This window comes from Novosphingobium resinovorum (assembly GCF_001742225.1).
Classification (GTDB): Bacteria; Pseudomonadota; Alphaproteobacteria; order Sphingomonadales; family Sphingomonadaceae; genus Novosphingobium; species Novosphingobium resinovorum_A.
The window spans coordinates 1,243,358-1,301,028 of the sequence record NZ_CP017076.1 but is presented as its reverse complement, the minus strand read 5'-3'; the positions used below and the strand labels follow the sequence as shown (position 1 = coordinate 1,301,028).

Sequence of the window (57,671 nt, the reverse complement as noted above, 5' to 3'; positions counted from 1 at the left end):
GCTCCGCTGACGGTGATCGATCTTGCCGCGCCTGCATCCCCGCCGCAGCCCGAGCAGGAAACACCCAAGGATGCCCCGGAGCCAGTGGAGCAGCAGGACCCGGTGCCGCCGGTGCCCCAGCGGATCGAAGTGCCGCAGGCGGCGATCGCCCTGGCGCCATCCTTGCCAGCGGCGCGCCCCGTCGATGCACCGCAACCCCGCCCCGCACAGGCGGAGGCCGCAGCGCCCAAGGCGATCGAGGTGCCGCCCGCCGTCACCGTATCCTCCAACGCACCCGACAGCTGGGAGGGCCGCGTCCTCGCCCGGCTTGCCAGCCGCAAGCGCTACCCGGCGACAGCCCGCGCGCGGCGCGAGCAGGGCGTTGCGTGGGTGCGCATCACCATGGACCGCCGGGGCCGTGTGCTTGCGGTGGCATTGGCACAAGTATCGGGCAGTTCGGCGCTCGACCGCGAGGCCCTTGCGCTGCCGCACCGTGCGGACCCGCTGCCCGAACCGCCGAAGGAGCGCGGCGGAGAAACCCTGGACCTCGTGGTCCCCGTCGAGTTCATGCTGCCGCGTTGAAGCTTACAGCGCCTGCAGGAATGCGACCAGCGCCTCACGCTCCTCGCGCGTAAGATCGCGGGGTTTGAGCAGGGGGTCGGCCTGTGGCGGCGGCGCGGCCTCGCCGGGCGCCTGCACCGCGTCGTTAGGACCGCCGCCGCCGGAATAGAACATCACGACCGGCTCGAGAAACGGGAAGAAGCCGTTGTGCATGTAGGGCCGCGTATGGATCAGTCCGCGCAGCGTCGGCGTGCGGAACGCGCCGACGTCCTCGGGACGCCCTGTGACATTCCAGCGCCCCAGGTCCTGGCGCTCGGTGCCGTAGAAGCTCAGCCCCAGATTATGGAACCGGTTGTCAGTCAGCAGCGGGCCGCTGTGGCAGTTCGCGCAGCCCGCCTTGGTGCGGAACAGGTGAAGCCCCCGCAACTGCTGGTCGCTGAACGCCGAAACCCCTTGGGTGAACACGCGGTCCCAGCGATTGCGCGGCGGGGTCAGGCTGCGTTCGTAGGCGGCGATCATTCCGGCAATGTCGCCGAGCCTGATGCGGCGCGCGCCGATCCGTTCGGCAAAAGCGTCGCGATAGCTGGCCTCGCGATTGATCCATCGCTCGATCCGCTTGCGGCTTCCAGCCATTTCGAGAGGATCGGAGAGCGGTCCCAGGACCTGGCCTTCAAGGGTCGCCTCCCTCCCGTCCCAGAACAGTCCATGAGTCCATGCAGCGGCAATGAGCGATGATGCGTTCCTCCGCCCGCGCTTGCGATCATGCCCGAATGAGGTGCGCAGGCCATCGGTGAAACCAAGCTCTGCATTGTGGCAGGATGCGCAGGCGATCTGCCGCGATCCGGAAAGCCTCGGCTCTTCGAACAGTCTCTGCCCAAGCGCTATTTCTTCGGGGACCTGAGGCGTAGGCAGGGATGGGACCGGACCGAACTCGGCGAAATGCGCTCCCGGCTCAAGCCAGGGCCGCGGCCAGCTATCGGGCTGCCCGGCATAGAGCGCCCGCAATGTTGCCACTTCGCCATCGCCCGGGTCGGCCCGCGATCCGGGCGATGGCGAAGCAAGGGCCAGGGCAATCGCTGACATCGCAAGCATCAAGGAACCAATTGGGGAAGTCACGGAGCACTCTCGCGATGAACAGTTCATCGAAGACGAATGGGCGCCCCGGTTTTTTCATGTCGGCTGAGACTTCAAAAAGCGACGCGCAGTCGCTATCGAGCGCGCAGCGCAGGCAGTCGAAAGCAACAATGCAGGAATCGCCGTGACGGCGATCGCGGTCAGCAGACGTCCACCAAGCAGCAGGTCCGACAACGCGCCCGCAGCCAGGGGACCGATCGCGCAGAACACCGATACCACGAAGCTCCAGATGGCAAAGCTGCGCGCGCGTAGCGTGGCCGGGGTCAGATCCTGCAACATGGTCGGAACCAGGGCGTTCGCGGTGCAGGTGACGAACAGGAAAAACGCCACCACCCACAGCGCCGCGCCCACGCTGTCTATCACGATCAACAAAGCGGAGCACGGCACCGCGCACAAGGCACCCGCGCCCATGATCAACGGACGTGCCGCCAGACCGAAACGGCTCCGCAGCGTCCGGTCGAGCACACCCGCCACCGGCAGGCAACCGATCGAGGTCACGAGCGTGACCACCCCCATGGCATGGCCGACCTTGCCGAGGTCCGCATCGAAGCGTCGCTCCAGCGCCAGCGCAATCAGCGGATTGAGCGCTTGCACCGCGATCATCAGGCTTCCCGCAACGCCGACGAACAAACCCACGGCCTGCCACCGCTCACGCAGAAAGGGTCCGAGCGCGGCCGACCTCCCTCCTGGGTCCGACGGCGCGATCTGGCGCGCCGGGTCGTGAGTCAGGAGGCCGAGGGCAAAGAGCGGGGCACCGGCGAAAGACAACAGCAGCAGCGCCTTGCGCCACGGCTCCATGGCCAGGGGTATCGTTTGTCGGGCCATCTGGACGATCACGTCGCCGAAGTAGAAGCCGGCGCTCGCTCCGGCAGCCATCAGCGCAGCGAAGCACAGATTGGCCGTCACGCGATGCCGATCCGGCGCGATGTCGGGGATCATCGAGTACACGATCGGTATCATCGCGAACTCGGTTACGCCCGAAGCCGCGCGGCCTACGAAGAACAGCGGAAAATCGGGCGCCAGTGCGCTCAGGGCCATGAGGCACGTCCAGCCCGCGATCAGGCCGAGCAGCACTTTCTTGCGCGACAGGCGATCCGCGAGCCTGGCCAGCGGTACGGCGACCGCGCTGCCGACAAGGACACCGGCAAGGCCCTGAAGCGCCCCGATCGTCGCATCCCCGACCCGAAAACTGTCCTGGATCGCCGAGAGCAGGATCGACTGAAGGCCCCGGTCGCTCATCTGGACACCCGCCGTCACGCCGAGAAAGGCGACGGTGAACAAGCCGCCGGAAGTCCATGTCGCCGGTCCATCGGCGCTATCGGCCTCGTACTCCGGCAGTGCCAGCGCCATTCCGTCTCGCCCCACGATATCGAGCACACGTCGCTGCGGACGCGGCGAACGGACAAGCAGTCGCATCTGGAAAACGGCACTGCAAGTGATTCTCACTAGCCTCTTCCAAGCGATGCCCGGACAGTACGAGGTCCTTGTCCGGATTTGCATATCCTATCGTCAATGGCGCTGAGGGCAGTCATGACATCAGGATCGAACACGCATTCTGCCAAATTATTGCATTTGCGAATCATTATATATAACGGTTTACGTGCGCGGTATCCGCGCGATCTCAGCCCCTACGAGCCTACGCGCCGGCACGCCGTCGGCCATCCCGCTCGAACCGGAAAGAAATGACCCGCCATGAGCTTTCTCGACGAAACCATGAAGCAATTCCTTGCCGTCCAGCTGCCGATCCAGTCCACGGTGAGCAAGGAAGGCCTCCCTGACATCGGCCCCAAGCGCTCGCTTCGCGTTTATGACGACAAGACGCTTATCTATAACGAAAACACCGGTGGCCAGACGCTGCAGAACATCCTCGACGGATCGAAGATGGCCGTCGCGGTGATCGATCGCGATGCGCTCGACGGCTATCGTTTCATCGGACGGCCCGAAGTCTTTTCCGAGGGCGATGCCTTCGATAACGCCGTCGCTTTCGCCGACACGGCCGGGATGAAGACGCCGAAATTCGCCGTGCTCATCCATATCGAGGACATCTTCACGCTCCGCTCCGGCCCGACCGCGGGAACCAGACTGGCGGCCTGATACGGCTGGATACCGATCCGGCGCCCAGGCGTCGGATCGGTATCGGTCCATTGAAGCGACCGTGCCTTCACCCCGTTCTCAATACCGGGGAGATGACGGGTCCATGGCGCGAAGCGCAGCGCTGCGCACCTCCATCACCTGAGCGACAACTGCATCGCTCGACCAACCGGCGCGGGGCAATACGGACGTCAGGCTCCGTACTGCGCCTTTCAGGTGAACAAGGCACTGTCGGCGGAAATCCGGCGGACTTTCCATGTCGTCGACCACTTCCACGAGTCGCCGCGACAGCCCGGCGATCGCTTTGCCCGCATCCTCGCACCGGCCCAGGACGATCCAGTTTTCGGCAGCATTGGTGGTCGCGACTACCAGCATCGGCGCCGGATCGCAGCGCATCACACCGCCCGCCTGCGCAATCTCGAACAGGCGGTTCGCTTCGTAAAGCGCCGCTCCGTACAGGCGATCCGCTTCATCCCAGCGGCGTTTGGCGAATGCCATGTTGGCAAAGCGGTTCAGCCGCTTCCAATGCCGGTCGTCCAGGGGCCGATCGCCGGGCTGATACACAGGGCTTCCTTTTTCACTTGCATATGCGACTGCTTCGCATTAGCTTTTATTTCGCGGCTTGCCTCTCTCGTCAAGCCTCAAGCCCGGAGGAATGCTTGTCATGGGGCATTCCTCTCATCCTGTGACCCTTGGCCGGAGCGGCTCCTTGCCTTGCTCGCTCCGGCCACCTTTTTGTCACGGACATGAAAATCCACCCGGCACCGCAGAAAACGGCGCCCGGTGGTGAATTATGCGATCTTTCGATGCAGCCCTCAGGCGGCCGCGATCTCCACCAGATCGGCGCCATATTCGACGAGGTCGTTGGCCGCCGCGTGCACCGCGCTGACCACGCCGGCGGCAGTGCTGACCACCTCGGTCTTGCGTCCCAGCACGTCGAGGCGGGCGAGCACGTCGCCGACCTGCACCGCGTCTCCGGCCGCGCAGCACGGCTCGAACAGGCCGAGGTGCGGTGCCTGCGCGACGCCCGCGATCGTGGCCGCAGTGACGGCCTCCGCCGCGCCGGCCTCCAGCGCCAGCAGCGGGTTCGCGCCGCCCTCCGGCCGGGCGAGGAACAGCGACCAGTCGGCCGAGCGGAAGTACAAGTCCTTCAGCGGCGAGCGCTCGAACTGCAGCAGCATAGCGCGGATATCGTGAATGGGCGAGGTCATCGGCTCAATCCTCCAGCGCGACCAGAAGGGCCGGCAGCACCGGCTCGGTTATCATGCGCGTAATCCCCGCCCGCCGGGCGATGCGCGCGATCTCGGCATTGGCGAGGCCGCTGCCGCGCGCCGCGGCGTGGCCCGCCAGCGCGCTCGCCAACTGTTCGTGGGTGCCTTCGGCCAGCAGCAGATCGACGTCCACCGCATCGGCGGAGGCGGCGTCCTCAGGGCGCAGCACTTCGATCGGGCAACGCTCGCGCGCCCAGCCGATCAGGCGGGAGAGGCGCTCGTCCTCGTCCTCGCGCGGCACCTGCGTTGCGAGTGCGCCTGCGAAGACCTTGCCGCTGGCGCCGTCCACGGTGACCACCTGCCCCGCCAGCACCAGGGCGCCGCTGCCGGTGCCGACCACGCAAGGGCGCCCCAGCGCCCGGCTGACGACGGCGGCGTGCGAGGTGGAGCCGCCCTGCTCGGTCACGACGGCGCGTGCGGCGATCATGCCGTGGACGTCGTCGGGACTGGTGGTGGCGCGCACCAGGATCACCGCTTCCCCAGCGGCGGCACGGCGCTCGGCTTCGTCGGAATCGGCCACCAGCACGCCGGTGGCGACGCCGGGGCAGGCGCCCTCGCCTTGCGCCACCACCTGTGCGCCCTCGGCGGCGTTGGGGGCGAGACGCGGCAGCAGTAGTGTCGAGACCTGCTCGGCGCTGACGCGGGAGAGCGCGGTGGCGGCGTCGATCCGCCCCTCGCCCACCATGTCCACCGCGATCCGCACCGCAGCCTCCGGGGCGCGCTTGGCCGAGCGGGATTGCAGCAGGTACAGCCTGCCCGACTGCACGGTGAACTCGATATCCTGCACGTCGCCGTTCTCGCGCTCCAGCATGTCGCTGGCGGCTAGGAGCGCGGCGTGCGCGTCGGGCACATGCGCCTGCATGGCCCCCAGCGAGAGCGGGGTGAATTTGCCCGAAACCACGTCCTCGCCCTGCGCGCGCGGCAGGTATTCGCCATAAGGCGCAGGGTCGCCCTGCAGCGGATTGCGGCTGAACAGGACGCCGGTGCCGCTCAGATCGTCGAGGTTGCCGAAGACCATCGCCTGCACCGTCACCGCCGTACCCATGTCGTGCGGGATGTTGTTATGTTCGCGGTAACGCCGCGCGCGGCGGGTGTTCCAGCTGTCGAACACCGCCCGCACCGCGCCGAGAAGCTGGTCGTGCACCGCGCCCGGAACCTCGCCGATCGCCGCGCGCCACTGCGCCGGGCTTTCGGCAGCCTCCAACTCGACCGGCTGCCTGAGCACGATCGAACTGTAGAGTTCGAGGAACCGCCGATGCGTATCGCGGGCGAAGGCAGGCAGGCCCGTCTCGGCCGCCAGTGCCGCCTCGCCGTCATCGTCGATGCCGAGGTTGAGCACGGTGTCCATCATGCCGGGCATCGAGATCGCGGCGCCGGATCGGATAGAAAGCAGCAGCCGCTTGGCACCCGCGCCGAAGCTGCGGCCGGTACGACGTTGCAGCCAGTCGAGCCCGGCGGCGATCTCGGCCTCAAGCCCCTCGGGCATTTCGCCGCGCTCCAGATAGGCGAGGCACGCCCGGGTGGTGATGACGAAGGCGGGCGGCACGTCGAGGCCGAGCGCGGCCATGCGCGCCACCGACCATGCCTTGCCGCCGATCAGCGCGCGGTCGGGCAGATCGGCCCCGTCGAGCAGGAGAGTCCAGTCGGCCATCGTCATTCCTCCCGCTCGCGACCCATGGTCCGCAGCAGTTCCTCGTGCAGTTCGAACCAGACGGTATGGTAGCTGTCGCGCCGGATATCACTGACCCATTCGGGGTCGCCGTCCTCGGCCGCTTCCAGCGCGGCGAGCAGCTTGTCGGCGTAGTATTGCAGGCGCGGCAGGCGGCCCGCCAGCTTGGCGAGGATCGGCTCGGCCTGTTCGTGCAGGGCGCCGAGGCGGTCTATCACCGCGTCGTCGTGGGCCTTGTCGCTGTGGTCGTTGGCCACTTTGGCACCGCCGATGTCGAGCGTCTGCCAGTCGGTGATGATCTGCTTGAGCGTGCGGTTGATCCGCTCGAAACCCTCGTAGGCGCTCACGAACGCCGCGTCCTCGCGCACATCCGCGAAGTGGCGCGCATAGCGGGCGGTGAGCGCCACGCCGGCAAGCGGCGTCAGCGCATAGGCGCCGCGCGCCTCGATCACGCGGCCGGTGGCGACGGCCTGGGCGATCACCGCCTGTGCCGTCGCTTCGGGAAGCCCCGCAAGGTGCGCGATGGCGGGCAGCGGCGCATGGCGCTTGATCGCCGTCGCATGGAGCACCAGATCGCGCTCGGTCATGGTCGTCGCCATCACGCCGCCTCCCCGATCACCCAGACCCGCGCGACGCGCTCGACGCCCTTTTGATAGTCCTCCGTCGTCTTAGCCGGGGCGGAGACTTCCACCGAGATGCGATCGCCTTCGCGGATACCGGCCACCTTGGCGTTCATCAGGCAGGGGATGTTGTACTCGCGCGTCAGGATGCCAAGGTGCGAGCGGACCGAGCCCCCGGCGCAGACCACGCCCGCGAACTGGTCGATGATCGGCGCGGTCAGGGTGCCGCCCGAATCGTCGATGATGGCGATGGCACCGGTGGGGACGCCGCTCGACAGCAGTTCCATGACCCGCTCGTTCGAACGCACGTAAAGCGCCTGGCCGACGATGTCGGTGGGATAACGCACGACGTTGTCGCCAAGGCCGCGCAGGGCCTTGCCATCACCGTCCGCGTCGCCGCTGGGCGCCTCGGGATGCGTGAAACCGGTACTGGCTTCCGAAGCGGTGCCATCGGGCTTGTGCGCTTCGGGCCGCTCGGTGACGGAGACGCGCGCGGACCAGTCGAAGCGATGGCCGCTGGCGAGGATGCGGGCCTCGACGGACTCGATGTCCTCACGCGTGACGAGATCGTCGGCGGCGGTCAGCGCGAAGGCGTCCCAGTCCAGTCCCGATTCGCCGAAACGCGCGCGGATGCGTTCGCGCACAAGGTCCAGCACGGCTTCCACCAGCGGCGTCGCCGGCGGACCTGCGTGCAGCACGTCGTCGATAGGCAATTTAACGGAGCCCACGGTCCCTCCCAATCCTCTTTGTTGCGCACAGGGATGCCGCATGCCGATCACCCTGTCAACATGATTGGATGAAATCGTCGGACGATCTTGACCGCGCACGCAGGCTGTCGTAGCCCTCGCTCGGGAATAATCGGGAGGATATGGATGACTGGAACCCCACCGCGCGTATTGCTCGTCAACGACGACGGCATCGACGCGCCCGGCCTTGTGCTGCTGGAAAAGATCGTGCGCCGGTTCACCGACGACGTATGGGTCGTGGCGCCGGACGACGAGCGTTCGGGCGCGGGGCACTCGTTCTCGACCACGCTGCCGATTCGCGTGAAGCAGCGCGACGAGCGACACTTCGCGGTGAAGGGCACGCCGACCGACTGCGCGCTTCTGGCGATCTACGAACTGATCGAGGGCAAGCGGCCAGACATCCTGATCTCGGGCATCAATCGCGGCCCGAATCTGGCCGAGGACATTACCTATTCCGGCACGGCAGCGGCAGCGATGGAGGGGGCCTTGCTGGGCATTCCGGCGATCGCGCTCAGCCAGTGCTTCCGCCCGCCGAACGCGGTGCCCTGGGACAATGCCGAGCGTTTCGCCGGGGACGTGATCGAGAAGCTGCTGCGCTTCGACTGGAAGCCGGGGCTGTTCGTGAACGTCAACTTCCCGGAATGCCCGGCCGACGAAGTGACCGGCATGCGCGTGACCACGCAAGGGCAGCGGCCGCCGGGCGCGTTCATCCCGGAGCGGCGGGTCGATGCGCGGCACTTCCCGTATTACTGGGTGAAGATCGCCCTTCCGGCGGGCGGCCATGCGCCGGGCAACGACCTGCAGGCGATGCTGGACCGGGAGATTTCGATCACGCCGATGCAGCTCGACATGACGGCGCATGCGGCCAAGGCGGGGCTGGAGGCGCTGTTTGGGTGAGGGGAACGCGGCGGTCCGGGCAGTATTACGACGCCCTGGATTGCTGCGGCCCTACGGGCCTCACAATGACGATGGCAGGGTTGGAACTTCGTGTGTTCTCTTCCCCATTCGTCATTGCGAGCGTAGCGAAGCAATCCAGAGCGGCTTAAGCTGGTCTGGATTGCTTCGCTACGCTCGCAATGACGGAGGTATCGCTCAATCCCGCGCGAGGATCGTCACAGCCGACATGCCATCCTCGACACCGTAGAACCCTCCCGAGTTCTCCGCCACGGCCACGCGCGCGCCTTCGACCTGTCGCTTGCCAGCCTGCCCGCGCAGTTGCGTGACGAGTTCGTGGATCTGCCCCAGCCCCGTCGCCGCCAGCGGATGCCCCTTCGACACCAGCCCGCCCGAGACGTTCACCGGAACGCGGCCGCCCAATGCCGTCTCCCCGCGCTCGGCGGCGCGCCCGGCCTCGCCCGGTGCACACAGGCCGAGCGCTTCGGTCTGGATCATCTCGCCGATCGAACTGGCGTCGTGGACTTCGGCGAGATCGACGTCCTGCGGGCCGATCCCGGCGCGCTCGTAAGCCAGCGCCGCGACCTTGCGGGTGACGTGGTTCGCATAGTCGTCCGGCGCGCGGTCGCTGCCGGTGCGGTTTTCCGCCGCCAGCACGCAGATCGGCCTGCCCGAGAAGCGCTTGGCGAAATCCGCCGAGCAGACGATCGCCGCCGCCGCGCCGTCGCTGATGGGCGCGCACATCGGGTTGGTCAGCGGCCAGGCGACTTGCGGCGCGGCGAGGATTTCCTCGACGCTCATCGCCTCGCGGTACTGCGCCAGCGGGTTGAACTGCGAATGCCAGTGATCCTTCGCCGCCACCGCCGCGATCTGAGCCTGCGTCGATCCGTAAGTGCCCATGTGAAGGCGCGCCTGCGCGGCATAGGCTTCCATCAGCACGTTGGGACTGGCCGCGACCTTGTCCGCCGGGACGGGGGCGAGGAGATCGCGAATGCGCTCGATATAGGCGGCCGCCTCCACCATGTCGCGCGGCTGCTGGAACACGGCGAAGCGCTTGGCGCGATCGTCGCTGTAGAGCTTCTCCACACCGACGACGAGCGCCACTTCGGCAAGGCCCGCCTTCACGTAGTCTACCGCGAGGTGCAGGCCAACCGTGGAACTGGCGCAGGCCTGTTCGACATGGAACCCGCGCACGCCGGAAATGCCGAGCGGGCGCAGCGCATACTCGCCGGGGATGGACATTTCGCCCGCGAAGAAGCCCTGAATGACGTTGGCATAGACCGCCATGTCGATCGCCGCGCCGTCCAGCCCGGCATCCTCCAGCGCCAGACGCACCGCGGCTTGCGTGAGCTGTTCGTGGCTCTTGTCCAGATGACGGCCAAAGGGCGTCATGCCGACGCCGAGGATCACCACATCGCGCATCAGATCGTCCTTCCCACCGGCTGCCAGTGGCGCTTGCGCAGTTCGGCGCGCAGCACCTTGCCCGCGTTGGAGCGCGGCAGCGCGGCCATCACTTCCACCCGCTTGGGCGTCTTGACCGGGCCGAGCCGCTCGCGTGCTTCCGCCAGCAGCCTCTCAAGATCGATGGTGCAGCCGCCGCGCGGTTCGACGATGGCGACGACGGCCTCGCCCCACTTGTCGTCGGGGACGCCGATCACGGCGCAGTCCTGCACTTGCGGATCGGCCATCAGCGCCTGCTCCACTTCGGCGGGGTAGACGTTGAAGCCGCCCGAGATGATCATGTCCTTCTTGCGGTCCACCACGTAGAACCAGCCCTGCTCGTCACGCACACCAATGTCTCCGGTATGGTGCCAGCCATGGGCGGAGACTTCGGCGGTCGCCTGAGGGTTCTTGTAGTAGCCCTGCATCACCAGCGGCCCGCGCACGACGATCTCGCCACGCTCTCCGGGGCCGAGGATGCGACCGTCGTCATCCATGATCTCGACGATGGACAGCAGGTTCGCGCGCCCGCAGGAGCCGGGATGCGCGAGGTTGCCGGCATCGTCGAGATGTTCGTGCGGCGGCATGGCGGTAACGCACATCGGCGCCTCGGTCTGGCCGAAGCTGGCGTTCATCACCGGGCCGAAAAGCGCGATGGCCTCCTTCAGCCGGTCGAGCGACATCGGCGCCCCGGCGTAGGAGATATATTCGAGGCTGGAGAAATCGGCGGTCTGCGCGGACGGCTCCGCCAGCAGCATGTAGATCGCGGTCGGGGGCAGGAACATGTAGGTGACGCGGTGGCGCGCGATAGCCGCTACCACTTCGGCCGCATCGAAGCGCGGCAGCACCACCACCGTCCCGCCCAGCGCCATGCTGGCAAGCGCGAGCGGCCCCGCCGCATGCGTCATCGGCGCGGCAACGAGGTTCACCGGCGGACGCTTCATCGGCATCGAGGCGACGAGGCTGGACACCAGCGCCTGCCAGTTGCCGTTCGACAGCATCACCCCCTTGGAGCGTCCGGTGGTGCCGCCGGTATTGGCGAGGAAGCCCAGCTCCTCCGCCGCGCCCGAACGGCGCTGGGGCACGGGTTCGTCGCTCTCCACCAGCATGTCGCCAAGAAAGCGGTCGGCCTCCGCAAACGCGCGATTGAGCGCGACGAAGCGGCGGATGTTGGGGCAGGCCTCGCGGAAATGCGCGACCCGGTCCGCCACTTCGGAATGGACGAAAAGCGTGTCCACATCGAGCAGGTCGAGCAGATAGGCGTTCTCGTCCAGCGAGGCGCGGTTGTTGGCCATCACCCAGACGCCGTCGGCGCGCAGGATGCCCAGGATCGCCTCGAAAGCGCGGACGCTGTTGCCGCTCAGCACCGCCGCGTGGCCGCCCGCCGGAAAGCCGTCGGCGATCAGAGCGCGGGCGATGGCATCGCTGCGCGCCTTGACCTCGCCATACGTGCTGACGCGCTCGCCCTCGATCATGCAGGCTTGGTCGGCGCCCATGCGCGCGCCGCGGTCGAAGAAGTCGATCATCCGCATCCGCGCGAAAAGTCCCCGCCAAAGCGTTTTCTAATCAGGTCAAATGGCCTGATGACTCGGAAAACGCGTAAAACAAAAACGTAGAGCAGTTTGGCCGACGCAGTCGGCTCGACTGCTCTACTGCCGCATCGAGAGTTCGAGCTGGCTGGAGCGCAGCTGCACCAGCGGCAGGTTCGCCACCTTCATCAGCCGGGCCACCTGATCCAGTTCGGGCGAGGACAGCGTCGGATAGTCCCGGCGCGGCGCTCCCGAAAGGCGCATGCGGTCGATGTCGGCGGACGGCACTAGCGCGCGCAGAAGCAGTTCGTCGTCATCCCCGCCGGTGCCGTGGCGGCGATGCAGTTCCTCGCGGTCGGGCTGTTCGGGCGGGCTGGCGAGGATTTCCTTGGCGCGCGGTTTCGACAGGATGCGGTCCAGCACATCGGCGTCGATCGGCGCGACGGGCTCGCCATAGAAACCGGCTGCGTACTGGATCACTTCGTCCGGCACCACCGAGTAGCGCTTGCCCGTCACGATGTTGAGCACCGCCAGCGTGCCGACCAGCTGCGCGAACGGCGTCGCCATGCCGGGATAGCCCAGTTCGCGGCGCACGCGCGCGACTTCCTCCAGCACGTCGGGCAGGCGATCCAGCATGTTCTGCTGTACCAGCTGTGCGCGCAGGGTGCCCATCATGCCGCCCGGGATCTGGTGCTTGAGCGAAGTGACGTCGTACTCGAAATGCTGGTTCACCAGGAACCCGGCCGCTTTGCCGACCTTCTCGAAGTGATCGGCCACCGGCTTGAACAGCGACGTGTCGAGGTTGTGGGTGTGGCCCAGCATCTCGACATTGCGGGCCATGATCTCGACCGAGGGGATCGAGGGACCGTTGGCCATCGGGCGCACGGCGGTGTGGATCGTCGTCACCCCGAACTCGATCGCGTCGATATAGGACTTGGCCGACTGGCCGAGCATGTTGTTGGCATGCATCTCGATCGGCTTGCCGCGCGCCTTGGCCTTGATCGCAGGGACCAGCGTGGAAATCCGGTCTCGATCGAGCACGCCGCCGGTGTCGTAGAGCAGCAGGCTGTCCACCTCGTCCAGCGCCGAAAGCTTGTCCGCCTTGTCCGCGTAATAGGCATCGTCGTGGACCGGGGAGAGCGTGAACAACATCGTGCCCGCCACCTGGCACTGGTGCCGCTTGGCGATGCGGGCGAGACGGTGCATCTTGTCGATGTTGAACAACACATCGTAGAGCCAGAAGCTGCGGATGCCGTGGGCGCAGAGGCGATCCACCCAAATGTCCATCAGCGCATCGGGCGTGAAGCCGAAAGTCACCGACCCGTTGGAGCGGCACCCGGCGCGCAGGGGCGTGTCCGGCATCGCCTTCACCAGCAGGTCGAGGCCCGCCCAGGGGTCTTCCTGGCAATGCCGGATCAGCACTTCGAACAGCGAGGAACCGGCCAGGCTGATGATCTGATAGCCGGTCCTGTCGATCAGCGGCGCCACCGGCAGGGCCATGCCCGCCTGCATGCGCATGCCCCACAGGCTCTGCTGGCCGTCGCGCAGGGTTTCGTCGAGGAACTGGATATGCGCCATGGGGATTACTCCGCTGCCATGCGCTGCGCGGTGAACAGGTCCTGTTCCAGCCAGCGGGTGTGAATGGTGTTCGACCGGAAGTGCTCGTCGCGAAGAATCTCGCGGTGGAGCGGGATGGTCGTGGGCACGCCTTCGACCTCGAAGGCGTCGAGCGCGCCGATCATGCGGTCGATCGCGGCGTCGCGGGTGTCGGCGTGGACGATCAGCTTGCCGATCATGCTGTCGTAGAATGGCGGGATGCTTGCGCCTTCACGCATGTGGCTGTCGAGGCGGATGCCCTCGCCCTCGGGCGGGCGCCAGCGGGTGACGGTGCCGGGCACCGGCACGAAATCGCGCGCGGTGTCCTCGGCATTGATGCGGCATTCGATGGCGTGGCCGGTGAGCACGACATCCTGCTGGCGCACCGAAAGGCCCTTGCCCGCCGCAACGCGCAACTGTTCCTGCACCAGATCGCGACCCGTCACCATCTCGCTGACCGGGTGCTCCACCTGGATGCGGGCGTTGACCTCGATGAAGTAGATCTCCTCGCGCATCACGTCGTAGAGGAACTCGCACGTCCCCGCGTTGCGGTAGTTGACGCTTTTCGCAAGGTTCACCGCCGCCTCGTGCAGCTGCGCGCGCAAAGCGTCCGGCATCGCTACACAGGGCGCTTCCTCGACCACCTTCTGATAGCGGCGCTGGACCGAGCAGTCGCGCTCGCCGAAGTGGATCACTTCGCCCTGCCCGTCGCCCATGAGCTGGACTTCGACGTGGCGCGCCTCGGGCACGAAACGCTCCATGAACAGGGTGCCGTCGTTGAAAGCGGCCAGCGCCTCCGCGCTCGCGCGGTGGTATCCGGCTTCGACTTCGGACGGGCCGTTGACGATGACCATGCCGCGCCCGCCGCCGCCCGCCGCCGCTTTCAGCAGCACGGGATAGCCGATGTCGCCTGCGATCCGGCGGGCATCGGCTGCCGAGGCGATCTCGCCGCTGCCGGGCACCAGCGGTACGCCTGCGGCAGCGGCCATCTCTCGCGCGCGCAATTTGTCGCCCAGCGCTTCGATCATGTCCGCTTCGGGGCCGACGAAAGTGATGCCGTGCTCCTTGCAGAGCCGTGCCAGTTCGGCGCGTTCGGACAGGAAGCCGTATCCGGGATGGAGCGCGTCACACCCGCTGGCCTTGGCGGCCTGCACCACCAGTTTCGCGTCGAGATAGCTTTTCGCCGCAGGTCCGGGGCCGAGCACCAGCGCTCGGTCGGCCAGCCTTGCGGTCACGCTGTCACGGTCGGCATCGGAGACGCCGATCACGGTTTCCAGGTTCAGCCCTTGCGCGGCGCGAAGCACGCGAAGGGCGATTTCCCCCCGGTTGGCGATGAAGAGGCGGGACAGGGCCATGGCGCTATTCCGGCCGGATCACGAAAAGCGGCTGCCCGGCCGAAACCAGATCGCCATCGCTGGCGAGCACTTCCAGAACGGTGCCAGCGGCCCCTGCGCGCACGGCGGTGAACAGCTTCATCACCTCCACCAGACAGACCTCGGTTTCGGCGGAAACACGCCCGCCCACCTCGACATAGTTAGGCGCACCGGGCTTGGGCGCGCGGTAGAAGGTGCCAAGGTAAGGCGCCGTCACGACGACCGCGCCGTCCGGCACCGCAGGCGCTCCCGCCGGTGCCGCCACGGCAGCTGCAGGCGCGGCCTTGGAGGCAGGTGCAGCGCTGGCAACCGGCGCAGCGACCGAGACACGCGGGGCATCAAGCCCGGAGGCATCCGCATCCTGCGAGAGATAGACCTCCAGTTCGCCGCAGCGGGCGTGCAGTTCGCGCAGGCCCGACTGCTTGAACTCGGCGATCAGCAGTTCCAGTTCGGGCAGCGAGGTTTCGTCAGGGTCTTTGCCGCTCATGCGCGCGCACTCCGAATGGCTTCGACATCGTCACGGCTGAGGCCCACGCCCCGGCCCGCCAGCGGCGAGCCTTCCTGTTCAAGCCGGTAGAGCGCCTGAACCTGTGCATCGTCGGGGTGGAATTTGGCCGTGGTGTCGCAGATGAAACGATACTCGGGCGCCATCTGCGCGGGTTGCAGCGCCCTTGCCCGGGCGTTGTACTCGGCCAGCGGCAGGCGTCCGGCGGTGGTGGTGTAAAGGTCCTGCTTGGGCGGCAGGTGCGAGACGCCCGGCCCGATCGGTGCCAGCTTGCCGCCCGTACCTTCTCGCTGCAGCACCGAATAGGGGATCTGCGAGATGTAGCGCACCGGGTTGTTGTTATGCTGCATCATCGCATAGCGATTGAGCTGCTGGCTCGGCAGCGAGACGAGGCCCACCATCTCGCCCAGGAAATCGCGGCCGAACTCGTCGTTGAACAGGCTGCGGAACCGGTCCGCGCGCGGGTCGATCGTCATCCAGTCGTTCACGTCGTAAACGCCCGCGATATGCGCGATCTCCTTGATGAGCGAGAAGTAGACGAGCGCGCCCGCATCCATCATCTCGTCGCGCGACCAGGTGGCCGTGCGCTTCCACAGTTCGACGGTGGCCTTGCGGATGCGGTCAGTCAGATCCTCGAAAGTGGCGGCCAGTTCCTCGGCCGAACCCATGCCGACCGGGATGTAGCCGCCCGACAGCGCATCGGATGTATAGAGGCCCACGCCGGTCAGCTTGTCGGCGGTGAATTCGGGGCGGGATTCGAAGCTGCCCCAGTCGTCCATCAGGTAGAACTGGCAGCCTGTGGCCTCCATCGTCACCGTCAGGTTGCTGAAGGGGATGTCGCCCGCCACGCCGTCGAGCCAGGGATAGTCGCCCTCTGCCAGATCGGAGAAGTCGCGGATGATCATCTCGCGGTCTTCGGCAAGGCGATAGGGCCCGGAATTGTTGAGCGCACAGCGGCTCTCGCACGAGACGAGGAAGCCGTACTGCGACACCGTGGCGAGGAACGCCTGCGCCGCATGACCGAGCCGGTCGCCGGGCTTGCAAGGCAGCAGTTCGGAGTGGAAGCGCTGCACCCGGCGTTCGGGCAAGTGCTGCACGCGCTGGCCGAATTCGCGGGCGTTGAGGTGCCCGTCCTCGCGCTGCTGCGCCAGCTTGAAGCGGCGCCAGAAGTCCATGACATAGGCCACGTCCTCCGCCGCATCCTCGGGCGCGAGCATACCGAAGTTGATGAGGATCTCGCGGCCCAGCAGGTAGAAGGTGGGGAGCGCCCAGCCCGGCAGGTTGCCCAGCTTGCCGCCGATCAGGCGCGAGCGGTCGCCCACTTCCTCGGCCGGCATCACCGCCTCCACCTTCCGCAGCAATTCCGGGTAACGGTAGAAGCAGCAGAGGTACGAAAGCAGCATGTACGACGGCACGGGAAACAGCTTCGATTCCTGCACGGTGCGCGTCACACAGAGCCAATAGGTATCATCACCTATGGTCTGGATAGCGTTGTTGGCCTCCAGCAAGCGAACGTAGTCGGTCATCATCCCCTGCCCTTGTCTTTGTTGCGAACCTTGTGGACTACAGCTTCGTGGTCTGTCAATATCGTCCGACGATTTTGATCGATAGAATTTGCCGTTGACGGCCGGACACATCGGGAGAGTACCAGAAATGCCGCAGGGATCGCCGTTCTCCACCACCCCTCGTACTGACTGGACCCGCGAGGAAATCGCGGCGCTATTCGACCTGCCGTTCACCGAACTGGTCTTCCGCGCCGCCGAAGTTCACCGCGCCAGCCACAAGGCGGACGAAGTGCAGCTTTCCACGCTGCTCTCGATCAAGACCGGCGGCTGCGTGGAGGATTGCGGCTATTGCTCGCAGTCGGTGTCCGCCAACAGCGGCGTCAAGGCGACCAAGCTGATGGAGGTGCAGGCCGTGCTCCAGCGCGCGGCGCAGGCGGCGGATCAGGGCTCCACCCGCTTCTGCATGGGCGCGGCCTGGCGCAACCCCAAGGACCGTGACATGCCCGCCATCATCGAGATGGTGAAGGGCGTGCGCGCGATGGGCATGGAAACCTGCATGACGCTGGGCATGCTGACGCCCGATCAGGCCGACATGCTGAGCGACGCGGGCCTCGACTACTACAACCACAACATCGACACGAGCCCTGAACGCTACGATCAGGTCATCACCACGCGCACGATGGAAGACCGCCTCGATACGCTGTCGAACGTGCGCATGGCGGGGATCAACGTGTGCTCGGGCGGCATCGTCGGCATGGGCGAGACCCGCGCCGATCGCGTGGGCTTCGTCCACACGCTCGCCACCTTGCCGGAGCACCCGCAGTCGGTGCCGGTGAACGCGCTGGTGCCGGTGAAGGGCACCGTGCTGGGTGACATGCTGGCCGACACACCGCTCGCCAATATCGACGACGTGGAGTTCGTGCGCACCGTGGCGGTCGCGCGCATCACCATGCCGGGCTCGATGGTTCGCCTCTCTGCCGGCCGCGAATCGATGTCGGAGATGACGCAGGCGATGTGCTTCATGGCCGGCGCGAACTCGATCTTCACCGGCGACAAGCTGCTGACCGCGCCCAACGCGGGCGACGACAACGATCTGGCGATGTTTGCACGGCTCGGCCTCAAGCCGATGGCGATCGAACTGACGCCCGCGCAAGTTGAAGCCCAGCGCATGCCGAAGGGCTGCGCGAAGCTGGAGGCTGCGGAGTAGTCCCGCCTGCGCTTCTGGCATAGCGCAAGGCCCACCCCGCTGCGACTAAGGCCTGCGGCCTAAGTCTCGCTCCCCCTCCCGCTCGCGGGAGGGGGGCGCCGCATCAGCCCTCCCGCTTGCGGGAGGGCTGGAAGGCTTGGGAGCGCAGCGAACTAGCTGAACGGGGTGGGCCTTACACCGCGGCGGATTGACACCACCGTTAAAGGGGATCAGCGCCCCTTCCACTCCGGCCCGCGCTTCTCGGCGAAGGCGCGCGGGCCTTCGACGTAGTCCTCGGAGGCCAGCATCGCCTGCATCGCAGGGTAGCTCCACTGCTCGGCGAAAGCCTGGTCGTACGGCGTGGACAGGCCGCGCCCGACCGCTTCTTTGGTGGCGCGCACCGCCATCGGACTGCCGCCAAGGATCAGCTCCGCCCAGCGCCGCGCAGCCTCAAGCACGTCGCCTTCGGTCGCTTCGTTGATGAAGCCCAGCGCATGCCCCTCCTGCGCCGAGACGCGCCGTCCGGTCAGCAGCATGCCCATCGCGTGCTTGGCGCCGACCACTTGCGGCAAGATCTGGATTCCGCCGCCCAACGCCGCCAGTCCGACGCGGACCTCTGGCAGCGCGAAAGCCGCATGGGCCGCCGCCACCACGATGTCGCAGGCCAGCGCCAGTTCGAAGCCGCCGCCCATCGCCACGCCGTTGACGGCGGCGATCACCGGCTTGGTCAGCCCTTTGCGCCCGGTCAGGCCGCCGAAGCCGTTGGGCGGTGACACCAGTTCCCCGCCAGCCGCCTGCTGCTTGAGGTCATGCCCGGCACAGAACGCCTTCGGCCCCGCACCGGTGACGATGGCGACCCACTGCTCGTCGTCCGCCGCGAAGGCACCGAAGGCCGCGTCCATCGCGACTTGCGCGTCGGCGTTCAGGGCGTTGCTCGCCTCAGGCCGGTTGATAGTGATGATCGTCAGCGGCCCTTCGCGCGTGACGGTGACGAGTTCGCTCATGCCGTCACCTTCTCCGCGACCATGCCCGCCAGCCGCGAGACGATGATCTCTTGCGCATCGCGCACGATCCGGCCGACCAGTTCGGCGCATGTCGGAATGTCGTGGATCAGCCCCTGCACTTGCCCGGCCCAGACGAGCCCGGCGTCGATGTCGCCCGTCTCCAGCGCCGTGCGGCCCTTCGCGCCTGATACCAGCGGGCGGATATCCTCGAACACCGCACCGTCGCGGGCGGAAATCTCCACCACCCGGTCGGACACGCTGTTCTTCGCGACGCGGCCGGTATTGTGGAACTTGCGGAAGATCAGGTTGGTGCCGCGCTCGTCGTTGTCGACGATGAACCGCTTCACCCGCTCGTGGATCGGCGCTTCCACCGTGGCGCAGAAGCGGGTGCCCATGTTGATACCGTCCGCACCCAGCGCCAGCGCGGCGGCGAGGCCGCGCCCGTCACCGAAGCCTCCGCTCGCGATCATCGGGATCGTCAGCGTGTCCGCCGCCGCCGGGATCAGGATGAGGCCTGGGATATCGTCCTCGCCCGGATGGCCCGCGCACTCGAAGCCGTCGATCGAGATCGCGTCCACGCCCATCCGCTCGGCCGACAGGGCGTGGCGGACGGCCGTGCACTTGTGGATCACGGTAATCCCGTGGGCCTTGAAGTCCTCGACATGCTCCTGCGGGCGGTGGCCTGCGGTTTCGACGATGGTGACGCCGCTGTCGATGATGGCCTTACGGTATTCGGCATAAGGCGGCGGCGAAACCGAGGGCAGGATCGTCAGGTTCACGCCGAAGGGCTTGTCGGTCAGGGCCCGGCAGCGGTCGATCTCGCGGCGCAGGTCATCAGGCGTGGGCTGGGTCAGCGCAGTGAGGATGCCGAGGCCGCCCGCGTTGGAGACCGCCGCCGCCAGTTCGGCGCGGCCCACCCACATCATCCCGCCCTGAACGATCGGATGCTCGATGCCGACGAGGTCGGTGAAGCGCGTGCGCAAGGTCATTACAGCGCCTCCAGGATGGTGACGTTGGCGATGCCGCCGCCTTCGCACATGGTCTGCAGGCCATAGCGCTTGCCGCGCGCCTTCAGGGCATGGACGAGCGTGGCCATCAGCTTGGTGCCGCTGGCGCCCAGCGGATGGCCGAGCGCGATGGCGCCGCCGTTGACGTTGAGCTTGTCAGGATCGCCGCCCAGCGCCTTGAGCCAGGCCAGCGGCACCGGTGCGAAAGCCTCGTTCACTTCGTAGAGGTCGATATCCTCGATCCGCAGTCCGGCGCGCTTGAGCGCCTTTTGCGTCGCCGGGATCGGTTCCTCCAGCATGATGACCGGATCGCCCGCCGTCACCACCATGTCCACGATCCGCGCGATCGGGGTAAGGCCGTAGTCCTTGAGCGCCCGCTCCGACACCACCAGCGCGCCCGAGGCGCCGTCGCAGATCTGGCTGGCGTTGGCGGCGGAGATCACCCCGCCCTCCTGCAGCAGCCTGACCGAACCGATGCTGTCCAGCGTCGCGTCGTAGCGGATGCCCTCGTCCGTGACGTGGGGCACGCCGTCCACATCGAGCGGCACGATCTCGCGCTCGAACGCGCCTGCCTTGGTGGCGGCGGCGGCGCGGCGGTGGCTTTCCAGCGCGAAGCGGTCGAGCGTCTCGCGGTCGAAGCCGTACTTGGCGGCGATCATCTCCGCCCCGCCGAACTGGCTGAAGCTCTCCACGCCGAAGCGCTGCTGGATACGCGGGCTGAACGGGCCGACGCCGACGCCTTCCTTCGCGTGGTAGGCGGTGTTGGAGAACATCGGCACGCGCGTCATACTCTCCGCCCCCGCCGCGATCACCACGTCCTGCATGCCGGACATCACCGCCTGCGCAGCGAACTGCACCGACTGCTGGGAGGAGCCGCATTGCCGGTCGATGGTGACAGCGGGCACGCTGACCGGCAGCTTCGAGGCCAGCACCGCATTGCGCGCGAAGGCGAAGGCCTGTTCGCCCGCCTGGGTCACGCAGCCGAGGATGACGTCCTCGACCACCGCCGGGTCCAGCCCGGCGCGGTCCACCAGCGCGTTCAGCACTTCGCCCGCCATGTCGGCAGGGTGCCATCCCGCGAGCTTGCCGTTACGGCGCCCGCCTGCGGTGCGGACGGCTTCGACGATGTAGGCTTCGGCCATGTGTCAGATTCCCTTGAAGTTCGGCGTGCGCTTTTCGAAGTAGGCGGCAAGGCCCTCACGGCATTCGGGTGCGGCGCCCGACCGGGTAATCGCCGCGACTTCGCGTTCCAGTTGTGCGTCGAGGCTGGTCTCAAGGCTCTGGCGCAGCAGTCCCCGCGCCGCGCCGAGCGCACCCACGGCGGCATCGGCAAGGCGGGCGGCCAGCGCGTCGCCCTCGGCGGCCAGCGCCTCGTCATCGACGGTGCGGGTGACCAGGCCGATCGCCTCGGCCTCGTCGGCCTTGATGCGGCGGTTGGTGAGGATGATCTCCTGCGCTTTGCGGAGGCCCACGAGGCGCGGCAGCCACCAGCTCATCCCGCCGTCGGGCGTCAGGCCGAGCGTACCGTAAGCGGCTGTGAAGTGCGCCGACCGTGCGCAGAGCACCACGTCGCCGCCGATCGCGAGGCTGAGGCCCGCACCCGCAGCCGGTCCGTTGACCAGCACCAAGAGCGGCTTGGCCATGCGCGCGAAGCGGGTGAGCGCCATGTGCAGCGTGCCCGCCAGTTCGCTCAGCAGCGCATCGACATGATCGCCCGAGGACTTGAACAGCCCCACGTCGCCGCCCGCGCAGAACAGCCGCCCCGCGCCGGTGAGGACGACGCAGCGGATCGCGGTGTCGGTCTCACAGCGGATGGCGATCTCGGCCAGCGCGCGCGCCATCGCAAGGTCGATGGCATTGCCCGCCTCGGGCCGGTTGAGGGTGACGCGGGCGATGCCGTCCGCAAGGTCGAACAGTACAGGTGTGTCGCTCACAGGCAGGCCTCCATGCTTTCCACTGCCAGCGCGACGATGCGCGGCAGGCTGGCGGCACGCTCGCGGGCGTGTTCGGACGCGGCCGTGCCCCGGATCACGCGCCCCTTGATGCCGTGGAAGATCGCTGCCAGCCGGAAGTAGTTGAACGCGATGCAGAACGCATAGTCCTGCTCCGAAATCGGCGGGCGCCCGACGTTGCGGCAATAAGCGGCGAGGTATTCGGCCTCCGACGGGATACCCAGCGCCGCGATGTCCGCGCCGCCCAGCCCCGCCACGATGTCGGGCGGCATGCGAAACATCATCGCGTGATAGGCGAAGTCCGCCAGGGGATGCCCCAGCGTCGAAAGTTCCCAGTCCAGCACCGCCAGCACGCGCGGCTGCGTGGGATGAAAGATCATGTTGTCGCAGCGGAAGTCGCCGTGGACGATGCGCGTCTCGTCGCCCGCCGGGATCGCCGTGGGGAGCCATTCGATCAGCCGGTCCATGCCCGGATCGCGGCCCGCCTCGGTGTCCTCCAGATACTGGCGCGACCAGCGGGCGATCTGGCGCTCGAAGTAATTGCCCGGCTTGCCGTAGTCGCCCAGCCCCACCGCGTCCGGCTCGATCCGGTGCAGCGCGGCGATCGTTGCGTTCATCGCGGCGAAGTAGGCGGCGCGCTCCCCGTGCGGAACGTCGGGGAACGTCGCATCCCAGAAGATGCGGCCCTCGACCATCTCCATCACGTAGAACCAGCTGCCGATGACGCTTTCGTCCAGACACAGGCCATGGACATGCGCCACCGGGAAACCCGTCGCCCCTAGCGCCGACAGCACCCGCGCCTCGCGCTCGACCGCGTGGGCGCCTTTCAGCACCTGCCCCGGCGGCTTGCGCCGCAGCACATAGGCGCGCCCCGGCGTGACCAGCTTGTAGGTCGGGTTGGACTGCCCGCCCTTGAACTGCTCGACCGTGAGCGGCCCGGCGAAGCCCTCGACATGCGCGTCCATCCACGCCGCCAGCCGCGCCTCGTCGAAGCGATAGCCCTCGCGCACGGCGCCGGTGCCGGCATTGGCGGCGGCGTCAGTGCTGCTCATGTGACGTCTTCCAGTCGCGCTTGATCTTCTTGGCGAGGCTCCACTTGTGGACTTCGGTGGGACCGTCGTAGATGCGGAAGGCGCGGATCTCGCGGAACACCTGCTCGACGATGGTGTTGGCGGTCACGCCCTGCCCGCCCATCACCTGCACGCAGCGATCCGCCACCCGCATCAGCGCCTCGGACACCGCGACCTTGGCCATCGAGCTTTCGGTGCCGCCCGCTTCGCCCACGTCGAGAACGTCCGCGCACCAGTCGATGATGAGTTCGCTCTGCTTCAGGTCGATCAGGTTGTCGGCCAGCATGAAGCCGACGCCTTCGTGGTCGATCAGCGGCTTGCCGAAGGCCATGCGGCGATTGGCGTAGTCGGTGGCAATCTCGTTGGCGCGGATGCAGGCGCCCAGCCAGCGCATGCAGTGCGACAGCCGCGCGGGCGCGAGGCGCACTTGCGCATAGCGGAACCCCTCGCCCGATTGCCCAAGCATCTGGTCGGCCGGCACGCGCAGGTTCTCGATGGCGACCACGGCATGGCCGCCGGGCATCGAGGAATCGATGGTGTTGGGCACATGCTCGATGCGGATCGCCGGATCGGGCAGGTCGACCAGAAACATGCAGGCGCCGTCCGTGGACTTCGCCATGACGATGCCAACCTGCGCGCCTTCCGCGCCGGTGATGAACGCCTTGCGCCCGTTGATGACCCAGTGATTGCCGTCGAGGTGGCAGGTCGTCCGCATCATCGAAGGGTCGGACCCGGCGCCGTTCTCGTCCGCCGGTTCGGTCATGAAGAAGGCCGAGCGCGCGCGCCCTTCCACCAGCGGCTTCAGGAACCGTTCCTTGATCGCCGCGCTGCCCACCTTGCCGAGCAGGTACATGTTGCCCTCGTCCGGCGCAGCGGTGTTGAGCGCCAGCGGGCCGAGCGGCGAGAGGCCCGAGGCACGCAGCACCACCGCCGTCTCACGCTGGGTCAGGTGGCGGCCGTCCGGCAGGATATGCGGCGTCAGCACCCCGGCGGCGCGCGCCTTGGCCTTCAGTTCGGCGACCAGTTCCTCGCTCGGGCAATCGTGGTGATCGCGGCGCGGGTCCTTCTCGTAAGGCGCGACGACTTCGCGCACGAAGGCTTCGACTTTTGCGGCGATCTGCGCGGTCAATTCGGGACCGGCACCGGGTACGCCGCTCACTTCGGCGCCATCCGGATCGCGCCGTCGAGGCGGATCGTCTCGCCGTTGAGCATCGGGTTGGTGACGATGCTTTCGACCAGCTGCGCGTATTCGTCCGGCTGGCCCAGACGGCTGGGGAACGGCACCTGCTTGCCGAGCGAATCCTGCGCCTCCTGCGGCAGCGTCGCCAGCAGCGGGGTCCAGAAGATGCCCGGCGCGATCGTCATCACGCGGATGCCGTAGCGGGCGAATTCACGCGCCACCGGCAACGTCAGGCCGACGATGCCGCCCTTCGACGCCGCGTAGGCCGCCTGCCCGATCTGCCCGTCATAGGCCGCGACCGAGGCGGTGTTGACGATCACCCCGCGCTCCTCGCCGATCGGGTCTGCATCGTGGAGCCGCGCGGCGAACTTCGACAGGACGTTGAAGCTGCCGATCAGGTTGATCGTCACGATCTTGGAGAAATCCGCCAGCGGGATCGCCTTGCCGTCGCGCCCGATCACCTTGGCGGGCGGGCCGATCCCGGCGCAGTTGACGAGGATGCGGGCCTTGCCGTTCAGCGCCTCGGCCTCTTCCAGCGCGGCCTCGACGGCGCCCTCGTCGGTCACGTTGACCGATACGAAGTGCCCGCCGATCTCGCGCGCGGTCGCAGCACCCAGTTCGGCGTTGAGGTCGAACAGGGTCACTTTCGCCCCCGCCGCCGCCAGCCGCCGCGCGGTGCCCGCGCCAAGGCCGGATGCGCCACCGGTCACGATTGCCGCCACGCCTTCGATCTTCATCAGGAATCCCTTTCCGCAACTGCCCCCGGTCCAGCGCGAATCGCGTCTCCGGGAGGCTCATGAAACTCATTGGTTTCTTACGTACTCTTGAGTACGTTGCATAACGACGCGTTTCTTGTCAATGTCGCCAGACAAGGAAAAGCCGTGACGACACCTGAGCCAGACTTCATCGATTCCCCGTTCCGTTCGCCCGAGGACCGCCTTCGCGAGAAGGACCAGAAGCGCGAGGCCGTGCTGCTTGCGGCCGTGCGCGCCTTCAACGCGCGCGGCTTCCAGGCCGCCTCGCTGGACGAGGTCGCGGCCAGCCTGCGCATCAGCAAGCCGACGATCTACCGCTACCTCGGCAACAAGGAGCAGGTGCTGCTGGAATGCATCACGCGCGGCCTCGAACTGCTGCAGGAGGCGGCGGCGGAAGCGGAGCGCGAGCCGGGCAGCGGCCTGACGCGCCTCACGCATTTCCTGCGCCGCTATGCCGAGATCAACATGGACGATTTCGGCCGCTGCGTAGTGCGCACCGACGACAACGTGCTGTCCGAGGAAGGCCGCGCGCATTTCCGGGCGCTCAAGCGGCGGATCGACCAGGCCATGCGCGATCTGGTGGCGGCGGGTGTTGAAGACGCCTCGATCGCGCCGCTCGACGTGCGGATGACCGCCTTCACGCTGGCGGGCGCACTCAACTGGCCCGGGCAATGGTACGCGGCGCAAGGCGAACAGAGCGCCGAGGCGTTGGCCGCCACGATGGTCGATGTGCTTGTGCGGGGCCTCGCGCCGCGAGGGTGATGCGGTGAGCATCGCCCCACCCTCGTCATTGCGAGCGTAGCGAAGCAATCCAGGGCCGCGCAAACCGCCCTTGGATTGCTTCGCTACGCTCGCAATGACGAAAGGGTGTAGAGACATCCTGCTCTCTAGGGGACCAGCACGGCCTTGATGCACTCACCGCTCAGTTGCGCGGCGACCGCCTCGTTGATCTGCGCGAGGGGGTAGGTGCGGATCAGCTTGTCGAACGGGAAGCGGCCTTCGCGGTAGAGGCCCACCAGTTGCGGGATGAAGGTCTGGAGGTCGCTGTCGCCCTCGACGATGCCGTGGATGCGATGGCCGTAAGTGATGAGCGAGGCGAGGTTGATCGACAGGCTGCTCTCGGGCCGAGGGGGCACGCCGACAAGGCCCAGCAGGCCGTGGCTGGACAACGATGCCAGAGCGGTTTCGACGACGGCCTCGCGCCCGCTGGTCTCGAAAGCGAACTCCACGCCGTCCGGCAGGATCGCGCGGATAGCGGCGCCGACATCGCCCTCAGCCGGATCGATGACGTGGGTTGCGCCCAGCTCAAGCGCCATGGCGCGGCGGGCGGCGAAGGGTTCGACGAGGATGATCGTCACGCACGCCTGAACCACTGCGCCCATGACCGCCGCCAGCCCCACCGGGCCGCCGCCGAAGATCGCGATGCTCGATCCCGCCGGGCACGCCAGCGAGCGCATCACCCCGCCCGCGCCAGTCTGGAATCCGCAGCCCAATGGCCCCAGCAGTTCGAGCGGCACGTCATGCGCCTCGATCCGAACGAGGTTGCGTTCGTGCGTCACGGCGTGGGCGGCGAAGGACGACTGGCCGAAGAAGTTGGCCGAGACCGGCGTGCCGTCGATGCTGATCGCGGTGCTGCCGTCTCCCCGCGCGCCTGCGTAGTTCAGAACCGGGAACTCGCGGCAATAGGAGGGCAGGTGTTCTTCGCAGCGGGGGCAGTGGCCGCAACTGGAGAAGCCCAGCACCACCCGGTCGCCGACCGCGACCTTGGTCACGCCTTCGCCCACGGCCTCGACGAACCCGGCGCCTTCGTGGCCGAGCACGGCGGGCAGCGGGATCGGGATGAACTGGTCGCGCGCGATCAGGTCGGTGTGGCACAGGCCGACGCCCGCGATCCGCACCCGCACCTCACCCGCGCGGGGCTCGGCAAGGTCGACCGGCTCGACGGTGAAGTCGCCGTGGGCCTCACGCGCGATGGCGGCGGTGGTGTGCATGCTCGGGCTCCCTCAGGCTGCGGTGTAGCCACCGTCGGCGGTGAATTCGGCGCCGGTGACGAAGGCGGCGGCGTCGCTGGCAAGGTATGCGATCATCGGCGCGACGTCGCTCGCCACGCCGAGGCGCTTCATCGGGATCAGCGACGCCCAGGCCGCCAGCGCGACTTCGGGCGGGATCGGATTGCCCTCGGCATCGAGCGGCGGCTCCCAGTCGGCGCCGAGGTTGGTCTGGACCGGGCCAGGCAGCACGCAGTTCACGCGGATGCCCGCGCTCGCCCACTCGTAGGCCACCGCCTTGCTGAGCGCGCGCACCGCACCCTTGGTGGCGCTGTAGGCGGCAAACTGCGCGCCCGCGACCTTGCCGTAAATCGAGGCCAGGTTGACGATCGATGCCCCTGCCGCACCCTGCGCGATGGCCGTCTTCATCAGCGGCTCGACGGTCTGCATGCCGAGGTAGACGCTCTCCACGTTGATGCGGTTCTGGCGGCGCAGGATCTCCACCGGGGCTTCCGAGAACGAGCGCGACATCATGATGCCCGCATTGTTCACCAGCACGTCGAGCTTGCCGAAACGCTCCTGCACAGCGGCGGCGCAACTCGCCCAGGCGGCCTCGTCGCTGACGTCGTGCGCCAGCGCCAGCGCATCGCCGCATTCCTGCGCCGTCGCCTCAGCGCCTTCGAGGTTGAGGTCGCTGGCGATCACGCTGGCGCCGTGGCGGGCGAGCGTCAGCGCCGTCTCGCGGCCGATGCCCGAGGCGGCGCCGGTAACCCAGCAGGTCTTGCCGGTCAGGTCGAACAGGGCACTCGGCATGGTCATTCTCCGATATTGGAACGGGCGTGGCGTTCGGCGGCCACGGGGGGGAGCCATGGCAGGCTGCCATCGCAGTAGGCCTCGAGGGCAGGCGTCCAGCGCCCCGGTTCGTCGAGGGTGCCGCCTTTGATGAGCGTCAGCCCCGGCAGCGCCCCCGCGATCGAGACGATGGGCGAGCCGCAGGCGGGGCAGAAATGGCGCGAAACGGGCTGGCCGCTGTCGCCCATATCCTCGAACACCCGCGTCTCGCCCTGCTGGGAGAAGGCCGCGTCGGTCACCGCGATGACCAGCGAAAAGGCGCTGCCGGACTGGCGCTGGCAATGGCGGCAGTGGCACACGGCGGCGAGCAAGGGCTCGCCCTCGAAAGCATAGCGCACCTGCCCGCAGAGGCAGCCGCCGGAGTGGGTCGCGTTTATCATAGGGCCATCACCACCGACTTGGGCTCCAGATAGGCGTCGAGCACTTCGCTGCCGTTTTCGCGCCCGATGCCGGACATCTTCATGCCGCCGAAGGGGAAGGCCGGGTCGGCCAGCATCACGCAATTGACGAAGACGGTGCCCGCCTCCAGCGCGGCGGAGGCCCGGTGCGCGGTGGCCAGATCGCGGCTAAAGACATGCGCGGCGAGGCCGAAGGCGCTGTCGTTGGCGCGCGCGATGGCTTCCTCGATATCGTCGAACGGCGCGGTGGCGAGGACCGGGCCGAACACTTCGTCGCGCATGACTTCGGCGTCGGCGGGGACATTCCGCAGCACGGTCGGCGCATGGTAGAACCCGCGCTCGGGCAGCACGGCGGCGGAGGGCATCGCCTCGATCCCGGCCGCCCTCGCCCGCTCGACGAAGCCGGTGACCCGCTCGTGCTGGCGGGCGCTGATGAGTGGGCCGAGCTGGCTGGCGCGGTCGGAGCTTGGCCCCAGCTTCTGCGCGCTGCCCACGGCAGCGATGCCTTCGAGCACTTCGTCGTAGACCGAGCGATGCACGTAGAGCCGCGTGCCCGCGTAGCAGACCTGGCCTGAGTTGAAGAAACACCCCATCGCCGCCTGCGGTATGGCGCTGGCGAGGACGGCATCGGCGCAGATGATCGAGGGCGACTTGCCGCCCAGCTCCAGGGTCACGCGCTTGAGGTCCGGCACCGAGGCGGCGAGGATCGCCTGCCCGGTCGTGGTGGAACCGGTGAAGGCCACCTTGGCGATGCGCGGATGCGCCGCCAGCGCCGCGCCGGTCGCGCCGTCGCCGGTGACGACGCTGAGCACGCCTTCGGGAAACCCCGCGATGCGCGCCAGTTCGACCAGCCGCAATGCGCTCAGCGGGGTTTCCGGCGCGGGTTTCAGGACGACGGTGCAGCCCGCCGCCAGCGCTGGGGCGACCTTCCACATCGCCAGCACCAGCGGGAAATTCCACGGCGTGATCGCCGCGACGACGCCGATCGGCTCACGCCGCGAATAGACGTGATAGTCGCCCGGCGTTGCGGACAGCGTCCCCGCCCGGCCCGCCAGCTTCGACGGCCAGCCTGCATAGACACGCAGCCACGAGATCGCGGCGGGAATATCCACCGCCTCGACGATACCGACGGGCTTGCCGGTATCGAGCGCCTCCAGCGCGGCGAGGCGCGGCAGGTCGGCTTCCATCGCATCGGCCAGCTTGTGCAGCAGTCGCTCGCGCGCCAGCGGGGCAAGGCCGCGCCATGCGGGCGCGCGGAAAGCCAGCCATGCCGCCTCCACCACCTGATCGACCTGCGAGGCCGAGGCCACCGGGACATCCGCGAAAGCGGTTTCCGAGCACGGGTCCACATCAGGCAGTGTCGCGGCGGAGGCGAGCCGGTCCCCACCCGCCGTCAGCGCCAGATCGGGCAGTTCCAGACCGTCGAAACCAAGCAAATTCGTGTCTCCTGTCATCCCGGGATCAGCACCACGTCAAGGTTTTTCAAACCGTTGATGAAATTGGAGCGGAACCGGCGCGGCGGCGACAGCACCTCGAACCGGGCCACGCGCTCCGCTAGGATGCCGAAGGCGACGCGCAACTGCATCTCCGCCAGCCGCGAGCCGACGCAGACATGCTGCCCGGTGCCGAAGCCGAGGTGCTGGATATTGCCGCGCCCCACGTCGAAGCGATGCGGATCGGGGAATACGCTCTCGTCACGGTTGGCGGCGATGTACCACATCACCACCTTGTCGCCCTTGGCGATGGCCTGCCCGCCGATCTCGGTATCGGCCATGGCGGTGCGCCGCATATGCATGACCGGGCTGGCATGGCGCACCATCTCGCGCACGGCGGTCTTGATGAGGTCCGGCTCGGCGCGGATGCGATCCCACTGCTCGGGGTTTTCGGCAAAGGCGACGATACTGTGGCTCAGCGAATTGCGCGTCGTCTCGTTCGCGCCGACAAGCGCGAGGATCATGTTGCCGGTGAATTCGCGCAAGGTGACGGGGCTACCGTTCACCTCCATCGTCGCCAGCAGCGTGGCGAGGTCCTGCCCCGGCGCGGCGCGGCGTTCCTCGAACAGCCGGGCGCAGAAGGCCATGAATTCGCCGAGGATCGTCGCCATCGCCTCGGGGCTCTGGCGAAAGTCCGGGTCGTCCTCGCCGACGAAGGCGTTGGTCCAGTCGTAGAGCTTCACCCACATCTCGGCGGGCAGGTCGAACAGTTCGCACAGCGTCAGCAGCGGTAGCGGCGCGGAGAGCAGCGGGACGATGTTGACCGGCTCGCCGAGAGGTATCTTTTCCACCAGCGCAAGGCAGCGTTCGCGGATGCGTTCCTCGATCCCGGCAAGGCGACCCGGGGCTACGGCAGGCATGATGAACTTGCGGTACTGGGTATGCGTGGGCGGGTCGATCGAGATGAACGGGGTTCCGATCGCCGATTCCCCCGCGCCCGTCAGGCCCACCTCGTTCTCGTTGAAGATGCGGTGGCCGCCGTTCTCGCTGGCGGACGAGAACAGCGCCGGATTGCGCGATACCTCGACGATATCGGCATAGCGGGTTAGCGACCAGAAGCCCGACCCGTCCTTTTCGGGGTTCCAGTAGACCGGCTGCGCGGTGCGCAGCCGGTCGAACACGTCATGCGGCGCCCGGTCCAGATAGAGGTCGGGGTCCTTCAGGTCCGGCGTGGTGAGAGCTTCGATCATGACGCGCGGCTCCCGCTCAGAAGCTGACGCGCGCGGTCACGCCGTAGGTACGCGGCGCGGCGGGGACGAGCAGGTTGTAGTTGAAGCCAGCGCCGCGCAGGTCGAGGCCATAGGCCAGAACCTTGCGGTTGAAGGCGTTGTTGATCCAGCCGCGCAGTTCGATGTTGTCATGCTGCCAGACGAGCGCCGCATCGACCTTGGCATAGGCGCCCTGCTGCAGTTCGGAATTGACTTGGCCCGTGCCCGCCACGTCGGTCGTGTTGAAGGGCGAGAAGTACTGGCGGCTGAAGTAGTTGACCGAGGGCGAGAAGGTCACGCTATCACGCCCGGTGTCGAACACCTTCCAGTCTACTCCGAACTGCGCGGTCCAGCGCGGAGCGAAGGGCAGCGCGTTGCCGGACAGGTCGACGCCCTGCAGCGACAGTTCCTTGTACGTGGCGTGGAGGTAGCCGCCCGAGGCATTGATCGTGAAGCCGGGTGCGGGGCGCAGGGTGGCCTCGATCTCGCCGCCGTAGACTTCGGCCTTGGGCGCATTGACGAGGAAGTTGACCGGACCGGCGCGCAAGTCCTGCACCTGCTGGTTGGTGTAGTCGTAGTAGAACCCGGCCGCCGAAAGCGTCAGCATGTTGCCCAGCAGGCGACCCTTCACGCCCGCCTCGTAGGCATTGACGCGCTCCGGCTCAACGTAGTTGACGCCTGCCGAGGACGTGTAGCTGCCGCCGTTGAACGCACCCGAACGATAGCCGCGGCTGTAGCTGGCATAGACCAGAAGGCCGTTGTCGAAGGTGTAGCTCAGCGCCGCGCGGCCGGTCAGCGCGTTGTTCTTGCCGTCGAGGTTGAAGCGCGCGTTCGGGTCGTAGGCGCAAGTGCCCGGTGCCCCGCTGCAGGGCACGGTCGAGGCGATCGGCGTCATCGCATCGTCCACGCCGCCCGCGAAGAGGAAGGCATAGCCGTCGCGGTACTGGCCGCGATCCCAGGTGTAGCGCGCGCCCAGCGTGAGGACGAGCTTGTCGGTCAGGTCATAGTCGCCCTGCAGGAACGCGGCGTAGGAGCGGCGGCTCTGGCGGTAGTGCTGGAAGAACCCGCCGTCGACGCCCACGCCCAGCGCGCTGCCGATGTTGAAGCGGTTGTCGGTGACGGTGCGGTCCCAGCCATAGAACAGGCCGCCGACGAGTTTCAGCGCATCGCCTTCGTAGTTGATCCGCGCTTCCTCGCTGAACTGGCGGAAGCCGGACTGCCACGTGATATCGAGCACGTCGTTGGGCGATCCATCAGCCGCCTGATCGAGATCGAGCTTGCCGCCGTCATACGAGGTGATCGAGGTGAAGGTGACGGTGGGACTCAACTCCACCGAGACGTTGCCCGCGATGCCCCATGCGTCGGTGCGGCTGAGGCCGACGCGGTTCTCGTTGATCTCGAAGAAGCCGAGGTTCGATGTGGCGCGTTCGCTCGGGATGCCGAGCGGGGTCGCCTGCGTACCGCGATCGCGTCCGGCATAGGCGCGGATCTTGATGTCGACGGCGCCGTTTCCGGGCTTGGCGCGCAGGGCGACGCGGCCCTGCAGCGAGTCCACGCTGTTGGCGTCGCGGCCGCCGGGGTAGACGTTGCGGATCTGTCCGTCGCCCTTTTCGTAGTTCGCGGCGATGCGCAGGCCGAGTTCATCCTCGACCATGGTTGTCTCGACCGCGCCTTGCGCCTTGAACGTGTTGTAGTTGCCGTAGCCCGCCTGAAGGTAGCCCTCGGTGCCCTGCAGCTTGGGTTGGCGTGTGATGAAATTGATCGCGCCGCCGGTCGTGTTCCGGCCGAACAGCGTGCCTTGGGGCCCGCGCAGCACCTCGACGCGGTCGAGGTCGAACAGGCCCATGCCATGGCTGGTGCGCGCGGCGATGTAGACGTCGTCGATATAGACGCCGACCGGCGATGCCTGGTTGGAATTGAACTCGTTCGCCACGCTGATGCCGCGCAGCGAGAAGTTGGGCTGGGTGCGCCCGAACGAGCTGCTGACCTGCAGGTTCGGCACTGCCGTCGCCAGCGAGGCGGAGTTGGTAATTCCCTTTGATTCCAGTGCGTCACCGCCCAGCGCAGAGATCGCCAGCGGCACGTCGAGCAGCGACTGCGACCGGCGCTGCGCGGTGACGATGATGTCTCCGGCAACCGCTTCGCTGGCCTGCGGAGCCTGCGTCGCCTCTTGCGCCAGCGCGATGTTGGAAACGCCGCAGCTCAGGATGACGGACGCGATTCCAGCCTTGGTGATGTTCATTTCTACCTCTCCTCCCTCGCCCCGTTTTTCATCTCAGGGGCTTCGTCGGGTTGCCCCATGACTAGCCGCTGCGAGCCTCCATGGCTTTAACCGGGCTTGATCCCGTTTTTGTCATTTCTTGCGCTCGCCTTGAGCCCTCGCCCCCTTGCGCCCCAATGTCGCGGCGACGGCGGATCGACAGAGTCCGCGCCCGAACTTGCCCGAGAGAGGTTTCATCGATGCACCCCAGGCCCTTCGCCCTCAGCGATGCGCAGCGCCCCGCCCTCGTCATTCCGGCGACGGGAGAAACGGTCAGCTACGGCGAACTGGAAGCCGCCGCCAATCGCGGCGCCCACCTGCTGCGCCACCTCGGCGCGAAGCGCGGCGACGTGGTGGCCCTGCTGATGGACAACGAGAGCGCGATCTTCGACGTCGCGTGGGCCGCGCAGCGCACCGGGCTCTACCTCACCAGCATCTCGACCAAGCTGGGCGCGGCCGACATCGCCTATATCCTGCGCGATTCCGGCGCGCGCCTGCTGGTCCACTCCGACCGCCTCGCCCCCCTCGCCGCCGAAGCCCTGCGCGATGCGCCCGGCGTCGAGAGCTACGATGCCGGCCGCTGGCGCAGCACGGCCGCGTCCTGGCCTGAAACGCCGGTGGAGGACGAGAGCGCGGGCACCGACATGCTCTATTCCTCGGGCACCACGGGCCGCCCGAAGGGCGTGAAGCCGCCGCTGCCGCAAGGCCCCTTGGACGAGACGACGCCGCTGGAAACGATGGGCACTGCGCTTTACGGCATGGGCGAGGACACCGTGTACCTCTCCACCTCGCCGCTCTACCACGCGGCGCCGCTGCGCTGGGCGATGACGATCCACCGGCTCGGCGGCACCGTGGTCATCATGGAGCGCTTCGATGCAGGGGAAGCGCTCGCGCTCATCGAGAGCCACCGCATCACCCACGCGACATGGGTGCCCACGCACTTCGTGCGGTTGCTGAAACTCCCGCCCGAAGCGCGCGCGCGGCGCGATCATTCCTCGCTGCGAGCGGTGATCCACGCCGCCGCGCCCTGCCCGGTGCCGGTCAAGCAGGCGATGATCGACTGGTGGGGGCCGATCGTCCACGAGTACTACTCGGGCACCGAATGCTGCGGGATCACCGCGCTGTCCTCGGCCGAGTGGCTGGCGCGCCCCGGCTCGGTCGGCAAGGCGGTGCTCGGCAAGGTGAAGGTGCTCGATCCCGAGGGCCGCGAACTGCCTCCCGGCGCGACCGGCGACGTCTATTTCGCCGATGGGCCATCGTTCGTCTACCACAACGATCCACAGAAGACCGCCACGGCGCACAATGACCGGGGCTGGGCGACGCTGGGCGACGTCGGCCACGTCGATGCGGACGGCTACCTGTTTCTCACCGACCGGCGCAGCTTCATGATCATCTCGGGCGGGGTGAACATCTATCCGCAGGAGATCGAAAACCACCTCGTCACCCACCCCAAGGTCGCCGACGTGGCGGTGATCGGCGTCCCGCACGAGGAGATGGGCGAATGCGTGCTCGCCATCGTCCGCCCCGCCGAGGGGGTAGCCTCCGGCCCTGCGCTCGCGGAGGAACTCGGCGCCTTCGCCCGCGCCGCGCTGGGCAGCGTGAAGACGCCCAAGGCTTTCGAATTCCGCGACGAACTTCCGCGCGAACCCACCGGAAAGCTCATGAAGCGCAAGCTGATCGACGAGTTCAAGGCCCGCTGATCATGGAGCGCCTGATCTTCGCGGAGGAACACGACCAGTTCCGCGCCTCGGCCGCGCGGTTCATGGCCGCCGAAGTCGCTCCCCACGCCGAACGCTGGCGGCGCGAAGGCATCGTTGAGCGCGAGGTGTACCGCAAGGCCGGAGATGCCGGGCTGCTGTGCCTCTGGGCCGATCCCGCCCACGGCGGCGCGGGCGTGGCCGACCTGCGCTTCGACCAGATCGTCATCGAGGAGAACGTGCGCGGCGGCGAACCGGGGTTCTACCTGCACCTGCACAGCAATCTCGTCGCCCCCTACATCGCCGCGCTGGGCACGCCGGCCCTGCAGGGCCGGTTGATGCCGCGCGTGGTCTCGGGCGAGACGATCTTGGCCATCGCGATGACCGAGGCGGGCGGCGGCAGCGACTTGCGGGCGATCCGCACCCGCGCCGTCCGGGAGGGCGACGGCTGGCGGCTGACCGGCGCAAAGACCTACATCTCCAACGGGATTCTTGCCGACGCGGTGGTCGTCGCCGCGCGCACTGGGGAAAGGACGCTCGGTCTCTTCGTCGTCGATCGCGGCATGGCAGGCTTCGAACGGGGCGGGAAGCTGGGCAAGATGGGCCTCGCCGCGCAGGATACCGCCGAGTTGTTCTTCAACGACGTACAAGTGCCCGGTGACAACGTGCTGGGCGATCCCGAGGCGGGCCTGCCCGCGCTGATGCGCTTCCTTGCTACCGAACGTCTGGTCGCGGCCATCGCCAGCATCGCGGCGGCACAGACCGCGCTGGCGCTGACGCTGGACTTCGCGGCGACGCGCACCGCTTTCGGACGCCCCGTCGGCCTGTTCCAGCACAACCGTTTCCGCCTTGCCGCGCTGCGCAGCCGTATCGACGCGGCGCAGGCGTGGATCGACCAGCTGGTGCTCCTCGCCAATGCCGCGCGCCTGACGCCCGAGGACGCGGCGGCCGCCAAGCTGGTGGCCAGCGAACTGGAGGGCGAAGCCGCCGACCTGGGGGTCCAGCTCCACGGCGGCGCGGGCTACATGGACGAGTACCGCATCAGCCGCATGTACACCGACGCGCGCATCAGCCGCATCTTCGCCGGATCGAACGAGATCATGCTGGAGATCATCGCGCGCGGCATGGGACTGGACGAACGGGGAGTGCCGTAGTCCGGCTGATCAAGAAACGTCAAAATCGATGCGCATTTTCGACAAGGCGTTGCGCGGATTTTGCGTTACCCTGTCCGGATCGAAAGAGCAGCCCTGGCTGCCGGACCGGGAAAAGGATGACAATGGACGCAATCGCCACGATCTGCCCAGAGCAGCGATCGCGAGCCACCGCGCAGGGCACACCGCGATGATCGCCGCATGCGACATCGCCTCGCCCAGCACATGGCACGGCGAGGCGATCATTGCCGACACCCTGCGGCGCGGCCCCGAGGTCAGCCTGGAATCGAGCGACGGGCGCTGGCGTTTCAGCCGCTGGCGCCAGTTCGTGGGCAGCTACGCCCTGCCCGGCCTGCCCGACCCGCTGTTCGTGGTGCAGCTTGCGGGCAAGGCCAACGTGCGCACCTGGGACCGCGACGGCTGGAGCGACGACGCCGCCTACCCCGGCGCGGCGACCATCGTGCCCGCGACGATGCAGACGCGCTGGCTGGTCGACGGCGAACTGGACGTCATCACCCTCAGCATCGATTCTGACGAATTGCGCTCGGCCTCGGTGCTCGACCAGTTCTCGCGCATGCGCTTCGCCTTCAACGACCCGCTCGGCTCAGCCCTCTCGCGACAGATCCTGGCAGAGCTTTACGAACCGGAATCGGGCGCCCGCGACATCTACGTCGCCTCGCTGATCGACGCGCTGAAGGCGCACATGCTGCGCGGCCCGGCGCGCACGACGGCGTCCGATTTCCCGGTCTCGGCGTTCTCCTCCTACCGCATCCACCACATGATGGACACCATCCGCCGCCATCCCGAGGCGGAGCACAGCTTGGAGAAGATGGCCGCCGACGCCGGCATCACGCCGTCGCACTTGTGCCGCGTGTTCCGCAAGGCGACCAACATGACGCCGCACCAGTTCGTGCTCAAGACCCGGCTGGAGCGCGCGCAGCAGATGCTCTCGCAGTCCGATGCGCCGATGAACGTGATCGCGGAACTACTTGGCTTCGGCAGCCAGAGCAGCTTCAACCGTGCCTTCCTCAAGTTCTGCGGCGAGACTCCATCCTGCTACCGGAACCGGCGGATGCAGGGCTGAAAGCGGCAAGCTGCCTCTGGTCGAGGCGCAATTTCCGGCATCCCGCCCCGGCCCGGCGGCAGCGTCGATCCGGCAATCGCGCACCGGCGCCGGAACACGCGTAATCATTGCTCGTTCGTGACGTCATGAAATTCATCGTGCCGTCAGACCGCCTTGCCACCCTTCATGCCCGCAGGGATCTCAAGATGGCACGGTCCGCCCATGCCTATGTCCGGGGCAATACGCTGCTGTTCTACCGCTGGCTTACCGAGGAGGGCGGCGACCGCATCGTCCCGGAAGGTCCTGCGGTCTGGATCTGCGGCGATTGCCATCTCGGCAATCTTGGGCCGATCTCCAACGGCGGCGGCAAAGTGGCGATCCAGATCCGCGACCTCGACCAGGCGGTCATCGGCAATCCCGCCCACGACCTCATCAGGCTGGGGCTATCGCTCGCCACGGCGGCCCGTGGATCGGACCTGCCGGGCGTCGTCACGGCGCGCATGATGGAAGAGATGGTGGACGGCTACGAACAGGCCTTCGTCGGACCCGAGAACGGCGAAGAAGACGGCGATGGCGAACCGGACATCGTGCGTGTGGTCCGTCGCCGCGCCGTCGGCCGGAAATGGCGGCACCTGGCGAAGGAACGGCTCGACGATGTAGAGCCCCGGATTCCCCTGGGTCGCCGCTTCTGGCCTTTGAGCGAAGAAGAGGCGACCGGCCTTCGCGAAATCGTGACCCACCGGCCGGTAAGCCGCATGATCCTGTCGCTCGATAGCAAAGGCGAGGAACGGCGCCCCGTCATGGTCGATGCGGCATACTGGATGAAGGGCTGCAGTTCGCTGGGCCTGATGCGCTATGCGGCCATCGTCGCCCTCGACGGGGAACGCGGGACGGACCACGCCCTCGTCGATATCAAGGAAGCGATCGAACCGATCGCCCCCGCCGCCGAAGACGCGCAAATGCCGCAAGACCCTGCCGAGCGCGTCCTTGCCGCTGCGCGCGCCTTGTCGCCCTATCTCGGCGGCCGTATGGCGACGGCCCGGCTGCACGGACATTCGCTGTTCGTGCGCGAACTCATGCCGCAGGACCTCAAGATCGAGGTCGAGCAGTTCTCCCGCGCGGAAGCGCTCAAATCCGCACGCTATCTGGCCTGGGTCGTCGGCAAGGCCCATGCGCGGCAGATGGACCCGGCGACCCGACGTTCCTGGGCGCGAACGTTGCAGCGCGGCCGGTCGGGAGGCCTCGACGCGCCGTCATGGCTGTGGCGCACGGTCGTCGATCTCGCCGGACGGCATGAGAGGGGCTATCTCGAACACTGCCGCGTGCATGCACTGGGCGCATGACGGGTTGGCGAACCTTGGATCAAGAGCGTCGATGATCGGCGGCCATGGGCGGACGATACGTCGTCTATCCTCAGGATTGCAGTCTCGGCAAACAATGGCTATCTCCTGCTCCAGCCAATACGGAGTGCGCAACCTTGAACCTTTCCCTGACCGCATCGCCTACCTGCCTTGCCGCCAAGGAAACCCGTGTTCATGCCTGCCTCAATTTCCGTTTCCCATCTCGCCTGGTCCGCGCCTGACGGCCGACGCGTTCTCGATGACCTGACGCTCGATTTCAGCTCGGAACGCGCCGGGCTGATCGGACGCAACGGCATCGGCAAATCGACGTTGCTGGGTATCATCGCCGGCGGCGTGTCCCCCTCCAGGGGAGGCGTCCGCATCCATGGCACGGTGGGGCTGTTGCGGCAGACCGTGCAGACCGCGCCGGGTGAAACCGTCGCCGACGTTCTCGGTGCCGCCGCTGCGCTCGCGGTCCTTCGCAGGGCCGAGGCCGGCATCGCGACGATGGACGAACTGAGCGATGCCGACTGGACGCTGGAAGCCCGCGCGGCCGATGCGCTCGCCGGACTGGGACTGCATCTGCCTCTCGATACGCCGCTCGCCAGCCTGTCAGGCGGGCAGAGGACACGCGCGGCACTGGCCGGGCTGGTTTTCGCCGAACCTGATTTCCTGCTGCTCGACGAGCCGACGAACAACCTCGACGCCGGGGGCAGAGCCGCCGTCGTCGATATGCTGGCGAACTGGCGTGCGGGCGCTATCGTCGTCAGCCATGACCGCGAACTCCTCGATACCATGGACGCGATCGTCGAACTGACTTCGCTGGGCGCGACGCGGTACGGCGGCAACTGGAGCGATTACAGCGCACGCAAGGCCGTCGAACTCGCTACCGCCGAGCATGATCTGGCGGCGGCGCAGCGCCATCGGACGAGCGTGGCCCGCAAGGCACAAGTGACCGCCGAACGCCAGCAACGGCGCGATGCCGCGGGCAACCGACAGGCCGAACGCGGCGGGATGCCGCGCATCCTGCTCGGCGCCCGCCGCGAGCGGGCCGAGAACAGCGGCGCGGAAAACCGGCGCCTCGCCGAACGGCAGCGCGGCGAGGCGGACCTCTCGGTCGAACGCGCCAAGGCTCGGATCGAGGTACTGCAGCCCTTGTCCGTCCAGGTCGCACCGACCGGCCTCAATCCATCGCGCGAGGTGCTGACGCTCGACCACGTCTCGGCGGGTTACGGCGATGGCGCACCGGTGCTGCGCGATGTGTCGCTGCGCATTACCGGTCCCGAACGGGTCGCCGTCACCGGGGCCAACGGCAGCGGAAAATCGACTTTGCTGCGGGTCATCCTCGGCGAACTCGCGGTATCGTCGGGACGCGTGGAACGGCATGTTCCGGGCAGACTGCTCGACCAGCAGGTCAGCGTCCTGCAGCGAGAGAGCACCATCGCCGAGAACTTCATGCGGCTGAATCCGGGGCTCGACGACAATGCCTGCCGCGCCGCGCTTGCCCGTTTCGGCTTCCGGGCGGCAAGCGCCGACCAGGCCGTCCACGCCCTGAGCGGAGGCCAGATGCTGCGGGCCGGGCTGGCCTGTGTCCTCGGCAATCCCGTCCCGCCGCCGCTGCTCATCCTCGACGAGCCGACCAACCATCTCGACATCGATGCCATCGCCGCGATCGAGGCCGGTCTGCTCGCCTACGACGGTGCGTTGATCGTGGTCAGCCACGACCGACATTTCCTCGATCGCATTCGTATCACCAGGACGGTGGAGCTGACGCGTGACTCCCCGATCCACTCGGCGGGGTAGAAGCAAGTCGCGGTTCAGCCCCGTCAGGTGCTCCCACCTGACGGGCCATCGCCTCAGAACTTGACCGAGAGTGTGCCCTGGATGCTGCGCGGCGGGTTGAAGCGCAGCTGGTCGTTGGGGCCGTAGCCCGACTGCACGGACTTGCCGTTGAGACCAGCGGTCGTCGGCGCGCCCTTGCTGCTGTTCTTGACCTCGATCACGTGGTCGTCATCGAACAGGTTGTAGACGTTGAGGCTCACGCGGTACTTGCCGAAGTCGTAACCCACTGCCAGCGACCCGACATTGTACGCAGCCAAGCGATAGAGGCGGAACGAGGCGTTGGTATCAGCTTCGGTCGCATACTGCGCGCCCGTGAACTTGTGCGTATAGGATGCGAAGAAACCGTCGTGATCGTAGAACACACCGAGCGTTTCGGTGGTGTACGGCGTCTTGGCGATCTGCGTGCCGGTCGTGCCGCTTTCGGCCTTATTGTACGAGGCATTGGCGAACAGCGTCAGGCCGGTCACCGGGAACACGCTGATCTGGCCTTCGACGCCCTTGTACTTGACCTTGCCGATGTTCACCAGCAGCGAGGAGTCCGATCCGGCGACGGTCGGCGAGGCGATCTTGTTGTTGACGTCGATCTTGTAGGCATCGACGTCGATCGCGAAGCGGCGGCCGTGATAGACGGTGCCGATCTGGTAGTTGGTGCTGCGCTGCGGCTGGAGCGCAGAAAGCGAACTGCCGAGCGAAGACGACGTCGAGTAGAAACTCGACAAGTCAGGCACGTACATACCCTTGGCGTACTGCGCATAGACCGTCCAGTCCGAGCGGATCTGGTAATTCGCGGTCAGGAAAGGCAGCACGTCGGTCCAGGTGGCCTTGGCATTCAGCGGAGCGTGGGTCTTCTGGTTCACCTCCGCATCGATCTGCCTGGTGAAGTGCACGTACTTGACGCCCGGCGTGATCGAGAGGCCCTCGATCGGACGATATTCCAGTTCACCGAAAAGCTGGAACTGGTCCCATCCCGAATGCTGGATGTAGTCGATGTTGGACTTGCCGACGATGTAGTTCGGCTTGCCCGTCGACAGGTCGTAGTTGATCAGATGGCGATCGCTGGCCGAATGCTCATACCAGCCGCCGACGCGCAGGCGGCCGTGCTCGAATTCGTAGTCCGCCTCGCCGATGTAACCGATCGTGCGGTACTTGTTCTGCTTGTCGTAGCCCGGAACGCCGGCGGTCTTGCTGCCGCCCGGCGTCAGCACCACCACGTTGGCCGAGTTGCCGGTGCCGTCGTTGCCGGAACTGGTGTGGTTGGTATAGCCATACATGTAGACGCGGTTGTCGAGCGTCAGGCCCGAGCCGAGGTCGCTCTGCAGGCGGACAATCTCGAAGTCGGTCTGCTTGCTGGTGCGGTTGTAGCCCCAGTAGTTCTGCGCGTACTTGCTGGTCACCGATGGATCGTTGGTGTTGCCGTAGCGCTTGCCGAAATCGGCTATGCCGCCCACCGTGCAGTTCTCGCCGGTGATGTCGCCGCTGTTAGCGCCGGTGCCGCAAGTGCCGAAGCCGGTGTCGGATTCGTAATAGACATTGGCGTTGTAGGTGGACAGCACCGTCAGCGTGTTGGCGGTGCCGATCGGGATCACGCCCTTGACGAAGATGTTCTTGGAATGGGTGGGGCTGTATGTCAGTGCGCCCTGCGAATCCATCACCTGGCCCGAGACCACGAACTTGGCGCCACCCAGCGCATCGATCGCGCCGGTCTGCACCGCGAGGCGGCCCACATAGGTCTCGAAACTGCCCACCGTGGCGTCGGCACGAACGCCGAAGTCGTCGGCCACGGCCTTGGAGTACATGTTGACGTTGCCGCCGTAGGTCGCCTGACCCAGCTGGCTGGCGTTGCCGGGGCCACGATCGACCACGACCGTCTCGATCGTGTTCGAGGGGAAGAAGGCCGTGCTGTGGTGCGTCGGGTTGTTGGTGTCGCCGAAGGGAATACTGTCATACGTGACGTTGTATTCGCCGTCCTTGAAGCCGCGGATCGACATCTTGGATTCGCCAAGGCCGATGCCGTTGTTGGCGCCGGTCAGCGTCACACCCGGCGTCAGCGAGGCCAACTGGTAAAAGTCCGCCGTCAGCGGCGCGGCCTTGTCGATATAGGTCTGCGAAACGGCTGCCTGCGGCTGGGTCGTCGCGAGCGAGGCGATCGACGGGGCCTGCTCCGTCTCGTGCGTGCCGGTGACGATGATGTCCGAGGTGGTCAGGGCGTTGGCGTCGTTGGCCTGGCCCCGGGACTGGCGGGTGCTGGAGGGATCCGCATCGGCATCGCTGGCGAAAGCCGGAGCCGAAGCGAAGGCGAGCGCCGTCGCCCCCGCAAGCAGGGTATACTTGATGGCATTCTTCATGGTGTCGCCCCTATGAAAGAAATTCGGTTCAGTTCTTGTCGAAAGCGGCCAGTTCCGCGCGGGCGGCCGAGGCCTTTGCCGCGATGGCCGGAGTGTCGAGCACGCGCTCGGCGACGATCGAGCCGAGCACGTGGCTCGCTTCGGTGTCGCTCGGGAAATGGACGCCGCAAATCTCGCGGCTGAGTGCATAGTCACGGGCCTTGGCGAGGATCGCCGGCGCCTTGCCCGGCATCAGCTGTGCCAGCACGAGGCCGCTCGAATAGCCGAGCAGCGAATGGCCGCTGGGATAGCTGCGGGTCGGCTTCTTGCCCTTGCCCGCGTCGCAGTTCGGCAGGGTCGGGTCGACGCCCCAGGGGCGGGTGCGGGCGAAGTGCTCCTTGGCATCGTCAGCCGCGACCTCGATCTCGTTCTGCACCGTCTCGAGAAGCGCCCAGGTTGCCGGGAGGTTCTTCAGGCTGGTGCCCACCACATCGTCGAAGATCGAAGGGTCCTCGTGCGCATCGTCCGCGCGGGCCTGCTCCATGCGCGCTGCGGACGTCGATGCGACAAGCGCGTGGAGATACTGAAGCTCCAGCTTCTCTTCCTGAGAGCCGCGGGCGGGCGGCGCCGGAAGCTGGGCCGCGACGGAGAGCGTGCCGGGCTTGATGACCTGGAACTGCCGGGCGGCAGCGGGGGCCTGCGCCGATACCGCGCCGGGCAGCGCGAGGCAGGCAAGAACCGCGATGGCGGTGGTCGAAAGCAAACGGGTCATGGGAATGTCTCCGGATCTGTCGGTCAGGACGCGGTGGGCGCGACGACCAGCACCTTGAAGGTGCCGGGTACGGGCTTGCCGCGCTTGGCGCCCGGTTCGGGGCGGGCGAGCGTGGCGGTGGGCAGGTAGACGCGGCCGTCGCGCGGATCGACTGCGCCGGTCTTGGCGCCGATCTGCGTCTTCACCGTGCCGATCACGCGGATGGCGGCAGGCTTCGCGATGTCGAGCACCGAAAGGGTGCCGCTGCCGCCGTTCGGGATGAAGGCGCGGTGGCGGGCTTCGTCGACGATCACGGCATCGGGGTCCGCGCCGATCGCCAGCGTGGCGACGACTTTCCCGGCCTTGGGGTCGGTTACGACCGCGACGTCGTTGGCGCAGGCGCTGATGAGGCGCGTGCCGCCGCCGACGAGAGCAAGACCGGTCGGCCCCTCGCATCCGGTCAGCGCGATGGTCTTCACGACCTTGCGCGCCTTGAGGTCGATCGCGACCACGACGTTGCGATCCTCGACATTGACGTAGGCGCCGCCCTTGCCGTCGGGCACGCCGAACTCCAGGCCGCCGCCGACCTCGATGATGCCGGTCACCTTGTGCGAGGCCGGATCGATGAGCGATACGGTGCCGTCGGCCGCGTTCATGACCACCACCTGGTCGGTGGCCTTGTCGTAGAAGCCGCCGTCCGGCTTCTTGCCGGTGGCGACTTCGGCATTCACCTTGCCCGTGGCGATATCGACGAAGCGGGTGGTGCCGGTATCACCGTCGGTTTCGAACAGTTCCGTCTTGCCAGGAATGCGCAGGACCTGATGGGCGTGATGGGCCGGCGCCAGCACCGGGTTGACCGCGCGCGAAGCCAGATCGACGGTGGTGATCGCATCGCCGTGCGCAACATAGAGCGTCCCGGTGGTCGGATCGACCGTCGCATAGTCCCAGCCGCCGTCAGGACCGGCGATATGCCCGGCCAGTTCGTAACCGGTGCCGGAGGCGGGACGGGCTGCGAGATAAGCGGGCGCAAGCGCTCCTGCCGCGACGCACGTCGCGACGACCCAATGTTTTGCCATGAAGATGTGATCCCTGTGATATTGGCCGGCGATCCTGTTCCGGCGAGACAAGGACCCGCTAGGAATTGCCTGTGACAGTCCTGTTACGCAAAGCGCTCGAAGACGCCGGGAAGCCGTTACATTGCAAGATTAGAATGTTCGGCGGCCTGTTCGGCGCCGTTAGCCTTCCCCCATGCATCGGACAGGGGAAAACGAACACGGACGACAAGCCCCGGCCGCCCGTCCTCGAGTTCGACCGACGCGTCATGGAACTTCGCGATCGCCGCCACGAGCGACAGACCAAGCCCGTGGCCGGGGGTATGGCGACTGCGTTCGAGCCGTACGAACCGGCCGAAGACGCTCTTGCGGTCGGTATCGGGAATTCCCGGCCCGTCGTCACGCACGATGAGCACGGCCCCGGTTTCCGCGATCTCCACCAGAACGGAGGTCTCGCTGCCCGCGGGCGTATGCAGCAGGACATTTTCCAGAAGGTTGACCAGCATCTGGTTGATCAGGTCGGCGTCGGCTTCCAGCGTGACGGGGTGAAGGCAGCCGGTCCGCAGCACGCGCTTCGCGTCGGCAAAGGCCGGGGCGTACGAATCGACGACGTCCTCCACCAGAACATCCAGCCGGGTCCGCCGGACCTGCGCGCGCCTGCCGCCGGCTTCGACCTCGCTGATGCGCAGGATGGCGGTAAACAGCGCCAGAACTCCCGCCGTCTCGCGTGCGGCCGAACGCAGCAGTGCGAGACGCTGTGCCTCGTCGATCAGATCCTCGCTGCCAGCTTCGCTAAGGGTGCCCTGCAAACGGGTCAGCGGCGTACGCAAGTCATGGGCGAGATCGCTGGACACCTGCCTCAGATTGGTCATCAGGGCGTCGATACGGTCGAGCATGTGATTGAAGGTACGCGCATGCTCTGCGAACAGCCCTCCAAGACGATCCACCGAAATGCGCCGTGAATAGTCTCCGGCGATGATCGCCTGCGCCGTCACGAGGCTGGCTGCCAGCCGCTGTCTGATCAGATGGCTCAGCAATACGGCACTGCCAATGCCGAGAATCGTCGCCAGCACAAGCGCCGTGCCGCCGATCCGCCAGACGATCTTGCCCATTTCCTCGCCGGATTCGCTTTCGCCGACGATGGTAAGGTGCCCTCCATCCCGTAGTACCGTGGATACCGCGCGGGCCGCTCCCCAATCGCCGCCATACTGGCGAAACTCGACGTCGTGCAGATCCTGCCCGTCCCCCCTGACCTCGAGGTGCCCGGCTAGGCGCGTGCCGTTGCGATCGAGCAGGACGTAGCCGACACTGCTGATGTTCCGGCGATCCGCGAATTCGTGAATACGGCGCGCGACTTGCGCTGCACCGGGCGCAATACCGTTTGCCGGAGCGATCAGCCGCGCACGCTCGCGCTCGATGCGAAGGTCCACCGAGTGTGCCAGTTCGCGTTCGGTAAAGTGATAAGTCGCGACGCCGATCGCCGCCGTGCCCAGCACGAACACCAGACCGAACAGCCCGGCGAGTCCGAATACGCTGCGCGGGTTCAGCCGAGTTCCGGGCATGGCACCGCGTTGCGCAGGATGTAGCCGGTTCCGCGCACCGTCTCGATCGGATCCGTACCACCGTGGATGGTCAACTTGCCCCTCAGCCGGCTCATGTTGCTTTCGATGATGTTGGTGGACGGATCGAAGGAATAGCCCCAGACGCGCTCGATCATCATTCTGCGCGTGACCATGCGGTCCGCATTGCGGACCAGTTCCGCCAGCAGCGCGAATTCCTTCTTGTTCAGGTGCAGCGGCTTGCCGTCACGGGTCGCGCGCAAGGTGGTCAGCACGATCTCGATGTCACCGGCCCCGAGGACGTCGGGACGCTCCGATGCGGGAAAGCGCCGGGCAATGGCGTTGAGTCGGGCAGCGACCTCCGCCACTTCGAACGGTTTGACGAGGTAGTCGTCGGCACCGGCATTCAGCCCTTCGATCCGGTCGTCCAGGGTGTTCAGAGCGCTGAGCATCAATACCGGCAAGTCGCGCGGCTTGCGCAGGAGCACCTCGATACCGTCCAGCCCGGGCAGCATGCGATCGAGCACCATGGCGTCATAATGATGCGCCGCGATGGCTTCGATCGCCGCCTCTCCCGACCCCGCCGTATCGACGAGGTGTCCGATCGCGGCTAGCCCGCGTGCGAGGAACGTCGCGATCTGGTCATCGTCCTCGACGATCAGCAAATGCATCTGGCTACCATGGTTGGGAAAATGTCATCGCCGAAGTGCACCGCAAATGTGACGTTCGCACGACACCTTCAGGCGCCGGCTGCAATCAACGCCACACGGGCGCCCGGCGTCAGGGCGTCGATGCGGACGGTCATGTTGTGGAGATGCGCTATGGCTTTCACCAGAGTAAGGCCCAGTCCGTTGCCGGGACTGCTGCGACTGTGTTCGGCGCGGTAGAACCGCTGGAAGACGGCTTCGCGCTCTTCGGCCGGAATGCCGCATCCGGTATCGCGCACGGCGACTTCCAGGCCGCCGGCGCGGTTCTTCAGTTCGACGACGACATGGCCGCCGGCGGGCGTGAACTTGATTGCATTGTCGATGAGGTTCGCGAACGCCTCGAACAGCAGGCTCGCATCGCCGTTGAGCGTGCATCGCCCTTCGGTATCGAAAGCCGTGGTCAGAGTAAGGCCCTTCTCCTCGGCGGCAGGGTCGTAATAATCGACCACGTCGGCCAGGATGAGCGGCAGATCGACTTGCGAGAAGCCGCTGCGCCGGGCGCCGTCCTCCAGTTCGGCAATGCGCAGCATCGCGGTGAAAGTCCGCAGTACCCCGCGCAATTCGACGATCGCGTCATCGACCGCAAGGGCGTAATCCTCGCGCGTTTCCGCCCTTCGCTGAGAACGCTCCAGTCCTGCGAGGATGCGGGTCAACGGCGTTCGCAAGTCGTGCGCGATCCCGTCGCAGACGCCCTTCACGTCCTGCATCAGCCGTTCGATGTCGTCGAGCATGCCGTTCACGACATGGACAAGGCGATCGAGGTCGCCCGACGTGCCGCGCGCGGGCAATCGGCGCGACAAGTCGCCGCGCACGATCTCCTGGATCGCGTCGGCCACGGCGTCGAAGCGGCGCACCGCTCCCAGCCCGACGATCGTGGCGCCGCCCAGGCCGAGCACGGCGGTGATCAGGGCTCCCCAGGCCGCCGTACTGATGAAGGCTTCGTCGAATTCGCGCGATTCATGGAGGTTTTCGGCGATGATCGCGACCTCGCCCGATGGGTAGCGACGCGCCACGCCGCGATAGCGCAGCACCTTGGAACCGCGTCGAGCCGTCATGAAAAAGGGTTTGCCCGATGTCTCCAGCGTGTCCGGCAGCGGCAGCGGGTCGCCCGCCAGCCGCCGTCCCTCGGGAGCATAGAGCACGAATACCCGTTCCATGTTGCCACGATTGTCGGCCGCGTGAAGCGTGAAAAGGCGGCGGACTTCGGGGAGGTCCGCATCGAACCGGGCGGGCGCCTCCCGTTCCAGCCAGTTGTCGATGCCGGCAAGCAGAAAGCGTTCGGTCTGCAGGTACAGGAAGCCGAAGAGCACCGCCGAAGCCACACCGAACAGCGTCAGGAACAGCAGGGCAAGCCGAAAGCTGCCGGTGCGCGGAAGGTCAACCAGGCGCATGGAGCATGTACCCCGAGCCGCGCACGGTCTGGATCAGTTGCGGCGCGTCGGCGCGCTCGATCTTGCGGCGCAGCTTGCTGACGTGCACGTCGATCACATTGGTCGGCTCGTCGTAGTGATAGTGCCAGACTTCCTCGAACATCATCGTGCGGGTGACGATCTGTCCGGCGTGGCGCATCAGGTATTCCAGCAAGCGGAATTCGCGGGGCAGCAGTTCGATGCTGCGCCCGCCCCTGCGCACGGCCTGAGTCAGCAGGTCGAGTTCGAGATCGCCCACACGCAGCACCGTTTCGCGCTGCGGCGCGGTGTGCCGACGCAGCAGGGCATCGACGCGAGCGGTCAGTTCGAGGAATTCGAAGGGCTTCACCAGGTAGTCGTCACCGCCCGCCTTGAGCCCCCTTACGCGCTCGCCGACGTCCGACAGAGCGCTGAGCACGAGGACGGGCACATCGTCCCCGGTCGCCCGCAAGGTCGATACGATGGTCAGCCCGTCCATGCCGCCGGGCAGCATCCGGTCCACAACCAGCGCATCGAAGGATTCGGCCGCAGCGATCAGCAGTCCCTCGCGGCCGGTTCCGGCAAGCGTCACGTCGTGGCCGTGGTCGGTCAGGGCAGCGGCCACCTCCTCGGCGGTCTGCGCGTCGTCCTCGACGATCAGGATTCTCGCCATGTCACTGTCCGTGCTTCCTTCGTTGGGGTGCATACGAAACCGCATGGCACGCAGAGCCCCGGTGCTGCTAGAGCACCCTATGCCATGGCCGTGCGATTCACAGCTTCGCACAAACATTAAATCGGTTTCACGAAAGCGAACGCCCTTCATGCGGCTGCTGGTCATAGAGGACGACGATCGCGGAGCCTCCTACCTCGTGCGCGGGCTGCAGGAAAGCGGCCACGTCGTCGATCGTGCGCAGGAAGGAGAGACCGGCCTGATGCTGGCGACGGAGGGTTTCTACGACGTCGCCGTCATCGACCGGATGCTGCCGCGAATGGACGGCATCGCCATCGTGCAGGCCATGCGCAAGGCCGGGAACGACACCCCCGTCCTGATGCTCAGTGCCCTTTCGGGTGCACTGGACAAGGCCGAGGGCATTCGTGCCGGCTGCGACGACTACCTCGCCAAGCCTTACGCCTTCGCCGAACTGAGCGCGCGGATCGAAGCGCTGGCGCGGCGCGCCGATCGCGCGCGGTCGAATGCCGTGCTGAAAGTGGGCGACCTCTCGTTCGATCCGGCCAGCCGGCGCGCGGTGCGCGGGGCAGTGGACGTGGTGCTCCAGCACAAGGAGAGCCTGCTGCTGGAATTCCTGATGCGCAATGCCGGACGGATCGTCACCCGCACCATGCTGATCGAGGCGGCATGGGATTACGATTTCGAGCCCATAGACGCGCTGATCGACCGGCACATCCATCGCCTGCGCCGCAAGATCGATCGCGACCCGCCGGAGCAGTTGATCCAGACCGTTCACGGGGCAGGCTATCGCATGGCGGCGCCCATCCTTTGATCTTGGGCATTGGCGGACCCTAAAACGGATTTAATGTTCGAACGAACCACGCTCCATCGTCGGCCCGCTACCCGGTGCCGGTGCAGCATCATAACCTCGATACCGCCCGCATCGGGCCACGCCGCGATCCGCTGAAACCAGCGGGGCGGAGCCACGCGCCTCTTGCCCTGGCCGTTGCGCTGGCCGCCTCGCTCGGCGGCTGTTCGCTGACGCCCGCCTATCACCGCCCCTCGATCGCCCCCGTCGGTGCATGGGATACGCAGGCCGCTCAGCCAGCACTTCAGGGAGAGCCGCCGGCTACCGTGCGCAGCGACTGGTGGCGGCACTTCGCGAGCCCGGAACTCGATCGGCTCATGGAGCGCAGCCTGTCCGACAGTTTCACCCTGCAGGCCGCGGTCGCCCGGGTCCGTCAGGCGGAAGGCTCCGCACGGATCGTCGCCGCGCCGCTTGCGCCGTCGCTTTCGCTCAGCGGGACTGCCGGTGCATCTTCCGGCTCGACTTCAAGCCCGACGCGAAACGTGCTGGCGCAGGCCAGCTACGAACTCGATTTCTGGGGCAAAAACCGCGCGGCGGCGGGTTCCGGGGTCGCGCTCGCCCGGGCCAGCGCCTTCGATGCGGGGACGGTCGCGATGACGCTGTCCGCCTCGGTCGCAGACGAATACTTCACTGTCCTGTCGCTTCGCGAAAGGCTTGGCATAGCGCGGCAACAGGCGGACGATGCCCGCAAGGTGCTCGCTCTCATACAGGCCCAGCGGTCGGCCGGGACGGCGACGGACCTGCAACTGCGCCAGCAGGAAACCTCGATCGCCGGGCTCGACGCCGCCGTCCCGGCACTGGTACAGCAACTGAAGGTAGCGCAGGACGCCCTTGCGGTGCTGACCGGCCGACCGCCGGAAGGCTTTACCGTCGAGGGAGCCTCTCTCGACGATGTGCTGCGCCCCGCCATATCCCCAGACCTGCCGCCGCAACTGATGGCGCTGCGCCCCGACGTGCAGGCTGCCGAAGCCCGCCTCGTCTCCGCCAATTTCGATATCGGCGCGGCGCGTGCGGCGTTCTTTCCAAGCCTGTCGCTTTCCGCCAGCGGCGGCCTGCGCGCAGCGGGCGCCGGAAGCGTCTTCCCGCCAGTCGCCATCGCCGATGGCGCGGCCGGATTGCTCGCCCCGTTGTTCGACGGCGGGCGTCTCGGCGGCCAGCTCAAGGTCAGCCGCGCGAGGCAGGCCGAGCTTGTCGCCACGTACCGCCAGACGGTTCTCACCGCTTATCAGGAAGTCGAGGATGCGCTTGGCGCGATCGCCAATGCGCGTGCGCAGGAAGCCCTTCAGGAAGGCGGCGCCACTTCCGCGCAGCGCGCCGCCGCCCTTGCGATGACCCAATATCGTCTCGGCAGCGCCGATTACCTCAGCGTGCTGACTACGCAGCAGACGCTGTACCAAGCACGCGATTCCCTCGCCCAGACCCGGCTGACGCACCTGCAGGCGATCGTCAGCCTGTGCCGGGCGCTCGGCGGCGGCTTCGGCCGGGCCGACCTTCAGTTCGCGGCGGCGCCCACGTCACGCTCCGCTCCGCTTCAATCTCAGGAAAAATCCCGGTGAACGAAACCGAACACGCCCCTCATCAGGATCGGCCACGCCTGCCGCTGCATTGGAAGCTGGCGGGATTGTCCATGCTTGCCGTTGCGACCATCGCCGGTTTCGCCGTCTATGACGGCGGCCAGTCGGGCACCGCCAAGGCCGATGCCTCCGCCAAGCCGATACCGGTCGTCACCGGCATCGTCACGACCCGCGACATGCCGATCTGGATTTCCGGGATCGGCAGCGTCGCCCCGTTGAAGGTGGTGGACGTCAAGGCGCGGGTGGACGGCCAGATCATGCGCCTGGCCTTCAACGAGGGCGACGAGGTACAAGCAGGCCGCCTGCTCGCGCAGATCGATCCCCGGCCGTATCAGGCCGTGCTCGCGCAAGCGCAGGCCGCGCGGGCTCGGGACATGGCGCAGCTCGTCAATGCCCGGCAGGAAGTGTCGCGCACCGGTGCCCTGTCACAGGCCGGAGCGGGCACCACGCAAAGCTACGATGCCGCCAAGGCGCAGGCCGCAGCGCTCCAGGCCACCGTCGCTGCGGACGATGCCGCGATCGCCGCTGCCCAGCTCAATGTCGAATTCGCCGGGATCGTCGCGCCGATCGCGGGGCGTGTCGGCCTGCGACAGGTCAATCAGGGCAGCATGGTCCACGCCAGTGATACGACCGGTGTGGTCACGGTGACGCAGATGGCGCCGATCTCCGTGCTCTTCACCCTGCCCCAGGATTCGCTGGGAGAAGTGCTCACCGGCCAGCGCAGCGGTGCGCTTCCGGTGTCGGTCTATTCGCGGGACGGCGCCAGCCACATCGTCGATGGGCGGCTCCTGTTCGTGGGAAGCAACGTCGACCAGACGAACGGACAGTTCCAGCTCCGCGCCGAGTTCGGCAACGGCGACCGGGCACTGTGGCCGGGAGAATTCGTCTCCGCGCGCGTGCTCGTCCGTACCGACCGCGGGGTGGCGGTGGTGCCCAGCCAGGCCGTCCAGACCAGCGAGACCGGCCGCTACGTCTATGCCGTCAAGAGCGACGGCACCGCCGAGGTCCGCAACGTCAAGGCAGGCCCCGCCGTCGATGGCTTCACCGAAATCCTCTCGGGCCTGAAACCCGGGGAGAAAATCGTGGTCTCGGGCCAGTCGCGCCTGTCCGCAGGAGCACCCGTCAAGGCCCAATCGTCAGCGCAATCTGCAACGGAGCAGGCACAATGAGCCTTTCCGCCGCCTTCATCAATCGCCGGGTCGGCACGTGCCTGCTGGCGATCGGCGTAGTCCTGCTGGGCCTGGTCGCCTACCTGTCCCTGCCGATCTCCTCGATGCCGCAGGTCGAGTATCCGACGATCTCGATTTCGGCCAGCCTGCCGGGTGCCAGCGCCGATACGATGGCGACTTCGGTGGCCACGCCGCTCGAACGCACGCTCACAAACATTCCCGGCGTCACGCAAATGACCTCGTCCAGCTCGCTCGGGCAGACGCAGATCACGTTGCAGTTCGACCTCAACCGCAACATCGACGGCGCCGCCGTGGACGTCCAGACCCAGATCAACGCGGCGGCGGGCCTGCTGCCCAAGAACATGCCCAACCCGCCGACCTACCACAAGGTCAACCCGGCGGGCGCGTCGATCTACTCGCTGGCGCTCACCTCCGACACGCTGCCGCTGACCGAAGTGGACCGTTATGCCGAGAACTACATCGCCCAGCCCATCTCGCAGCTGCCCGGCGTCGGCCTTGTAGACTACCACGGCCAGCTGCGACCGGCCGTGCGCGTCCGCGTCGATCCCGACCGCCTGACGGGCCTCGATCTGACGCTGGAGGACGTCCGCACGGTCATCGGCACATCAACGGTGAATGCGCCCAAAGGCACGCTCAACGGCCTTCACCAGTCGGTCGTGCTTAGTGCCACCGACCAGCTCATGGACGCCAAGGCTTATCGTAACGTCGTCGTCGCCTATCGCAACGGTGCCCCCATCCACCTAACGGACGTGGCCACCGTCGAGAACGCCCCCGAGGACGTCCATCAGGCCGCATGGTTCCAGGGCAAGCGCGCGATCATCGTCGACATCGCGCAGAGCCCCGGCTCCAACGTCATGAGCACCTTGAAGGGCATCAAGGACAAGCTGCCTGCGCTGGAAGCCTCGCTCCCCCCTTCTGTCCATCTTGCCGTAGTGGCCGACCGCACGCAGACGATCACCGGATCGGTGAACGACGTGCAACTGACGCTGATGATCACGATCGCGCTGGTGGTGATGGTGATCCTGGTATTTCTGCGCAACTTCTGGGCGACGCTGATCCCCAGCCTCACCATCCCGCTGTCGCTCATCGCCACGTTCGCGGTGATGTATGCGCTGGGCTACAGCCTCGACAACCTGTCGCTGATGGGACTGACGATCGCCGTCGGCTTCGTGGTGGACGACGCCATCGTCGTCATCGAGAACATCATGCGCCATATCGAGGAGGGCAAGTCGCCGATGGAGGCGGCGCTGCTAGGCTCGCGCGAGGTCGGCTTCACGATCATCTCGATGACGGTGTCGCTGATTGCGGTGTTCATCCCGATCCTCGCCATGGGCGGGCTGATCGGCCGACTGTTCCGCGAATTCGCCGTCACCATCACGGTCGCGCTGATCGCATCGGGAATCGTCTCGCTGACGGTCACGCCGATGCTGTGCGGCTGGCTGATCCGGGACGAGAAAGGGCGCAGGCACGGCCGCTTCCATCGCTGGTCCGAACGCTGGCTGACCGCGCTCAACGACGGCTACGAGCGGCTGCTCGACGTCGCGCTGCGGCACCAGCGACTGACGGTGCTCAGCTTTGTTGCCACCGTGGCACTCACCGGGGGCCTTTACGTCACGCTGCCCAAGGGGTTCTTCCCGCAGGTCGATACGAGCTTCGTGATCGGCACCATTCGCGGTGCACCGGATATTTCCTATGAAGACATTTCCAAGCGGCTGAACGCGGTCGCCAAGGTCACCATGGCCGATCCCGACGTCGATACGGTCGATTATTGGGCCGGCCCCAATCCGACGATGAGCGACGGGCGCATGATCCTCAACCTCAAGCCGCTCGACCAGCGTTCGGTGACGGCGGACGATATCCTCGCCCGCCTCGGCAAGAAGATCGCCGAAATCCCCGGCGTCACGCAAGGGCTGCAGGTTCGCCAGGACATCCAGATCGGCGCGCGCAGCGGCCTCGCCCAGTACCAGTACACTCTGCAGGACGGGAACCTGCACGAACTCTACAAGTGGGCGACGATCCTGCAGGACAAGTTCAAGACCTTGCCCGAACTGCAGGACGTGTCATCCGACAAGCAGGCATCCTCGACGAGCATGACGCTGGAGATCGACCGGACCACCGCGTCGCGTCTTGGCGTGCAGGCGCAGGATATCGACAACACGCTCTACGACGCCTTCGGCCAGCGGCAGGTCGCCACGATCTTCGATCCGCTGAGCCAGTACTACGTTATCGAGGAAGTCGATCCGCGCTTCCAGCTGGACGCCGATGCCCTCACCCACCTCCACGTACGCTCCAGCACCACGCAGGCGCTGGTGCCGCTCAGCTCTCTGGTGCGCGTGAAGCAAGGCGTGGCGCCGGTGACGATCGCGCACCAGGGGCCGTTCCCCGCCGTAACGCTCTCGTTCAACCTGGCACCCGGCGTGGCGCTGGGCACGGCGGTCACAGCGATCCAGAACGCCGAACAGGCCGCCGGGATGCCCGCCACCGTGAAAGGCTCGTTCCAGGGCGCGGCGCAGGCGTTCCAGGCTTCGCTCAGCACGCAGCCTTTCCTCATCCTCGCCGCCATCGTGACGATCTACATCGTGCTGGGCGTGCTCTACGAAAGCGCGATCCATCCGCTGACGATCATCTCCACCCTGCCCTCTGCGGGTCTGGGCGCCTTGCTGGCGCTGATGCTGGCGGGCAAGGACCTGTCGATCATGGGAATCATCGGCATCCTGCTGCTGATCGGCATCGTCAAGAAGAACGCCATCATGATGATCGACTTCGCCCTCCACGCCCAGCGCGAGCGCGGACTGGCCGCGTTCGACGCGATCCGCGAAGCCTGCCTGCTGCGGTTCCGCCCGATCCTGATGACCACGCTTGCCGCGCTGCTCGGCGCGGTGCCGCTGGCGATCGGCTCCGGCGCCGGTGCGGAGCTGCGGCAGCCGCTGGGCATCGCCATCGTCGGCGGGCTGATCGTGTCGCAGGTACTCACGCTGTTCACCACGCCGGTGATCTTCCTGTGGTTCGAGCGACTGCGGGTATCCGGCCGCCGGTGGCGCGCGCGCAAGCAAGGGGAAGGCGCACCCGCTCAGGCCTAATCGCGCCGAAAGAAAAAGGCCCGCGAGGACAGTTCGTCCCCGCAGGCCTTTTTGCATCAATAGGTTAGCCTATCCGGCACCGTCAGCGCATTCCTCCGGCCGCCCATTCGACCGCGGCGTCGAACAGGCGCAGGCCCACCGGCGAGAGATTCGCGAACGTGTCGTTGCCCAAGAACATCATCACACGGCGCGCGGGTGCGATCGCTTCGTAATCCATCGTCGCGCCCTTCTCATAACCGAAGATCGCCGCCTTCTCGGGCTGGCCGTAGATCGTGGCGATCGTTGTCGCGCCAAGGCCGGGCTTACCCCAGCTCATGCCGGCCTGCTTGACATAAACGTTGGCGACCCCGGCCGGCAGGCCCGCCGCCATCGGCTGCGGCGCGTTGACGATCCACAGATAACGCTCCTTGTCGGCCTCCCCGAAATCGACGTCGTGCCGCTTTCCGGTCATCGCGAGATCGTCGAGGATGTCGTTCTCCCAGCTGAGCAGCGGCACCGCAAGCTGGCGCCAGCCCGGCTTCACGTCTTTGGAGGACACCGTGGATGACACGATGACCAGCGCGGCACCACGCGCGGTCCCGGGATCGGCGTCCTGGTTCTCGAAGCGGACCGCATAGCCTTTTTCCGCCAGATGCGCGCGCACCTTCTCGTCGATGGCAATGCTGGGGCCGCCCTGCTGCACCAGCATGACCACGTCGCGAGGCTTGGCGCCCGAAGCCCCCATGGCGGTCCCGGACGCGCAGAACGCTGCCAGCGTCAGGGCCAATGCGGTCAGCCCATAGCGAAGTTTCGTCATCATCAGACCCTTAGAATTCCAGCGAGGCGGCAAGCGAGAAGCGGCGGGTATCGCCGATCGACACGAAGTAGCTGTTCACCGCCGAAGGGTAATAGGTCTTGTCGAAGATGTTCTTCACGTTGAACTGCAGCCCCAGCTTGTGTCCGGCGATCTGCGTATCATACGTGATGAAGCCATCTGCCGTCACATAGCTCGGCAGGAAGAAGCTGTTGGCGGAATCGCCCGCCCGCCTGCCGACGTAGTGAGGGCCACCGCCCACTCGCAACCGGTCGTTGCCGACGATCTCGCCGAAGTCGTAGACCCCCGAAAGCGATGCGGTGTACTTCGCCGCGTTCCACAGCAGATTGCCGGCGAAAACAGGATCCTCCGTGGTCTTGCCATCGAGGTAAGCGAAGCTGCCGATCGCGCTCAGTTGCGGCAGAATCTGACCTGCAAGGTCCAGTTCGACGCCGCGCGCACGCGCCGCACCTGCGGTGCGGTAGTCGGTCTGCTTGGTCTGGTCGTTGAACTGCGAGACCAGCACGTTGCGCTTGTGGATGTCGAACAGTGCGAGGGTGCCGGTGATACGGCCGGGAATGTCGATCTTCGCGCCCACTTCCCACGAGCGCGCACGCTCCGGCGCAAAGCCGGAATCGAGCACAACGCCCGCAGACAGCGGGGCGATGGTGGAGGCCGGCTTGAGCGACTGGGAATAGCTGCCGTAGAGCGAGAAGGTCGGCGTCCACTTGTAGACCAGCCCTGCGCGTGGCAGCACCACGGTATCGTTCGTGTCGGTGTTCTGCTTGAAGGGCCGCCCGCGTCCAGCGATCTGGCTCCAGTGCAGGACGCGTGCGCCGCCCACCACGATAAGACGATCGGTGAGGTGCAACGTATCCTGCAGGAAGGCCGAATAATTGCGCAGCTTGTCTGTCTGCTCGCTGTCGCTGGCGGACACCGTGCTCGACGGCTGTTCCAGACCGTAGACCGGGTTCAGGTAGCTGAACGTGCTGGTCGTCGCCTGGCGCAGCAGGTCTTTGCGGTAGATCTTGCGCGATTCCGCCTCTACCCCGACCTGCAGATCGTGGCGCATGCCCAGCAGGTTCACGCTGCCGTCGATATAGGCGGTGCCGTAATAGTCCGTGCTGAGCGCGCCGTGCGTGGCGTCGTTGCTGCGCAGCAGAGTCCCACGCGCGGTATTGACGCCATTCACGCGCAACTGGTTCGCGTCGTAGGTTTCCTCGTTGTAGCTGAGGCTGAGATGCGCGGCCCAGCCGCCGCCCAGTTGCTGGTCGGCCGACATCTGCGCGAGGTGGCTCTGGCCGTTCATCGCGTTGAACGGCTCGTCCAGCCGCCGGGTGCGCGGAATGTCCAGAG

General features: G+C 66.9%; 49 protein-coding genes (2 of these 49 running past the window's edge). 14 read left to right on the top strand and 35 right to left on the bottom strand.

Going from position 1 to position 57,671, the window contains the following annotated elements; all coding sequences use genetic code 11:
- Positions 1–561, top strand: partial view of a TonB family protein gene (locus BES08_RS23115; RefSeq protein WP_069709474.1) — the 3' portion only. It extends 126 nt beyond the left edge of the window; the window shows 561 of its 687 coding nt (coding positions 127–687); the start codon falls outside the window, past its left edge; its stop codon occupies positions 559–561.
- Between the two features lie 3 nt (positions 562–564).
- On the opposite strand, the gene BES08_RS23110 is transcribed toward BES08_RS23115, so the two are convergent.
- Together BES08_RS23110 and BES08_RS23105 are read right to left on the bottom strand one after the other, a co-directional pair.
- Positions 565–1,623, bottom strand: a complete 1,059-nt coding sequence (locus tag BES08_RS23110) for a cytochrome-c peroxidase (RefSeq protein ID WP_231958343.1) — start codon at positions 1,621–1,623, stop codon at positions 565–567.
- Positions 1,624–1,710: 87 nt separating this feature from the next.
- Entirely contained in the window at positions 1,711–3,024 is a 1,314-nt protein-coding gene (locus BES08_RS23105) for an MFS transporter (RefSeq protein ID WP_036530148.1), read from the bottom strand.
- Positions 3,025–3,366: 342 nt separating this feature from the next.
- On the opposite strand from BES08_RS23105, the gene BES08_RS23100 reads away from it, so the two are divergent.
- Positions 3,367–3,768 carry a pyridoxamine 5'-phosphate oxidase family protein gene (locus BES08_RS23100; RefSeq protein ID WP_036530145.1) on the top strand — a complete coding sequence of 134 codons (402 nt, stop codon included), beginning with the start codon at positions 3,367–3,369 and terminating at the stop codon, positions 3,766–3,768.
- Positions 3,769–3,846: 78 nt separating this feature from the next.
- On the opposite strand, the gene BES08_RS23095 is transcribed toward BES08_RS23100, so the two are convergent.
- The 5 genes from BES08_RS23095 to BES08_RS23075 form a co-directional block, all read right to left on the bottom strand.
- Positions 3,847–4,329, bottom strand: a complete 483-nt coding sequence (locus tag BES08_RS23095; protein ID WP_069709473.1) for a DUF2753 family protein — start codon at positions 4,327–4,329, stop codon at positions 3,847–3,849.
- Between the two features lie 251 nt (positions 4,330–4,580).
- On the bottom strand, positions 4,581–4,976 hold the full coding sequence (locus BES08_RS23090) for an acyl-CoA carboxylase biotin carboxyl carrier protein subunit (RefSeq protein ID WP_008828884.1): 396 nt from the start codon (positions 4,974–4,976) through the stop codon (positions 4,581–4,583).
- A gap of 4 nt (positions 4,977–4,980) precedes the next feature.
- On the bottom strand, positions 4,981–6,693 hold the full coding sequence (locus BES08_RS23085) for a pyruvate, phosphate dikinase (RefSeq protein ID WP_036530141.1): 1,713 nt from the start codon (positions 6,691–6,693) through the stop codon (positions 4,981–4,983).
- On the bottom strand, positions 6,690–7,304 hold the full coding sequence (locus BES08_RS23080) for a hypothetical protein (protein ID WP_036530138.1): 615 nt from the start codon (positions 7,302–7,304) through the stop codon (positions 6,690–6,692). The genes BES08_RS23085 and BES08_RS23080 overlap by 4 nt, the downstream gene beginning before the upstream one ends.
- On the bottom strand, positions 7,304–8,053 hold the full coding sequence (locus BES08_RS23075) for a PEP-utilizing enzyme (RefSeq protein WP_231958342.1): 750 nt from the start codon (positions 8,051–8,053) through the stop codon (positions 7,304–7,306). The genes BES08_RS23080 and BES08_RS23075 overlap by 1 nt, the downstream gene beginning before the upstream one ends.
- 144 nt (positions 8,054–8,197) lie before the next feature.
- On the opposite strand from BES08_RS23075, the gene surE reads away from it, so the two are divergent.
- Positions 8,198–8,968 (top strand): 5'/3'-nucleotidase SurE, encoded by a 771-nt coding sequence (surE, locus tag BES08_RS23070; RefSeq protein WP_036530133.1) that lies wholly within the window; start codon positions 8,198–8,200, stop codon positions 8,966–8,968.
- Between the two features lie 195 nt (positions 8,969–9,163).
- Here surE and BES08_RS23065 read toward each other — a convergent pair whose 3' ends face one another.
- The 6 genes from BES08_RS23065 to BES08_RS23040 form a co-directional block, all read right to left on the bottom strand.
- A complete protein-coding gene (locus BES08_RS23065) occupies positions 9,164–10,387 on the bottom strand; it encodes a thiolase family protein (RefSeq protein ID WP_036530131.1) in 1,224 nt (407 codons plus the stop codon).
- The gene (locus BES08_RS23060; protein ID WP_036530125.1) at positions 10,387–11,937 is read right to left on the bottom strand and encodes a class I adenylate-forming enzyme family protein; all 1,551 of its coding nucleotides are present in this window, start codon (positions 11,935–11,937) and stop codon (positions 10,387–10,389) included. The genes BES08_RS23065 and BES08_RS23060 overlap by 1 nt, the downstream gene beginning before the upstream one ends.
- A gap of 117 nt (positions 11,938–12,054) precedes the next feature.
- On the bottom strand, positions 12,055–13,512 hold the full coding sequence (locus BES08_RS23055; protein ID WP_036530123.1) for a pyruvate carboxylase: 1,458 nt from the start codon (positions 13,510–13,512) through the stop codon (positions 12,055–12,057).
- Between the two features lie 5 nt (positions 13,513–13,517).
- A complete protein-coding gene (locus tag BES08_RS23050; RefSeq protein ID WP_036530120.1) occupies positions 13,518–14,885 on the bottom strand; it encodes an acetyl-CoA carboxylase biotin carboxylase subunit in 1,368 nt (455 codons plus the stop codon).
- Positions 14,886–14,889: 4 nt separating this feature from the next.
- A complete protein-coding gene (locus BES08_RS23045) occupies positions 14,890–15,390 on the bottom strand; it encodes an acetyl-CoA carboxylase biotin carboxyl carrier protein (RefSeq protein ID WP_036530117.1) in 501 nt (166 codons plus the stop codon).
- Positions 15,387–16,934: a hypothetical protein gene (locus BES08_RS23040; RefSeq protein ID WP_202902899.1), complete on the bottom strand. Its 1,548-nt coding sequence runs from the start codon at positions 16,932–16,934 to the stop codon at positions 15,387–15,389. Before BES08_RS23040 ends, BES08_RS23045 begins: the two co-directional genes overlap by 4 nt.
- A gap of 127 nt (positions 16,935–17,061) precedes the next feature.
- Here BES08_RS23040 and bioB point away from each other — a divergent pair, with 127 nt between their 5' ends.
- On the top strand, positions 17,062–18,120 hold the full coding sequence (bioB, locus tag BES08_RS23035) for a biotin synthase BioB (RefSeq protein WP_036530109.1): 1,059 nt from the start codon (positions 17,062–17,064) through the stop codon (positions 18,118–18,120).
- Positions 18,121–18,329: 209 nt separating this feature from the next.
- Here the strand turns inward: bioB and BES08_RS23030 are convergent, their stop codons facing one another.
- Genes BES08_RS23030 through BES08_RS23000 form a run of 7 tightly spaced genes read right to left on the bottom strand, consistent with a single transcriptional unit; the run spans position 18,330 to position 25,049 of the window.
- Entirely contained in the window at positions 18,330–19,103 is a 774-nt protein-coding gene (locus BES08_RS23030) for an enoyl-CoA hydratase-related protein (RefSeq protein WP_036528332.1), read from the bottom strand.
- A complete protein-coding gene (locus BES08_RS23025) occupies positions 19,100–20,092 on the bottom strand; it encodes an NAD(P)H-dependent flavin oxidoreductase (protein ID WP_036528334.1) in 993 nt (330 codons plus the stop codon). The genes BES08_RS23030 and BES08_RS23025 overlap by 4 nt, the downstream gene beginning before the upstream one ends.
- A complete protein-coding gene (locus BES08_RS23020) occupies positions 20,092–21,252 on the bottom strand; it encodes an acetyl-CoA C-acetyltransferase (protein ID WP_036528336.1) in 1,161 nt (386 codons plus the stop codon). The genes BES08_RS23025 and BES08_RS23020 overlap by 1 nt, the downstream gene beginning before the upstream one ends.
- 3 nt (positions 21,253–21,255) lie before the next feature.
- Positions 21,256–22,044, bottom strand: a complete 789-nt coding sequence (locus BES08_RS23015; protein ID WP_051587051.1) for an enoyl-CoA hydratase/isomerase family protein — start codon at positions 22,042–22,044, stop codon at positions 21,256–21,258.
- Complete coding sequence (locus BES08_RS23010) at positions 22,041–23,114, bottom strand: phosphotransferase (RefSeq protein WP_036528338.1); 1,074 nt, start codon at positions 23,112–23,114, stop codon at positions 22,041–22,043. The genes BES08_RS23015 and BES08_RS23010 overlap by 4 nt, the downstream gene beginning before the upstream one ends.
- Positions 23,101–24,291: an acyl-CoA dehydrogenase family protein gene (locus BES08_RS23005; RefSeq protein ID WP_197524496.1), complete on the bottom strand. Its 1,191-nt coding sequence runs from the start codon at positions 24,289–24,291 to the stop codon at positions 23,101–23,103. Before BES08_RS23005 ends, BES08_RS23010 begins: the two co-directional genes overlap by 14 nt.
- Entirely contained in the window at positions 24,288–25,049 is a 762-nt protein-coding gene (locus BES08_RS23000; protein ID WP_036528340.1) for an SDR family NAD(P)-dependent oxidoreductase, read from the bottom strand. Before BES08_RS23000 ends, BES08_RS23005 begins: the two co-directional genes overlap by 4 nt.
- Positions 25,050–25,193: 144 nt before the next feature.
- Between BES08_RS23000 and BES08_RS22995 the strand changes: the two genes are divergently transcribed.
- Positions 25,194–25,829: a TetR/AcrR family transcriptional regulator gene (locus BES08_RS22995; protein ID WP_036528342.1), complete on the top strand. Its 636-nt coding sequence runs from the start codon at positions 25,194–25,196 to the stop codon at positions 25,827–25,829.
- Positions 25,830–25,954: 125 nt separating this feature from the next.
- Here the strand turns inward: BES08_RS22995 and BES08_RS22990 are convergent, their stop codons facing one another.
- The 6 genes from BES08_RS22990 to BES08_RS22965 are packed head-to-tail and all read right to left on the bottom strand — an operon-like array spanning position 25,955 to position 33,248.
- Positions 25,955–27,058 (bottom strand): NAD(P)-dependent alcohol dehydrogenase, encoded by a 1,104-nt coding sequence (locus tag BES08_RS22990; RefSeq protein WP_008833202.1) that lies wholly within the window; start codon positions 27,056–27,058, stop codon positions 25,955–25,957.
- A 12-nt stretch (positions 27,059–27,070) separates the two neighbouring features.
- On the bottom strand, positions 27,071–27,868 hold the full coding sequence (locus BES08_RS22985) for an SDR family NAD(P)-dependent oxidoreductase (protein WP_036528400.1): 798 nt from the start codon (positions 27,866–27,868) through the stop codon (positions 27,071–27,073).
- A gap of 2 nt (positions 27,869–27,870) precedes the next feature.
- Positions 27,871–28,287, bottom strand: a complete 417-nt coding sequence (locus tag BES08_RS22980; RefSeq protein WP_036528344.1) for a GFA family protein — start codon at positions 28,285–28,287, stop codon at positions 27,871–27,873.
- Positions 28,284–29,741: an aldehyde dehydrogenase family protein gene (locus tag BES08_RS22975; protein WP_036528402.1), complete on the bottom strand. Its 1,458-nt coding sequence runs from the start codon at positions 29,739–29,741 to the stop codon at positions 28,284–28,286. The genes BES08_RS22980 and BES08_RS22975 overlap by 4 nt, the downstream gene beginning before the upstream one ends.
- Before the next feature lie 14 nt (positions 29,742–29,755).
- Positions 29,756–30,988, bottom strand: coding sequence for a cytochrome P450 (locus BES08_RS22970; protein WP_036528346.1), 1,233 nt, complete (start codon positions 30,986–30,988; stop codon positions 29,756–29,758).
- Positions 30,989–31,004: 16 nt separating this feature from the next.
- Positions 31,005–33,248 (bottom strand): TonB-dependent receptor, encoded by a 2,244-nt coding sequence (locus BES08_RS22965; protein WP_069709472.1) that lies wholly within the window; start codon positions 33,246–33,248, stop codon positions 31,005–31,007.
- A 218-nt stretch (positions 33,249–33,466) separates the two neighbouring features.
- Here BES08_RS22965 and BES08_RS22960 point away from each other — a divergent pair, with 218 nt between their 5' ends.
- The 5 genes from BES08_RS22960 to BES08_RS22940 all read left to right on the top strand — a co-directional run bounded on the left by BES08_RS22960 (position 33,467) and on the right by BES08_RS22940 (position 40,320).
- Positions 33,467–34,966, top strand: coding sequence for an acyl-CoA synthetase (locus tag BES08_RS22960; protein ID WP_069709471.1), 1,500 nt, complete (start codon positions 33,467–33,469; stop codon positions 34,964–34,966).
- Between the two features lie 2 nt (positions 34,967–34,968).
- Positions 34,969–36,117, top strand: coding sequence for an acyl-CoA dehydrogenase family protein (locus BES08_RS22955; protein ID WP_036528352.1), 1,149 nt, complete (start codon positions 34,969–34,971; stop codon positions 36,115–36,117).
- Positions 36,118–36,145: 28 nt separating this feature from the next.
- Positions 36,146–37,198: a helix-turn-helix domain-containing protein gene (locus tag BES08_RS22950; RefSeq protein ID WP_231958341.1), complete on the top strand. Its 1,053-nt coding sequence runs from the start codon at positions 36,146–36,148 to the stop codon at positions 37,196–37,198.
- A 125-nt stretch (positions 37,199–37,323) separates the two neighbouring features.
- Complete coding sequence (locus BES08_RS22945; protein WP_036528355.1) at positions 37,324–38,520, top strand: DUF2252 family protein; 1,197 nt, start codon at positions 37,324–37,326, stop codon at positions 38,518–38,520.
- Positions 38,521–38,712: 192 nt separating this feature from the next.
- Positions 38,713–40,320: an ABC-F family ATP-binding cassette domain-containing protein gene (locus BES08_RS22940; RefSeq protein WP_036528406.1), complete on the top strand. Its 1,608-nt coding sequence runs from the start codon at positions 38,713–38,715 to the stop codon at positions 40,318–40,320.
- A 53-nt stretch (positions 40,321–40,373) separates the two neighbouring features.
- On the opposite strand, the gene BES08_RS22935 is transcribed toward BES08_RS22940, so the two are convergent.
- The 7 genes from BES08_RS22935 to BES08_RS22905 form a co-directional block, all read right to left on the bottom strand.
- A complete protein-coding gene (locus BES08_RS22935; protein ID WP_051587054.1) occupies positions 40,374–42,704 on the bottom strand; it encodes a TonB-dependent receptor in 2,331 nt (776 codons plus the stop codon).
- 28 nt (positions 42,705–42,732) lie between these two features.
- Positions 42,733–43,455, bottom strand: a complete 723-nt coding sequence (locus tag BES08_RS22930) for a phosphatase PAP2 family protein (protein ID WP_008828627.1) — start codon at positions 43,453–43,455, stop codon at positions 42,733–42,735.
- Positions 43,456–43,478: 23 nt separating this feature from the next.
- Positions 43,479–44,510: a YncE family protein gene (locus tag BES08_RS22925; protein WP_036528357.1), complete on the bottom strand. Its 1,032-nt coding sequence runs from the start codon at positions 44,508–44,510 to the stop codon at positions 43,479–43,481.
- A 116-nt stretch (positions 44,511–44,626) separates the two neighbouring features.
- Complete coding sequence (locus BES08_RS22920) at positions 44,627–46,048, bottom strand: HAMP domain-containing sensor histidine kinase (RefSeq protein WP_051587055.1); 1,422 nt, start codon at positions 46,046–46,048, stop codon at positions 44,627–44,629.
- Entirely contained in the window at positions 46,030–46,716 is a 687-nt protein-coding gene (locus BES08_RS22915) for a response regulator transcription factor (RefSeq protein WP_036528358.1), read from the bottom strand. Before BES08_RS22915 ends, BES08_RS22920 begins: the two co-directional genes overlap by 19 nt.
- Before the next feature lie 68 nt (positions 46,717–46,784).
- Complete coding sequence (locus BES08_RS22910; RefSeq protein WP_051587056.1) at positions 46,785–48,143, bottom strand: sensor histidine kinase; 1,359 nt, start codon at positions 48,141–48,143, stop codon at positions 46,785–46,787.
- On the bottom strand, positions 48,130–48,813 hold the full coding sequence (locus BES08_RS22905) for a response regulator transcription factor (protein ID WP_008828632.1): 684 nt from the start codon (positions 48,811–48,813) through the stop codon (positions 48,130–48,132). The genes BES08_RS22910 and BES08_RS22905 overlap by 14 nt, the downstream gene beginning before the upstream one ends.
- Positions 48,814–48,961: 148 nt before the next feature.
- Here BES08_RS22905 and BES08_RS22900 point away from each other — a divergent pair, with 148 nt between their 5' ends.
- From BES08_RS22900 to BES08_RS22885, 4 genes are all read left to right on the top strand, one after another.
- Positions 48,962–49,642 (top strand): response regulator transcription factor, encoded by a 681-nt coding sequence (locus BES08_RS22900; RefSeq protein WP_036528359.1) that lies wholly within the window; start codon positions 48,962–48,964, stop codon positions 49,640–49,642.
- Positions 49,643–49,722: 80 nt separating this feature from the next.
- Positions 49,723–51,234 carry an efflux transporter outer membrane subunit gene (locus BES08_RS22895; RefSeq protein WP_231958338.1) on the top strand — a complete coding sequence of 504 codons (1,512 nt, stop codon included), beginning with the start codon at positions 49,723–49,725 and terminating at the stop codon, positions 51,232–51,234.
- Positions 51,231–52,421, top strand: coding sequence for an efflux RND transporter periplasmic adaptor subunit (locus BES08_RS22890; RefSeq protein ID WP_083274793.1), 1,191 nt, complete (start codon positions 51,231–51,233; stop codon positions 52,419–52,421). The genes BES08_RS22895 and BES08_RS22890 overlap by 4 nt, the downstream gene beginning before the upstream one ends.
- Positions 52,418–55,522, top strand: coding sequence for an efflux RND transporter permease subunit (locus tag BES08_RS22885; protein ID WP_069709469.1), 3,105 nt, complete (start codon positions 52,418–52,420; stop codon positions 55,520–55,522). Before BES08_RS22890 ends, BES08_RS22885 begins: the two co-directional genes overlap by 4 nt.
- 82 nt (positions 55,523–55,604) lie before the next feature.
- On the opposite strand, the gene BES08_RS22880 is transcribed toward BES08_RS22885, so the two are convergent.
- Together BES08_RS22880 and BES08_RS22875 are read right to left on the bottom strand one after the other, a co-directional pair.
- The gene (locus BES08_RS22880; protein ID WP_051587059.1) at positions 55,605–56,321 is read right to left on the bottom strand and encodes a hypothetical protein; all 717 of its coding nucleotides are present in this window, start codon (positions 56,319–56,321) and stop codon (positions 55,605–55,607) included.
- 7 nt (positions 56,322–56,328) lie between these two features.
- Positions 56,329–57,671: the 3' portion of a TonB-dependent siderophore receptor gene (locus BES08_RS22875; RefSeq protein WP_036528361.1), read on the bottom strand. It continues 760 nt past the right edge of the window; only the last 1,343 of its 2,103 coding nucleotides appear in the window; the start codon falls outside the window, past its right edge — the gene reads right to left on this strand; the stop codon is at positions 56,329–56,331.

Excerpts from the sequence above, each read along its gene's own strand:
- BES08_RS23110 (WP_231958343.1), bottom strand. The coding sequence starts at position 1,623 with ATGTCAGCGATTGCCCTGGCCCTTGCTTCGCCATCGCCCGGATCGCGG.
- BES08_RS23105 (WP_036530148.1), bottom strand. The coding sequence starts at position 3,024 with ATGGCGCTGGCACTGCCGGAGTACGAGGCCGATAGCGCCGATGGACCG.
- BES08_RS23100 (WP_036530145.1), top strand. The coding sequence starts at position 3,367 with ATGAGCTTTCTCGACGAAACCATGAAGCAATTCCTTGCCGTCCAGCTG.
- BES08_RS23090 (WP_008828884.1), bottom strand. The coding sequence starts at position 4,976 with ATGACCTCGCCCATTCACGATATCCGCGCTATGCTGCTGCAGTTCGAG.
- BES08_RS23085 (WP_036530141.1), bottom strand. The coding sequence starts at position 6,693 with ATGACGATGGCCGACTGGACTCTCCTGCTCGACGGGGCCGATCTGCCC.
- BES08_RS23080 (WP_036530138.1), bottom strand. The coding sequence starts at position 7,304 with ATGGCGACGACCATGACCGAGCGCGATCTGGTGCTCCATGCGACGGCG.
- surE (WP_036530133.1), top strand. The coding sequence starts at position 8,198 with ATGACTGGAACCCCACCGCGCGTATTGCTCGTCAACGACGACGGCATC.
- BES08_RS23065 (WP_036530131.1), bottom strand. The coding sequence starts at position 10,387 with ATGCGCGATGTGGTGATCCTCGGCGTCGGCATGACGCCCTTTGGCCGT.
- BES08_RS23060 (WP_036530125.1), bottom strand. The coding sequence starts at position 11,937 with ATGCGGATGATCGACTTCTTCGACCGCGGCGCGCGCATGGGCGCCGAC.
- BES08_RS23055 (WP_036530123.1), bottom strand. The coding sequence starts at position 13,512 with ATGGCGCATATCCAGTTCCTCGACGAAACCCTGCGCGACGGCCAGCAG.
- BES08_RS23050 (WP_036530120.1), bottom strand. The coding sequence starts at position 14,885 with ATGGCCCTGTCCCGCCTCTTCATCGCCAACCGGGGGGAAATCGCCCTT.
- BES08_RS23045 (WP_036530117.1), bottom strand. The coding sequence starts at position 15,390 with ATGAGCGGCAAAGACCCTGACGAAACCTCGCTGCCCGAACTGGAACTG.
- BES08_RS23040 (WP_202902899.1), bottom strand. The coding sequence starts at position 16,934 with ATGACCGACTACGTTCGCTTGCTGGAGGCCAACAACGCTATCCAGACC.
- bioB (WP_036530109.1), top strand. The coding sequence starts at position 17,062 with ATGCCGCAGGGATCGCCGTTCTCCACCACCCCTCGTACTGACTGGACC.
- BES08_RS23030 (WP_036528332.1), bottom strand. The coding sequence starts at position 19,103 with ATGAGCGAACTCGTCACCGTCACGCGCGAAGGGCCGCTGACGATCATC.
- BES08_RS23025 (WP_036528334.1), bottom strand. The coding sequence starts at position 20,092 with ATGACCTTGCGCACGCGCTTCACCGACCTCGTCGGCATCGAGCATCCG.
- BES08_RS23020 (WP_036528336.1), bottom strand. The coding sequence starts at position 21,252 with ATGGCCGAAGCCTACATCGTCGAAGCCGTCCGCACCGCAGGCGGGCGC.
- BES08_RS23010 (WP_036528338.1), bottom strand. The coding sequence starts at position 23,114 with ATGAGCAGCACTGACGCCGCCGCCAATGCCGGCACCGGCGCCGTGCGC.
- BES08_RS23000 (WP_036528340.1), bottom strand. The coding sequence starts at position 25,049 with ATGAAGATCGAAGGCGTGGCGGCAATCGTGACCGGTGGCGCATCCGGC.
- BES08_RS22990 (WP_008833202.1), bottom strand. The coding sequence starts at position 27,058 with ATGCACACCACCGCCGCCATCGCGCGTGAGGCCCACGGCGACTTCACC.
- BES08_RS22985 (WP_036528400.1), bottom strand. The coding sequence starts at position 27,868 with ATGCCGAGTGCCCTGTTCGACCTGACCGGCAAGACCTGCTGGGTTACC.
- BES08_RS22980 (WP_036528344.1), bottom strand. The coding sequence starts at position 28,287 with ATGATAAACGCGACCCACTCCGGCGGCTGCCTCTGCGGGCAGGTGCGC.
- BES08_RS22970 (WP_036528346.1), bottom strand. The coding sequence starts at position 30,988 with ATGATCGAAGCTCTCACCACGCCGGACCTGAAGGACCCCGACCTCTAT.
- BES08_RS22965 (WP_069709472.1), bottom strand. The coding sequence starts at position 33,248 with ATGAACATCACCAAGGCTGGAATCGCGTCCGTCATCCTGAGCTGCGGC.
- BES08_RS22960 (WP_069709471.1), top strand. The coding sequence starts at position 33,467 with ATGCACCCCAGGCCCTTCGCCCTCAGCGATGCGCAGCGCCCCGCCCTC.
- BES08_RS22955 (WP_036528352.1), top strand. The coding sequence starts at position 34,969 with ATGGAGCGCCTGATCTTCGCGGAGGAACACGACCAGTTCCGCGCCTCG.
- BES08_RS22950 (WP_231958341.1), top strand. The coding sequence starts at position 36,146 with ATGCGCATTTTCGACAAGGCGTTGCGCGGATTTTGCGTTACCCTGTCC.
- BES08_RS22945 (WP_036528355.1), top strand. The coding sequence starts at position 37,324 with ATGAAATTCATCGTGCCGTCAGACCGCCTTGCCACCCTTCATGCCCGC.
- BES08_RS22940 (WP_036528406.1), top strand. The coding sequence starts at position 38,713 with ATGCCTGCCTCAATTTCCGTTTCCCATCTCGCCTGGTCCGCGCCTGAC.
- BES08_RS22935 (WP_051587054.1), bottom strand. The coding sequence starts at position 42,704 with ATGAAGAATGCCATCAAGTATACCCTGCTTGCGGGGGCGACGGCGCTC.
- BES08_RS22930 (WP_008828627.1), bottom strand. The coding sequence starts at position 43,455 with ATGACCCGTTTGCTTTCGACCACCGCCATCGCGGTTCTTGCCTGCCTC.
- BES08_RS22925 (WP_036528357.1), bottom strand. The coding sequence starts at position 44,510 with ATGGCAAAACATTGGGTCGTCGCGACGTGCGTCGCGGCAGGAGCGCTT.
- BES08_RS22920 (WP_051587055.1), bottom strand. The coding sequence starts at position 46,048 with ATGCCCGGAACTCGGCTGAACCCGCGCAGCGTATTCGGACTCGCCGGG.
- BES08_RS22915 (WP_036528358.1), bottom strand. The coding sequence starts at position 46,716 with ATGCATTTGCTGATCGTCGAGGACGATGACCAGATCGCGACGTTCCTC.
- BES08_RS22910 (WP_051587056.1), bottom strand. The coding sequence starts at position 48,143 with ATGCGCCTGGTTGACCTTCCGCGCACCGGCAGCTTTCGGCTTGCCCTG.
- BES08_RS22905 (WP_008828632.1), bottom strand. The coding sequence starts at position 48,813 with ATGGCGAGAATCCTGATCGTCGAGGACGACGCGCAGACCGCCGAGGAG.
- BES08_RS22900 (WP_036528359.1), top strand. The coding sequence starts at position 48,962 with ATGCGGCTGCTGGTCATAGAGGACGACGATCGCGGAGCCTCCTACCTC.
- BES08_RS22885 (WP_069709469.1), top strand. The coding sequence starts at position 52,418 with ATGAGCCTTTCCGCCGCCTTCATCAATCGCCGGGTCGGCACGTGCCTG.
- BES08_RS22880 (WP_051587059.1), bottom strand. The coding sequence starts at position 56,321 with ATGATGACGAAACTTCGCTATGGGCTGACCGCATTGGCCCTGACGCTG.